Origin of the sequence: Streptomyces sp. NPDC017246 (assembly GCF_044331325.1) — a bacterium.
GTDB lineage: Bacteria > Actinomycetota > Actinomycetes > Streptomycetales > Streptomycetaceae > Streptomyces.
The window spans coordinates 57,382-113,109 of the sequence record NZ_JBIRMW010000014.1 but is presented as its reverse complement, the minus strand read 5'-3'; the positions used below and the strand labels follow the sequence as shown (position 1 = coordinate 113,109).

Here is a 55,728-nt window from a genome sequence, read left to right as displayed (position 1 = left end):
CGAGGCGGGGGCGGCACGGCCGCCGAGCTGGCGGCGGCAGAGCGGCACGTACTCTCTGCGGCTTTTGTTCGCCCCGCCCCTGCGCGCGGGCAGAGGCGTGCTTCCACGGCGCCGGACCGCAGTGGCGACCGCGTTGAGGAGACCGGGCCGGCCGAGGAAAGCTTGCCGTTGGATCCGGAGGTCGCTACCTGGGCTGCCCAGCCGCACATCGAGCGTTGGCTGCGGCTGGAGCCTGTGCTGGGCGGGATCGATCTGGGACCGTACTTCACTTACGCGCGCGCGAAGCTGACCGTCACCGCCACCGCTGCGCGGCTCCCGGCCGCGCTGCAGGGCCTTCTGGTCCAGTTGCAGTCCGAGATCGTCGCCGTTCGGCGCACCGCGGTGCGGTCGGTCGCCGAAACATTGCCAGCCGAGGATCTGCCGCTGCTGATGGAGCAGTTGCTCGCACGCGTGCTGCGTGACCCCGGCAGCGATGCTTGGGACGGCGCGGTGGAGGTGGCCGAGAAGGTGCCGGGTGCGGTGGCCGCGGTGTGCCACACGCTGGGCAGGATCCCGTTGGACGGGATCCCTCGGGCGAAGGTGTCGTCCGCCGTGCGTCGGCTGCCTCAGGCCCGTCAGGAAGTCACCGCCCTTCTGGACGGCTGGCAGAACAGCGGCCACGCGGTCGGCCAGATCGTCGCGGGGCTGCGCACCCCGAGGGGGTCGGTGTAGGTGGGGACGTCGACCGACCGCACCAGCGGCACCGGCGGCGCGTGGACCGACCTGAAGTACGCCGCCACCTCGTACTTCCGCAGTACCGGGCAAGGAAGCGCAAGCCCCGGATCTGCCAAGGTGCTGCTGGCCCGGCACGTCCCGGTCCTCGGCGGAGCAGCCGCCGCGGCCGCGGGTGCCGCAGTCGGCCGCAGCAGTGTCCAGCGACTCGGCGGCCTGCTTGCCGGCATCGGCGCGAACGGGCTGGACCAGGCGCTGCGCGAGGCGTCACTCGGAGACCTGGTGGGCCGCGACCGGTTCGAGATCGTCGACGAGCTGGTCACCGCGCTGTCCGGTGACGGCAGTGGTCTGGACTCAGCGGCGGCCCGCGACGCGATGTGCGATGTGCTGGAGGAACTGTTCGGCGACGCCGACACGTGGGAGGAGCTGCAGCAGACCCGGGCAAGTCGCGACGACATCGAACGGTTGCTGCATCTGTTCCTGACGAACTACCTCTACAACCGCATCCCGGTGATCGCCGAACGGCTCGGGCGCATCACCGACCCGGCAGCCGCGCGTCGAGCCGACCGGCAGATGCGTCAGGTCATCGAGGATTGCGTCGTCATCAACCTGCCGCCCGACCCGCTGTCCGTGAACTGGAACGGCCCGCAAGGCCGCGACATCGCCGACCAGGCCATGCAGGTCGCCTACAGCACACTGGAGAGCCTCGCATGACCGTGTTTCGCGTACGCCTCCTGCCGTCCGCCGATGCCCTGGCGCCCGGGGAAGTCCTCCTGGACTTCGCCCCCGGCTCGGCCGCGGCCACCGTGCAGACGAACGCCAGCTTCTTCTCCAACACTGCTCTCCCGCCAGCTGCGGCCGACCTGCTGCTCCTGGGCGTCGCCGCCTACTGCGCCGACCGCATCACCGAGCGGCGGGAGACCGCCGACGCATGGACCCGGGACATCGGCCTGCGTCTGCCCGCCCACGCCCCCGATGCCTGGCCTCGCGAGAAGGCCGAACGAGCGCTCGGCTTCCTGACCGGCGACCGGTGGGACATCCGCGCACACCCCCGTTCCGGAACGCGTACGGACACCCCTCGCGGATTGGTGGAGCGCGAGTCGCTGCAAGCGGACGCCGTGTGCTTGTTCTCCGGCGGGCTGGACTCGCTGTGCGGCGTCGTCGACCTCCTCGAGGAAGACCCGGAACGGCGAATGCTGCTGCTGTCCCACTACGAGGGTGGGCAGACACCCAGCGCTCAGGCCCAGCTGTTTCGAAGGCTCCGTACACACTATGGGCCCAGAGTGCGCCGCCAACCGCTGTTCCTGCGGCCGGCTCCGCACCATCCCGCCCAGGAGCAGCCGCTGCCCCCCGGCCGTGAGGCCACCAGCCGCTCGCGGTCACTGCTGTTCCTGACCTCCGCGCTGGCCCTGGCGTCGTCCCTGGGCCCCACGGTCCCGGTCTACCTTCCCGAGAACGGCTACATCGGCGTTAACGTCCCGCTTACCCCGGCACGGTCAGGAAGCTTCAGCACCCGCACCACCCACCCCCACTTCCTGACCCTGCTCGAACAGACCGCCCGGGCGGTCGGCGTGGAAAACCCGCTGGTCAACCCCTACCGACTGGCGACCAAGGGCGAGATGCTGGCGTCCAGCCGCAACGCGGAGCTGCTGCGCGAGCTTGCCCCCCTGAGCGTCTCCTGCTCCCACCCGGAGGTCGCCCGCTACGCCCGTCGCCCGCAGGGCAACTGCGGCTACTGCTTCCCCTGCTTGATCCGGAGGGCGGCCATGGCTCGCGCCGGATGGGACGACCCGGACGACTACCCTTGGGACGCCCTCAGCGACCCCACCCTGCTGGACACGGAGTCGGACCGCAGCGCCGACCTGCGCGCCGTCGCCATCGGCACCCGGCCGGGACGCCCGGACCGGGACGTCCTGCGCAACGGACCGCTGCCATCAGGAGAGCGGCTGGCGTTCCTGGACGTCTGGCGGCGCGGCAGCGCCGAAGTACGGTCCTGGCTCACCATCGGAGCGACCGGGGCTCTCGCCGAGCAGTTGGAGAGGGCCGCGTGAGCGCGCTCTGGGACACCCACTGCCACCTGACGGGCTACGACCACCCGGCCGGCATCATGTCCGAGGCCGTCGACGCGGGTGTCGCCATCGTCGCCGTGTCCGAAGATCCGGGCCAGTACCGAGTGTTGCGCACACGCCTCGGCCGCCGCCCCGGGATCGTGGCCGCGCTCGGCATGCACCCCCTGCACGCCGCCTCGTTCACCGCCGCCGACCTCGCCCGGTTCCTGCGCCTACTGCCCGACGCCTCCTGGATCGGCGAGATCGGCCTGGACTTCTCCCCTGCCGGCCGGCCCTCCCGCCGCGCCCAGCTCCGCATCTTCGAGGGGATCCTGTCCGACCCACGCACGACCACACTCCCCCTCACAATCCACAGCCGCGGCGCCGAACGCGAAACCATCCAGCAGCTGGCTCAAGCCCGCGCCTCACGTGCGATCCTGCACTGGTACACCGGGCCGGTGGGGCTGGTGGAGGAAGCCGTCGCTGCAGGCCTCTGGTTCTCCGTCAACCCTGCCATGATCGCCTCCGCACGGGCCCAACGACTGCTGCAGGAACTCCCGCCCGATCGCGTACTCCTGGAAACCGACGGCCCTTTCACCCGCCAGCACGGCAGGCCGAGCCGCCCGTCCGACCTCCCCGCTCTTCTGCCACGGCTGGCCGCCCTGTGGTCCACAGACGAAGCCGGCGCGCGAAACCAGCTGAACACCAACCAGAGGGCCTTCATCCCGTCGCCGACCGTGTCCTGAAAGCCCACGGCGGACACGAGCGCAGCCGACATCCGCCAGGCCGCCGAAACCTCTCCCCGGTGCCCTGGCCGCCCCGGCATGCGGCGGGCCGGGCGCCCCGGCGCTGATTGACACCGCGGCGGCGCTGGTCGTCGGCACGGCGACGCGCGCCGCCAGTCAGCACCGCCGGCCTGCCGAACACCGACACAGGGCGCGGCGGGTGCCGTACTTCTGGGAGCCGCCGTGGTCGCCGACGCCTGCGGCTGGACGTCGGTGCTGCGGGCGATCCAGGCGGGTCCTCGGCAAGATCCGTACCGACCCGAAGTGGGCGACCGCCTTGGTGTCGGCCCTGCTGGTGCTGACGAACTGCGAAGTCTCCCGGTGACTAATGATCTACACCAGATGAGCAGCAACTTCACGATGCACAAACGCCGAAGTCATCCGCCCACGATCAGGACGAGCATTGGCGCGGGGGCGGCCTTCTGAGGTTCTCGGTCAGACCTCGGCGAGGCGGTTCGAGAGGTCGAGGGCGTCGGTCGCGAGCGCGAGGGCGGCGCAGAGGCCGGTCACCTCGTGGAGGGTCGGGCGGATCAGGCGCGGCCAGTCGTCCGGGGCGGCTGGCCAGGAGGCGAGGTGTACCTCGGTGGTGGCCAGGCTCAGGTGGGCGGTGACGTTCCAGCCGGAGCGAGAGGCGGGTTCCCAGTGGAGGCGATGCGGCCGAGGGGGAGATTCGGGGTTCTGGCGGCGAGCCACGTGACGTCGACTGGACCGTCGTGCCGGGTGGAGACGCGCTGGACCAGCGCGCCGCGTGCGCCGTCCGGCATGGGACGTGCGGCGAGGCTGTGCAGCGGGAGTATGTGCGACGAGATGAGAGCCTCCGGAGAGCGGGGGGGAAGGGGTCAGGACCAGGTGAGGGCGTCGCGTACCGACGTGGGGAGGTAGTCCTCTTGACCGTCGTCGGGGATGAACGCCTTGCCGTCCTGGACGACGACCCCGGTTCCCACGTAGTGGGTGAAGGGGAAATCGGGGTTGACGGCGAGGCGGATCGGCAGGGCAGGGTCGAGGTCCTGGAGCTGGCGGAGCAGGTGGCCGACGGTCAGGTACTGGGGCAAGGAAGCCTCCGAAAGCGGTACGGGCGGGCGGAGTCAGAGCGTCAGTGAGTGTCGAGGCGGAGCAGGTCCCGGAGGATCTCCGGCTTCTGGACGTGGCCGGTGAGGTGCCGTTTGCGGCACTCGTTGACGTAGCCCTTGCCGCGTTGCTTCATCTCCCAGCCGCCGCACGAGCAGACGGCCTGGGTGTACGAGCGCCCCGGGCAGCCGGCGTGGAGCGGCTTGCCGGAGCTGGTGTGCTTGTGGTCCGCCGGGCAGAGGGTGCCGTCGGGGTGGTGGTTGTGAGCGGGGCGTGGAAGGGCACAGTGGATTCCTCGTGTTGGGGAGGAGCCCCTGCACTGCCGGGGCGGTGGACGTCAGGGCGCTCGGTCATTCGGAGAGGCTGCGCTGCCACTGGCGTCGCTCGGCTCGGCGCGCGGCACGGCGGCGGAGGGGCTTGACGTGGCGGCCGGACTGACCGGGCAGGTAGTAGCAGGTGCAGCGGCGACGGGCGAAGGCGCACTTGCGGCGGTAGCCGGGACGGGTGGCCAGGAGCATGCGTGCGATCGGAACCTCCTGCTGGGTCGGTGAGCGGGGACGGGGCCGGTCGGCCCAGAGGGGGGCGGAACCCCGAGAACAGGTGCCGGTGAGCTGGCCGGGCCAGTGGTGCCGCCCGCTCACCGATTCAGCGGGGGGAGTGGGCGACGAGGGCGGCGACGAATCCGGCCACGGCCTCGGAGGGGGTGTCGAGACCGAACTCCTGGACCCACGAGTCGCCTTCGGTGGGCTGCACCTGGACGCGCCAGACGATGCCGCGTGTCCAGGCGGCCGGGTCCTCGGGGAGCCAGCCGATGTAGACGCGGCCGTCCGGGCTCGTCGCGTGGACGTTGGCCTCCGGGATGTCGACGACTGTCCAGTCGAGGGCGTGGAGGAGTTCGAGGACTGGGGTGGCGCAGTGGTCCGAGGAGAGCCAGTGGCGGTCTTCCACGGAGGGGCCGACGACGGCGGGCTGGAGGGTTGCGGAGGCGTTCACGGTTGGATGATCCCTTCGTTGACCTGCGGTTTTCCCGGCACCCGTACGTTGACATGGGGTGGGTCGAAGTCCGTAGTCGTTTCCGGGGGATGCTCGTCTGCCGTGGGCGAACTGATCACGGGCAGACGCCCAGATCGTCGCCGGCACGGGAATGGAACGACGGCCGGGGTTGTCCTACTCGAGTTACGGCAGCGGGCCGTGCGGGACCGAAGGGGGAGCAGGGATGACGGAGTCGGGCGGACATTGGGACGCCGGGCTGGAGCGCAAGATCCGCGCCGCCGGGCGGCCGTGGACCGTGGGTGACATCGCGATGGTCGCCGATGGTCAGTGGGGCGTCGGCGCGCAGCCCGACAGATGGGCGGACGAGGACGCGGTGGTGGAGCGCCGGGTCGCGGAAGGACGGCACGTCGAGCTGACGGTGGAGGAGCTGGCCCGCGTGGTGGGGCCCATCGAGGACGCCCACCACGACGAAGACCCTGCCTGAGCGTTCAGCGGCGCGGCCCCGGTGAGGGCGCCGACGGCCCGACGGCAGCCGTAGGAACTGGCTGGTCGCCTCACCTGGCCCGAGGCATGTGAGGCGAGCCCCGAGCGGGCGACAGCGGCCCGGGACAGGTTCGCCGCCGGCCCCCGGTCCGGGGTCGAGGCGGCTTCGCGTACTTCGACTACACGCCGGATCGCCTGCACGTACGCACCGCTCTCCGCGAGCGCGACGCGAAGGTCGGCCGCCGAGCTGGAGAGCCGGTCCAGCTCGTAGAAGGCCGGCACATACCCGGGCCGGGTCAGGGCGTGCAGAAGATGCTGGTGAACGGACACTGCATTGTCGGTGATGGCCAGGGCCGTACGGATGTGCATGGCCGAGCGCAGGAGCGGGTCGTCGCAGGGGCGACGGACCGCGAGGACTTCCAGGACCTCGATGGGCTGGTCCCAGGCCTTCTCGATCATGGAAGTGGCCTGGTCGAGCGCGGTGGTGTCGGGCATGAAGGAACTCCTGTTGTCCGGAGGGTCGGAGGGATCGTCCGTGAAGGTCCGGGCGGGGGTCAGCGGCTGTGCCGGGGAGCCGACGAAGCGGCCGACGGCCGGGCTGCGGCTGCGGCTGCGGGTGCGGGTGCGAGGGTGCTCGACCGCTTCTGCGCCGAGGACGTAGTGCGGCTCTGGGCCGCCATCACGCGGAGGTCGGCTGCTGTCCGCGGAGCGCGCGCGGCACGGCGTACGGCCTCGGTGACAGCGGTGCGTCGTACGTCGAGCGGAGTCGGAGAGCGGGAGACCCGGGGAGCGGCAGCCGGACCGACCGGCGTCAGCGTGACCAGCGGCTCCATCTCGCGGTGGATCATGTGCCGTTCACGGACCACCGGGGCCGAACTGGCCATGACGGCCGCCGTCGCGGCGACCAGATGGGACGGAGTGCGGGCCGTGAACACCGCCTCCGCCCGCGTGCCCCAGCCCCGGGGACCGGCCCACAGCATGACGGCCTCGGCGTCCCGTCCCCCGCGAAGGGTGTCGATCTCGACACCTGCCAGCCCGTCGGGAGCGGTGATCTCGACGGTTCCGTACTTGGCTGCCCCTCGGTGCCAGCCGGCATCGAGCAGTGGCTGGACGGCATCGGTCCAGTACAGCGACGGGGCCGCCAGGAAGCGTCCGTTGTTCTCGTACGGGTCGGATTCGGCGTAGTCGCGGGCTAGGGCGGTGGTGAGGCCGGCGACGATCTCGGCCGGGGTGACGTGGTTGAAGGTCGCCGTCCAGCGGGGCGTGGCGACGGCCTCCTCGGCCGCGGTGATCCTCCACAGCTCGAAGTCGTCGCCGAACCAGCCGATCCGGATCCGCTGGTCGGGAGAGGTGACGAGGAGCTGGCAGGGGCCGTCGTCGAGGTAGTGGTGCGGCCAGTGGGCGACGGGGGCGAAGCCGGCGTCTCCGGTCCCGTTGGAGCCAGCGAGATATATGGGGCTGACCAGTACCGGTTCGTGGCGGGACGGGTCGGGAAGGGCGGACATAGTCGAAGCTCCAGGCGCGTGCGGGAGGAGGGGAACGCGCCCGCGTGCGTAGCGCGGTGAACGGCTGGAGCGCACGCGGACGCTGTGGCGATGGCGGGGTGTCTCTGGTTCTGGGCGCCACCCGGATCACCTGAACCGTCCCGGGGTCGACTGGGCGGTCGCGGACGCCGGCACCCGTGATTGTGGCTGGGAGGCATGGCTGAACAGAGCGTTCGGTAGGGCAGTGCTCCGGCGCAGGGCTGCTGCGGTCCGCGGGCCGTCCGACCCCAACGGGACGCCGGGGTGGGTCCGCTGGGGCATGGTGACGGAAGCGGGCGGCGACAGGACCCGCTGCGTGGTCAAGGGGGCGCTCCAGTGCTCGACGGTCGCGTAGACGGGGCCCAGCTCCCGGCCAGCATCGGCCAGCACGTAGGGATCGCCGTGGCGTGGGCCCGTGCGGGTGACCAGGCCGTCGGCCTGAAGCCGGAGGAGGCGATGCTGGGTGAGGCTGACGTCCAGGCCGACGCCTTCGGCGATGTGGACGAACCGCATCGGGCCGCCCGCGTCGAGGACTTGGATCATGGCGGTGGAGTGCCGCAGCCGCAGACGCTGTACGGCGTCCTCGACACGTTCGGCTTCGGCCATCGCGCCGGGCGACAGATAGTTTCGAGACCATTCGGCCAAGGTGCGGTGCACGTGCGTCAGGGACTCGCCGAGGGCGCTGAGCCGGTACGGAGCCCCGTGATGCTTGTCGGTTCGGGTGACCAGTCCGTCGGCGTGCATGGCGGCCAGCCGCTTGCCGACCAGCTGCTCGCTGACGAAGGGGAGCCTGGCGGCGACATCCCGCACCCGCATGGGACGGCCTTCCTGGGCCATGGTCATCACCGACCAGGTGGTCCACTTGGGCCCCATCAGGGAAAACGCGTCCTCGATTCGCTGAGCGTCGAATGAACCGATGGGGAAGAAGGCGGGCCGGTCGGGCGTAACACGCGGGTTCATTCGGCCGCCTCCATCCGGGCGAGCAGCGAACGGACCAGAGTGGGCAGTCCCCCTGGTTCGCCGCCGATCCAGATGCGGTCGGCCGCCTCATCGAGGACGTACGCGGCGTCTTCGAGCAGGCCGCTGGAGATCTCCATGCAGGCGTCGGTGATCCGGGAGGCCGCGAGCAGCGACTGGGAGAGCACGTCGACGTAGTCGCCCGGCGGGAGCCCGGCGGCCTCGGCGGCGCTGCGGATCGCCGCCAGCTCCAGCGCGCTGAAGGCGAAGTCGAACCCGTTGTCCTCCTCGGCGTCCTCGGTCGCGGCGAAGGCCGGGTCCCGAGGTTCTGTGGGGATGCCCACGCTCGTGCAGAGCTGGTCGACGGCGGTGGTCAGCTCGGCGAGGGACTCGGTGAACCAGCCCAGCGCGGAGGCGTAGGAGGCCAAGGTGAACAGACCCGCTGGCGTGGCGGGACGCGGATCGGAGACCATGAACTCTTCGAGCCGGTTTGTCAGTTCGCGCACCACGCGCGGGCCGGCGGACAAGGCGCCCAGTACGGGGTGCAGGTAGGAGCGGCTGGCGACCGTCGGGTACTCGGCGGCCAGGATTCCGGAGACGCTCTGCGCGGCCTCGGTGAGAAGGCCGGCCAGATCGTTACGGGACAGCGGGGCGCGGTCGGCGGTCATCGCTGGGGGACCTTTCGGGAAGGGGCGGCCGTGGAGTGTGCCGCTGTGGGAGGAGCTGCCGGGGCGGTCGTCGGGCGGCCGGCGGCCAGGGAAGAACGGGACCGGGTGGCCTGGACGCGGGCCTCGTCGGCGGAGGGCGTCTCGGCTATCTGTTGAGGGGCGGTGCGTAGGTGGGCCGAGCGGTAGACCGCGTAGTCCTTCCGGCTTCCGGCAGCGACGAGATAGACCTCGCGCTTGTGGTTCGAGGTCGGTGGGGCCGGGCGGAACTGGATCACCAGCCGGTACGAGACCGAGGGGTCGACGTAGACCTTGTGGAAGACGGCGAGGCGGCCCTTCAACGGCAGGCAGTCGTCACTTCCGTGGACCAGGTTCTGCAGCTCCAGGAGAGCCAAATCGCGGATCTCATCGGGAAGTTCCCGGAGGTCCGAGATGGCGTCAGGGTGTGCGGCGAAGGCGAAGCGGGCGCGGCTCACGGCAGCCTCCCCTGTACAAGACGCTGGACCGGTCCCGCCGGAGGCGTACGGGTGGCGTCCAGGCTGGCCTTCGGCGTCGCGGACGCACCGGCCGATCGGGCGAGGGCAATGCGGGCCCGGACGACGGCACCGTTGTGATCGCCGTACTCCGGCGGTTCCGGCAGCGGGCCGCTGCGGTCGTCCAGCCAGGAGCGGGCGGCGCCGACGTCGGCGAAGGCACCCTCGCGCATCGTGTAGGTTCCGGCGGCGTGGTCCCACCCTTCGTGGAAGAGGCGGACCGGTGCCTGGGCGGCACTGGAGTCGCGTGTCAGCGTCCACGTCTCGCACGGATCGGAATCCGAGGTGTGGTTGTCGAGGACCTCGTACCGGGCGCCCGACTCGCGGATCTGCCGTTCGACCCACACAGTGAGGTCGTCGGCGGGCTCCATTACGCCGTCGCGGATCTTGGCGATCTTCTCGGGCGGACCGCCGCGTTCGACCAACCACGCCTGAGCGAAGGACACCGTGGCGTGGTGGCTCGTCTCCAGGGTGAACGTGAACCGGGTGAGATCCCGGGCGACGGCGATCGCCATGACCTGGGGCGCGCCAGGCACTCCCCAGGTGGCCGACTGGTCGTGGGCGACGACGAAGCTGTGGGAGCCGTTGGGCGTGGTGTGGTGCTGGGACAGCGCTGTCAGGTCACCGGACCAGATCCTCTCCACCGCTTCCTCGGACGCGGCATCAGCGGGGGCGAGTTCGTCGAGATCGAAATCGAAGGCGAAGTCCAAGCGGTTGTTCTTCATGCCGCCACCCCCGACGGCTGAGGGGCGGGAGTGGTCAGCACCCGGTGGTTGGGGCGGGTCGGGCTCGTCGTGCACGCGGCGAAGGGGCCGTCCGGGGCGCGGAGGTGGACGAGGGCTTGGTCCAGGTGGTCGCGGTGCCAGGTCGAGGGACCGGCTAGGCCGGCCTCGGCGTCGGTGAGCTGCTGCCACGCGAGCCAGAGGGCGTGCAGCCGGGCGACGGCCTCCGGATGTTCGTGCCACTGCGCGCACCAGGGGCGCGTCGTGCTGATCTCCCGGCCGTACACCGGCAGGAGGAGGTGGTTCACCCAGTTGCTGAGGGCGGCGAGTTCGACGGCGTACGCCTCGCCGCCCAGGGCGAGGATGAACACCGAGGTGGGGCCGTTGCTCTTCTCAGGGCCGGCCGCCCCGGCTTTCGCAGCGCCGTCCGTCTGCTGGTCGGCAGGGGGTACGGGATCGGGCTCGGAGCCGAGGCGGTCGAGGACGACGCCCTGGCGCCTGACCTCCGCGATGGTCTTGGCGAGGGCGCTGGCGAGGTCGTCGAGGTCTTCGTCGGAGACCCGGAACGGCTCAGGGGCGGGGGCGGGGGCGGTCGGGTTGGTGTCAGACATGAGAGCGTGCTCCATCTGTGAGACGGCGACATGCCCGAGAGGATGCGGAGAATCCGCAGTTTGGCTCGGCCGGGAAAACGCGGTAGGGAGCCGCTACCCGGCCGCGCAGCGCGGACAACGCGGGAACGGCGGTGCCAGCAACTGCAGCGCCCGAGTGGCCTGTTGGGGTACGACACCGTTGCCGAGCGCGGTGAGCTGCGCCGGGCGTCCGAGTCCCGGGGTGGCGGTGACCCAACCGGCGTCGAGGCCCTGCATCCACTCGACGAAGTCGGCACGGAGCCGACCGGCCGCATCCGTGGGCGCCGGCGCGGGACGGGTGAGCGTCTCCCAATCGCCGCTCGACTCCTTGGCTTCCGGGGACGGCTCCGCCCACAGTGGCAGGACCACCCCCGGCAGGGGAGGGCGCCACCCCTTGCCGGGGCGGCGGCCCGGGGTGCCCGTGTCGCTGGCCCGGGGCGTGGGCAAGAGCGACGCCGCCGCACTGGGCCGGGTCATGTCCCCATTGCCGTGTCGCTGGTTGGGAGATCCCTTGATCCCGTCCGACGCCTTCGGGGTCGGCAGCAGGAGCCATTCGACCTCGTCGGCCAGGTTCGGACCGTGGCCCCCGCTCTTCCTCTTCGCCGGGTGCTGGGAGCCGCCGTTCTTGCCGATGTTGCTGGGCGGCGTCTTCAGCAGGGTCTCCGGCGGGCCAGGCCGTGAGGAAGGTCCGCTCGCGCCGGTGCGGGGCTCCGACGTCGGAGGCGCGAAGCACGAGCCACTTCGCGTCGTACCGGAGGTCGGCCAGGGATCCGAGTACGGCACCGAGTGCCCGCAGAGGAGGCTGACCTGCGGTGTCTCCCAGACACCACGGGCAGGGTTCCACGTCGCCAGGGGAACCGGCGGGGGAGGTGAGGAGGCCTCGTACATTCTCGATCACTACCAAGCAGGGTCGGAGGGCCTCGACCGCACGGGCGACGTGCAGCCACAGTCCCGATCGGGTCTGGGAGTTGAGTCCGGCCCGGCGGCCGGCGACCGAGACGTCTTTGACAGGGGAAGCCGGCCGTCAGGACGCACACCCGGGGGACGGTGGACCAGTCGACGGTCGTGATGTCGCCCAGGTTGGGGACGCCGGGCCAGTGGCGGGCCAGGACGCGCGAGGCGTTCGGATCGACCTCCGCGTGCCAGGACAGGGTGCCGCCGAGAGCGGCCTGCACGCCCAGGTCGAGACCGCCGTATCCGGAGCAGAGCGAGCCGATCAGCGGAGGGCGAGAGGCGGTGGAGGGCATGTCACCGGCCCCGTACGGTCCGGGGCGCGAGAGCCTTCGCCAGTGCCGGCGCGGCGGGGGTAGCCGGTACGGCCTCGTACACGGGGATGGTGGTCCGGCCGAGGGCTGCCCGGAGCCGCCTCGACGGCGGCGATACCGCCGTCGAGGCGGCGTGCAGCGAGTCGGCCGCCTCCCGCAGGGCCGTGTCCGCCGTCCCGAGGGCCTCGTCGATCACACGCCCCGCAGCTTCCCGGGCATCCCGGCTGTCGGGCCGGTCGTGCAGGTGCTCGGTCCGTTCCAGGAACGCGAGCTGCTGGGCCACTTCCCCGAGGGCGGACGCCGCCTCACCGGCGGGCCGTACGGCGGCGGAGAAGCTGGACACGGCCAGGGAAGTGCGAGAGTCGTATTCCCTGTTGACAGTGCGGAAGAGGACCTCGTCGCCCAGCTCGGTGATCAGTTTGCCGAGTTCGGAGATCTGCTGGGCGACGGCGACGCTGCTGGGGAGGCGGTGAGGATCGCCGGGGACCGGGAGCTTGCCGCGCTGGGCGTCGAAGGCCGAGGCCGTGGCACGTATGGCCAGGGCGTCGGCGAGAGGGTTCGTGGTCACCATGAATTCCCGTACATGAGGAGGAGCGGTGGACAGGGGCGTCAGCTGTGGTTGCGTGAGGGTGGGCGTGCGGCGGTCGGGGTGGGCCCGGGGCCGAGCCGGCCCGGTGGCGACGGGGCGGCGCGCGGCGTACTGCGGGTGAGGGCCGCGTGTACCCGCGCCGCTGGTGGCCCGCTCGGAGGAGGAGCGGTGGTTGGCGCCCGTGAAGCCGGCCGGCCCTGCGCGGTCTGCCAACGGGCGCGGACCTCATCGAGCGGGCCGAGCGCGTGCAGGGCGTGGTTGATGAGCCGCCCGGGGGCCAGGACCTCGTCCTCGGCAAGGGCGCGGACGGCGTGGGCGGAGGCGGCTGCGGTGCGCGTGATCGAGGAACGCATCACCTGCTTGCCGAGCCACTCGGCGTCACCGGCCCCCACGCCGTCGCAGATGGTGGTGAACCGGTCTTCTGACAGCGTGCCGTCGGCCAGCAGGCCGCGCCGCTGGGCCTCCCAGAGCAGGGTGATCCGGTCGATGGGCTCGCCCCGGTGGTGCAGCGCCCCGAGGCATCGGTAGAGCTGCCCGTGGACCGGGTCGGCGAAATCCCCGGGACGCAGCCAGTCCACCACCTCGCCCATGGCCCCCGGCCGCTCGACGAGGACGGCCAGAAGGAACTCCTCGTCCTCGGCAACCCGATCGGCCCGAGCCGGCGGAAGGGCAGGCGGGTCGGGGGCCTGCGACGTCGCGGGCGCGACCGGTCGCGGTTCGGTGCCCCACCGCCGTGCGAGATCGGTGAGCACCCCCGTCAGGACGTCCGCGTAGTGCAACGCTCCCTCGACCTCGCCTCGCAGGGCGCCCGCGCGAGCCTCCTGGTGAAGGCGGATCGCGTGCTGGGTGACGGTGCGGTGGATCGCCCCCTCCAGCACCATGCGGCCGTACACCGGAGCGTGCGCCGGACGCGGACAGGCCGAGACCAGCAGATGGGCGTACGACGCGGTCAATCCCCGGACATGGAGGCCGGCCTCGGCAACCGCGTCGGTCACCCACGACAGCGGCACCGGCCCCTCGCCCTCCACCGCGGGGTGGCCATCGCCTCGGAGCTTGCGCAGCGCGGCGAACAGCGCCTGGTGGACCGGCCGGTAGAAGTGGTCCGGCGCGAGCCACTCCAGGTGCGAGAGCTGGCCCGGGTCGAGCAGCACCGCGCCGAGGACCGCCTGCTCGGCATTCAGCAGCGGGTTCATCAACGACCTCGCGTGCGGGAAGCGGACGGCTCACTCGGCCGGGCACGCAGATCGGCGACCGCACGGTCGGCGGCGGCCACCGCCTCAGCGAAGTCGTCCAGCACGGTGGCGAAGGAAGGATCGGCGACGGGAACCGACCCGGCATCGCCGACCAGCCACCACCGTCCCTCGTGCAGGACGACCGGCGACTGCGCCAGCCGCGCGGAACGCGGCATGGGCGCGCTCATGCCGACAGCCCGAAGTCGTCGTGCCCGACGGTCTTCGCCAGGGCCCGCTCGGTGATCGCCTTCGTGGCGCGGGCGGAGGCCGGCCCGACGACCTTGGCGGAGGGCTCCTTGTACCAGGGCCGGATGCTGAGCATGGCGATCCGCAAACCGGTGGCCAGCAGCAGCACCTTGCCCTTGGGCAGGGCGCGGATCGCGTCGGGCGGCAGGATCCGCTCGGTGCGCATGCTCACCGAGGTGGACTTGCCCCCCTCGCTCGTGGAGACCGAGACGGTCTGGACGTCGTGGTCGCCGACCTGTCGGCTGAGGCGGTCGGCGAAGTCAGCGTCGTCGATGCCCGATCCGACGATCTTGACGGTGGCGGCAGACCAGAGGGCGTCCATCCCGGCCTCTCCCCAGCACCGCTGGCCCTGCCGGTAGGACTGCAGGATCGTCATCGGGATGACACCCCGGCTCCCCAAGTGCGAGTACAGGTCCGGGAGGTCGCTGATGCGGCACACGTTCGCCGCCTCGTCGAGGACGCACAGGGCGGGCGGGTCGAGCCGTCCGCCGGATCGCTCGGCGACGATCACGGCCGCGCGCATCACGGCGTCGGCCGCCGCCGCGATGATCGCGGACGCGCTGCCGCCGCCGTCCTTGCTCAGCAGGTACAGCGTGTCGCGGGAGGTGGCGAAGGCGAGGGGCCTGAACTCGGGGAGGTCCATGCTCGGGGTGACCCAGGCGGCCACGTCCGGGTCGAGCAGGCAGCTCGCGTACTGCCTCGCCGTCTCATAGATGCCGTCGCGCGTCTCGGTCGCGCCGGAGACGGTGCCCTGGAGCTGTGCTGCGACCGCGTCGTGGCCGGCGTCGGTGAGCAGGTCCACCGGGGTCCGGTCGGCGGGGGAGGCGAGCCAGGCCAGCACGTCGATGATCGGCCGCCGATGGCTCGCGGCGGCCAGGAACAGCGCGCCGAGCGTGTTGGACGCGGCGGTGGACCAGAAGTCGGAGCCGCTCGACTCGTCCACGCTCGCCGCGACGAAGTGCCCGGCCAGCCGCTTGGCCCCGGTCAGATCGCGGGCGTCGGCCAGGATGTCCCACCACATCTCGCGCGGGTGGTGGGCGATCTGCTGGGGGTCGAGGGTCCAGACCGTGCCGACCTCGGCACGGGCGTCCACCGTGGTGGTGAACGCGTCGTTCGCGGCCTTGTTGCTGGTGAGCAGGACCGGGCCGGGAGCCGCGAGGATCGCGGGGATCGCCAGGCCGGACGTCTTGCCGGAACGTGGGGCCATGATCGCGACGATCACGTCCTCCCAGGACGCGCGGACTTCGGCGCGACCGGGGTCGAGGGTGCCGAGCAGGATGCCGCGGTCATCAGCGGCGACCTCTTTTACCCTCCCGGTCGCTTAGGGAGGGCCGCAGGCTCTTCGCCTTGGCGGTGATCTCCTTGTCCAGCAGCGGCGCCAGGTCGTTCTTGCGGGCGAGACCGGTCTTGGCTCCGGAGCGCCAGCGCATCCACAGCACCAGGCTGGTGGTGATCAGGCCCAGGGTGAGCAGGCCGGGCAAGACGCGGACGCCGACCAGCAGCGCGGTGGTACTCAGGGCCGGCCACAGCACCTCGGGGTGCAGCAGGGCGTCGGTGGCGCGGAACGGGGCCCACGGGCCGCTGCTAACGAGGGAGTTGGTGAGGTTGCCGGTCAGCCAGGCCAGCGAGCCGAAGGCCATGGCGGTGCCGAGGACGCCGAACAGGAGATAGAGGAGCGCGTCGGAGCCGGTGGTGGTCGACGGCGGACTGGTGCGCGGGGAAGGCACGGGCGGTTCCTTGGGGGTGCGAGCGGGCGGGGCGGGGCGCGCTCGGCTCTCGTGCAGCTCACGGACCTACTCCTTGCGGATCGAACGGAACACTTCATCGGGAGCGGGGGGCGGGGTGTACCGCCGACGGGGGCGGCGCGGTGGACGGCGGGGCACTGGTGCCGTTGTTGCTCTCAGCCGCCAGGGGGGAGACCTGGCGGGCAGCGGCCAGCCGTCGGGCCTCGGGAGCGACGGCCTCTCCGACGTAGCCGACGGCCAAGGACGGGTCGATCGCGACGCGGTACCCCAGGTCGGCCAGCATGCTCGCGGCAGAGGAGGAGGCGAGCTGCCGGTCCGGGCCGACGAGGCGCGACGCGAGGCTGTAGGAGGCGGGATCGCCCGGGTTGCCGGGGGCGGCGAAACCACAGGAGCGCAGGATGTGGTGGGCCGATTCGGGCAGGCCGGTCCGGCAGTCGGCCCAGACCAAGTCATCGGCCCAGGGGAAGATTTCGACGTCGGTGCCGTAGGTGTCGGCGAGGTTGGCCATGGAGGGCCCTTCTGGAGAGCGGCGCGGTGGGGTGCGCGCCGGGACTCCTTCGGTGCCGGGCGACGACGGTTGTCGGGGGCCGGTCTGCGGCTTGGAACCACGGGGGGCACTACGGCGGTCGGCGTCCGGATCGCGGGCGGGAGGCTCTGCGGCGACCGGGCTGGTGCCGAGGATGTCGTCGAGCAGTTCCCGGGTCCGCAAGACGTTGACCCTCTCGTGGTACCGGGGGTTGGTCCGCTCGGCAGGGCACGCGGTGATCCCGTCCTCGGCGGCTGCCAGCTGCTCCTGAACGTCCTGGAGCATGACGTGGGCGGCAGCCAGTCGCGTCCAGGTCTCGAAGACCTCTTTGGGCGTTGCGTCCGCGGTGAGACGGGCGATCGTCCCGGGGACGGAGTACGGGTCGGCGGAAGCGCTGGGTAGGTGTCGGACCCGCGGCGGCTTGTCGGAGCTCGGTGCCACGCTGCGGTGTGCGTGCCGGATGTTGAGCTGCATCGCGGCGCCGATGGCCTCGCCGATGCTGGAGTAGAACTCGGGCACGGTTCCTCCGTGAGTTGGTGGTGCTGGCTGGCCAGGTCGGGTGGAGCGCGTGCTCCAGCCGCAGGAACGGTCCTGGGTCTGGGGGCGGAAGGCAGAGGCGGCGGAGTCACGGCGTCACCGGCAGGGGCAGGCTGTCGGCGAAGGACGAGAGCCGTTCGCGGACGGCGGGGTTGCCGGCGGTGACGCCGCACACGAAGCACGTACGCGACAGGCCGGCGGATGAAGCGGACGAGGAGAACACTCGATCACCGCCGAGGACCGGAGGCACGGGGCGGGCGCGCAGCCGCACGGGCATCCGTGGACTCGATACCGAAGACCGAGACGACCTCGGCCTTGGCCGCCGCAGGCGACACGGCCAACGCCGCGCTCTGGGAAGCAGGCAGATCCGAGGACCGCGTCCGCGTCTCGGCCTGGGACGGGCCGCCGGCACGACGCAGCTCGTCCTCCGAGTCGACGACCTCCGACTGCGCCGAGCTGACGAACTCCGCCGCGAAGCCGAACCGGTCAGCCAGCGCGTACGCCTCGTTGTCGAGGTCGGTGATGTGTTCGCTCGCCGCCTCCAGCGCTTCCCGGACACGTTCGGGGCCCCGTGCTCGGGGTGAAGGAGCTGGTCGACCGCTTGCCGAAGGTCCGCCCCGTTCTCGGCCGACCTGATGCGGTCCGTGATCTGAAGGAGCGCGGCTCCGGCGGCGTAGGGCCCAAGGGGATTCGCCGGAGTACTCATCCGGGCCACGTCCAGGGAAGGAGCGAGATCGACGCCGTAACGGGCGGCACGGAGCATCTCGGCCGCGTGGCTGGCGATGGCGACCCGGTCGGCGACCGCGGTGGTGGTGGGAAGCCGGTGGCGCCGTCCGTGCCAGTCCTCGATCTGCCGGAAGCCGGCGTGCTTGAGGATCATCGCGGAAAGATCTTCATTGGCGCCCTTCGCCACGACACTGCCGCTGGCCTCGGAGGAGATGGTGATGAGAGGGGCAGGCACAGAAGTCTCCTGGGCACGGGAAGTCGGATGGGGTGCGGTGGGCATGTGCCCGAGATCGGCCGCGATACGGCGGCACTCGGTCTGGAGGCGGAAGGCGTCGCGATAGCCCTGGTGCAGGCCGCCGTCCTCACGGGCGAGGGTGGCCAGGACGTGCACCTGACGGGGCTGGTTGCGCAGGGCGATCCACCGGCAGGCATCCGGATCGCCTTCCGGGGCGATCCCGACGGCGGACACCAACCGGCGGGCGACGACAGCCCACTGCGCGTCGGTGAGGTCCGGCCGGTGAGGATCGGAACGGACCGAGCAGACCCACGTCGGCCGGTTGGGCGAACGTGCCCCGAGCCGCTCGACCGGAGCGTCGAGAGCATGGGCCAGGTAGGGCAGCGAGCCCGGCTCGGCGAGCAGCTCGATCGGCGACCCGTGACCGTCGCCCGCGATCAACCGGGGGCCGACGTGGGCACCGCGTTCACCCGGCCCGTACAGGTACGCGAGCAGGCCGGCGGTGTCGCTGGCGCGCTGCAGATGGGCGATCACGACGTCTACCTCGAAAGAGAAGGAAGAAACGAGGGCCCGGGAGACCGGACCAACAGGGAGAGAATCCGCAGGATTCGGGATTTAGCCCGGCCGGGGATCCCTGATAGAGGCCCTGCTCACCCGGCCCCTGGCCTTGGTGGGAGAGGAGGCACCGGTGCCCCGCCGAAGCGGGGCACGGGACAGCTAGAAGCGGGGGTTCTCGCTGGGCCGGTCGGCGTCAGTGGCGGCCTGGAGTAGCTCGGTGAGGTCGTCTGCCGCAGTAATCCGCCATTCACTGCGGGCATCGCCCTGACGAGTCATCATGGCGACGGAAGTCCGACCCATATGCGTGAGGAGGGCCTTTGCTGACCTGCGAGCCGTGGGTCCGCGAGTGTGTTTTCTGACTAGCCAGTGTGGGGCTCACCACCATGAGCAAGCTGGTCTCACGGCCGTGTGTTGTCTCGCAGCGCACCCCGCCAGCGTCGATCAAGACTACGACCGCCGTGACGTTCGGTCAGGCGGACTGCGGAGTAGACGGTGGAGGCTGGCAAGATGAGGCCGGGGCGATGGACGTGTGGGGGTTGGAGTTGCGCGAGTTCGTCTACTTGTCGGACGGGAAGATCAGTCAGTTCCTGTCAGAGCCTGGGCGGCTGCGCTTCTTGGGGGCTCTGCGGTTAAATACGCCTGTGGGGGGCGTGGACGTGGACGCACCTGCGGCCGATGGCGAGTGGGAACGGCTGCGCCGACTGAAGAAGATATCCAAGCATCTTGAAGAGAAGGCCCGCTGGTTCGCTGACGACGAGCTGCGTCCGAGAGACTGGATGTGGTTCGAAGCCCCTCTCCACTGCGTCACGCTGCGCGGGGGCTACCGTCACATGGTGCTGTTTGCCGACCCTGTGCCCGGTCAGGACTCCGAGTACGACGACAAAGCGGCTTGTCGCCTGCTGCTGCACGGGTCGGCCCGCCATCTGATCGGATTCGCGCCGACGGTGGTGGACGGCCCCGTACTGGGCATAGACGGAGGCTCCAGCATCGGCACGACGTTCCTCACCACGGCAGGCCATGTCGTCAGGGCACTGCCCGTTGAGCACGACCCTGTGGCTGAGGGCACCGAGTCGCCTTTCGCGTGCGTGAACGGATCGGGTGTGCGTGACCTCCTCACCGCTGTCGACACACGCAACGAGGGCGCCGGCACCGCGGCGTGGATGTATGGGTTCGCACGGGTGACCGCGGACTTGCCCGCCGAGGGCGGTCTTTCGCGCTGAGTGCTGGCCAGCCCGCTCGCCGTGGAAGTTATGCCGACCTGAGGCTGCGCCCTGCCGTTGGGCAGGCCACAGCGATGCACGACCAGGGGGACACGAAAGGAACACGGGATGGAAGACGCCACCGCACCAATAGCGCTGCGCCTGGTCCGAGAGCATCTTGCGCGGATCTACCGCCCTTTGATCGACATGACCGACACGTCCTCCCTGCCGCCGGAGCGACGGGATCCCGTGTTTCTTTCCCGCGCTCTGGCCGCCAAGGCCGTCGAGCTGCTCATTGGCTGCAGGCCGCAGGAAGCTGCCGACTCCGTCGTGGACGGGCCTGACGACTTCGGCATCGACGCGATCGCCATTTCTCCCGATCACACCGAGATCTGGTTCGTCCAGGCCAAGTGGAGCGACCTTGGCAAGGCTGGCTTCGACTCGTCGAATGCCGCCAAGATCGTGAACGCCTTGCAGCGGCTTGCGGACCGCCGTTACAGGGGCTTCAACGCACGCATCCACGCTATGACCAACCAGATAGACATGGCGCTCAGTTCACGGCACTGCCGTGTGCACCTGGTAGCAGCGATGGCGGGAGAGGCCCGACTGAGCCCTCACGTGCAAGACCAGCTATCGCTCGGGCAGGAACAGTTCGGTTTCGCCGGCCGAATCCCGGTAGAGGTACACACTCTCGGTCTGCCCGACTTCTATGCCGCAGCTCGCTCGACCGCGACGCGGCGCTGGGGAAGGGGAATGAACTCCCTAGCGACACAAGCCATCACGGAGGCCACTCGCCGGCGCCTGTTCGACGCCCTCAGAGCAGCGCCCTCCACCTGGTCCGGCGGTCTGGACGAGATCGCCTTCCTCAGCCGGCTCTACGACCTTGGCCGCCTGCCGAGCTTCGACCCCCGCTTTGCGACAGCCGAGGACGATATCGTCCAGCACCGCCTCAACAACCCGGAGGACTGGGAAGACGACTGGGTCTTCACCGACAGTCGCTTCGGGCTCGCCGACGGGCCGGATGCGGCTCTCCTCCGGTTCCTGGCAGAGATGATCCATCCAGCCGTCCGGGCGGATTCGAACGAGGTGGAGTACCTTCTGGCGCTGATCAACGACGCCCTGGCGCCAGATGGATACCAGCTCCGTCCGGCCTCCGTGATCAGCGGCTACCCCGTGTACGAAGCCCGCCGGACGAGCACCGGCGCCGGAAGGCCAACTGCGGCGCCGACACTCTCCACCACGTCTCTCTCCGGCCTGGCCGCCGCTGTCCCTGCCACGCCAGCCCATTCCGCGTCGGACGTCTACGCCACGGTTCGCGAACAGGCAAAGGGCGACCGGAGCGACTACAACCGCGCCCGCCTGCCTCACCCCGACAGCAATCAGGCAGACGTCTTTGATTCCACCCACAAAGCGACGGGCACCCGCGTGGCAGTGAAGCAGCTGCACGGAAAGTATCCGACCGAAGGCCGGGGCGCCCGCATGCGACGGGAGATCGAGGTCGGCATCGCACTCAACGGACACCCACACACCATGCCCATCCTGGACCACGGCACCGACTTCACATGGTTCGCCATGCCCTGGGCAGACGGCACCGCCGAAGACCACCAAGCCGAACTCCAGGACCCTGGACGCCTGCGCGCCCTAATCGACGCCCTCACCTCAGCACTGGGTGCAGCTCACCAGTCAGGCTGGATCCATCGGGACATCAAGCCGTCGAACATCCTTCTCCTGGACGGCCGATGGGTGCTCGCCGATTGGGGTGCCGTCCGCCGTCCACCAGGCCAGACCACCAAGGTCGGGCGTACGCGCCTCGGCATCGGCACCGAAGGCTTCACCGCACCGGAGATCTTCACGACGAACCAAGGCACGCCCCAAGCCACCAGCGACATCTACGGCGTCGGCCGGGTCATCGCCTGGGCCGTCACCGGCCAGATCCCCGCCCCCAACCTGCCCCTGCTCCCTGCCACCCCAGGCCCCTGGCGCAGCATCGTCAGAGCAGCCACACAACAAGACCCCTCCCGCCGGCCTCAGAACATCGGCGAACTGATCGCCCTGATAGAACGTGAGCTCACAGCCATCCCCGAGTCCCCCCACGTACGGGCGACGAGCCTCGTCCAGAAGGCCAGCATCAACCGCATCGGTGCAGCTGACGCACTCCTCACTCTGCTCACCGACCATGCAGACGACTACGAGCTCTATGTGGATGTCCTCACCCAGCTCCCCGTGAGCCAGGCATACTCGGCCCTCACGCGAGACCCTTCCCGCGCGCAGACCGTCCTGCAGGCCCTAGCCGACCACGTTGACGGTGACGGCACGCACATAGTGCAGTTCGGGCAGGCCAGCCAGGTCGCGAAGTGGCTCTGTCAGATAGCCGAGCAAGCAGCTACCCAGCAGCAGTGGGACCTCCTCGACGAAGCCACGCAGACCATGTGCATCTGGGACGGTGCGTGGGACCAGTGGAATGCCCAGGAGCGGATCAGTCCCTGGCTCGACAGCCTGCAGGGCGATGCCGCGGCCGCTGTCGCGGGCATTTTGCGCCAGTACCCTGATTCGGCTGGTCACTTCAGCCATCTTGCCCACTCCCGAATCGTCGACTCGCGAATCCGCCAGGCGGTCGAGCTCTCCCAGCAGTGATATCCCTGGTCTGCTCCAGGGGGTGCGGGACCAGGTGTTCATGACGCCGATACCGTCCGGTGGGGGCACAAGGCCGCAGGTGTCCGTGCCCTCGGCGAGGACTGCCACGAGGTGACCTTCACCGACGGCACCATCTGTCGTCGCGAGCGTGCTGGTCGGCGCGAACGGCGCCTGGTCGCGGGTCCGGCCGCTGCTCTCCGGCGCCGTGCCCTTGTACGCCGGCACGTTGTTCGTCGAGACGTACCTGTTCGACACCGGCACCCGGCACCCAGCCGCCGCGAAGGCGGTCGGCGGCGTGATGATGATCGCGCCCTCGCCGGGCAGGGAGATCTTCGCCCACCGGGAGAGCGGCGACACCCTGCACATGTACGTGGCGCTGTCCAAGCCGCTGGACTGGTTCGCCGTCATCGATTTGACCGATGCCGCCGCCGCGACTGCGCGGATCGCGGCGGAGTTCGAAAACTGGACACCGGAACTCATCGCGCTGATCACCGACAGCGACACCGTCCGCAGCAAGCAGTCCCGCTCTGGGTGCCCTTCAGAGCGGAGGCCGCATAACGGGCCCGGACTGTCTAGCAGAGGTCGGGGGACTGGTCGGTCATGGCGGACCTCCCAACTTGCCGTTGGCGCGTGCGGTCAGCCGGTCAATGCCTTGACTTCCTTGTTCACGGAGTCTGCAGCAGGGGTCAGGTCCCATCGAGCGAGTCCAGAATCCGTGTACCTGGACCACTTGCCCATACGCACGCTGACTCCCCCTCGACGGCCGGGCCTCCGGCCGGAACGGCGACTCTATTCCACTGCTCTGACATCTCCGCCGAGCGGGCGTACCAGGACTTCGTCGAGCGGGACTGGGCAGGCGGGGCACTGTCGGAGCCAGCCAACACCGGCGCGGCATCGGGCATTCCGCACCTTGGAACATCCCGCTGTACCGGCAACGGCCATGGGAGATATTCCTTACGGGAGTTGGGTCAGCGGTCGCGGGTGAACGCGATGCGCGGGTCGACGGGCCGGGCCGCCGCGACGGAGGTGGCGGGGGCTGACGCCGGCGTCTTGCCCGGGAGACTGGCGAGGGCCGGGCTGGTGGCGAGCGCGGCGGCCACGATCGGAGAACTACGGCCAGCGCCCTGGATGCGGTCGCGGGACGATGTGGGCGCGGGGCGGTGGCGGGCCGCTACGTCCTGGACGAGGCGAGGTTGTACCGCGACCTGGACACCGGAACGGTGCAGGGCCAGCGTGGCGTCGGCGACCTTCCCCAGGGACTCGTTGCGGCTGGTGGCGGCGGGCAGTGTGTAGATGTCCAGGCGCTGATCGTGTCGCCAGCCGTGTTCGACCAGGGCGAGCCCGGTGAGCCCGGAGGCGCGGTTGTCGATGGCCGCGACGACGCCGAGCCGCGGATGCTCGGCGAACGCGACATCGGGCTCGGCGTGCGGAGCCCGGGCCGGGACGGGCTTCGCGCCGGGTACCAGGGAGGGGTTGAAGACGGCGTCCGCGTCGACCCGGAAGCCGGCGTTGCGCAGCAGCGCGACGGCCCGGGTGGCGCGGCCTTGCCCGTCACGTTGCTGGTCGGTCAGGGCGTACAGGGTCGGCTCGCCCAGGACGGGGCGGAAGTCGAGCCGCTCCAGCATCCAGGTGCCGGCGGCGAGGTTCTTGGGGTTCGCGGCGACGATGCCGTAGTCGGGGTGGCGGCCGACGGTGACGTCGGCAAGCAGTTCTTCGGCGGAGGTGGGCAACACGGCTGATCCATCCGGTGGTTCGATGACGAGGGAGGTCGAGGGCCGGAATGGTTCTGCGGGTGAGAGGCATGCGGCGTACTCCGAGACGGGAAGAGGTCAGCGACCAGGGGTGGTGGAGGGACGTGCGGGTAGTAGAAGCACGGGACGTGGGGGAGGGTCCGTCGCCAGGCGTGTGCGGACCGTGCGTGGTGCGGCCGACGGTGAGGGCGCGAGAGCAGCGCTCACCCGTGGTTGAGCATAGGCTGGCAGGGCGGTCCGGTCGATAGGACTTCGGCCCTTGGACGTGAGCAGGGCCGAGTCGCACAGGACGGTGAAGCCCTCGTCCTGCAGCGCTGCGAAAGCCCGGGTCACGGCCCGCCGCTGCTCGGTCGGATCGGTCATGGCCGAGGGCAGCCGGTGGTAGCGCTCCCCGTCGAATGAGACGGCGGCGATGAAACCCGTACGGTGGAGCACGACGTCGGCGACGCGCTGCTGCGAGGAGCGCTGCTGCGCGGGGCGTGGCGGCACACCGAGCTGGTCCAGTCGTGTGTCGACGGCGGCGAGCAGACTCGGGACGCTGCCGCCGTACCGGGCGTCAGGGCCGCCGGGTTCCGAATCGTAGATCTCTTCGTACACCGAGGGCCCGGTGTCCCGGTGGCGGATCGCCGTCCAGCTTTCGGGGAACTCGGGCTCCTCACTGGGTGGTTCCTGCGGCGGCGAGATGATCAGCGAGCTGCCGTCGGGGAGGGCGGCGTGGACGATGTAGTCGCTCAGGCCGTACTCGACGGTGACCTCCAAGCCGCGTTGGTGGAGGGGAGCGGTGAGGTAGCCGTACCGGTGATCCTCGTTCGGATCCTCGGAGACAACAGGCGAGGAGGGGGTGCTGGTCCACGCGGTGATGTGTGGTCCCTCTCGCTCGAAGGTGATCAGGGGGTTGTCCTGGTGCATGGGCTTCTTCCGTGGTGGGGTGTTCCAGCGGTCGGCGGCGCGGGCTGCGGGCACGCGGTACTGGGCGGGCGGTGGTCCACGAGGATCTGGCGATCGGAAGGTTTGGTCCCGCCGGGACTCGGTGCTACGGGCGTCAGCGGGAGCGACCCGGCACCGGTGGGCCGAGTGCCGGTGGGGGCGGGGGAGAAGCGGGCAGCGGCCCGCGTCGGCCGGAGGGGGATCGGGTGAGGGCCACGTGTGCCTGCTCGGTCCGCGAGGACTGTTCGCGGTCCGCTCGGCCGGCCAGGAAGTCGGCGGCCCGTACGAGGGCCGGGCCGCGGATGGACAGCTCGTCGGCGTAGTGCCAGCCGTCGGAGTTGCGGTTCTCCTCCGCCTCGCTCTCATAGAGCTTCCGCGAGCCGGGGAGCGAGGCGTCCATGAGGGCTATGATCTGATCCCACTCGCGCTGGAGCTGTCCCGCCCGTTCCAGGGTGGCGTCGATCCCGCGCAGCCGGCGGAGGTCCTCGCTAACCGGCCCCTCGACGTAGTCAGCACCACGGGCGGCAGCGCGGACGCCGGCCAGGACCTCGGGACCGTGGGCGAGGAAGACCTCCACGTGTTTCCACGCCTCGGCGTCGCGTTTCACCTTGCCGTCCTCGTATCCCTGCTCGTCGACAGGCCAGCCGTCGCCGTCGCAGAAGGAGTCCGAGACCGCGTCCCAGGCGTCGGACGCCTGCCTGATCCCGGCGGCGGCGGAGGCCAGCGCCGGGATGTGCCTCCGCCACGTCAGGCCGTCGGTGGCCGCCGGCGGCCGATTCTCGGCCAGGCCGGGAGAACTGGGAGAAGCAGACATTGTCGAACCTCCGGGCAGGCCCTATGCCGACATCCGGGCGTCGGTATCGAACAGTTCGCGTTCGGCCGGGTGCAGGATGTGCTGCGTAATGAAGGAACGGCCCGCGACCTTCCACAGGCCCCGGCCCTTGGTCAGGGCGGACACCGCCTGGGTCTCGACGCCGGTCAGGCCGAGCAGGGAAGCGGCGGCGTCGAGCTGGTCGGGCTCCTGGCGGTAGATGATGCGGGTGGAGCAGTCGGCCAGGAGGCCCTCGGCCAGGACCCGGCCGCGCGAGCCGGCGTCGCCCGCCGAGAGCAGGTCGCTCAGCCGGTGGATGACCATCAAATTCGCGATGCCGAGACCACGGGAGAGCTTCCACTGAGACTGCATCCGCTCCAGCAGACCCACGTGCCTCATCAGCCGCCACGCCTCGTCGTAGATCACCCAGCGCCGGCCCCCGTCCGGGTCGGACAGAGCGCTCTCCATCCAGGCGGAGGCGCAGGTCATAGCCAAGACCAAGGCGGTGTCGTCGCCGGAGCCGCCGAGGCGGGAGAGATCGATGGACAGCATTGGCGTGGTCGGATCGAAGGCCACCGTCGAGGGGGCATCGAACATGCCGCTGAGGTCGCCGTGCACCAGTCGGCGCAGCGCGTGCGCGAGGTCCTGGGCGGCGGACCCGAGGTGTCCGGCCTGGTGGCCGAGGACCCGGTCGAGGCGTTCGGGGGAGCCGAGGGCGTGCGCGATCTCGCCGAGCAGCGGCACCGTGCCCTGGGCGGCGGCCTCGGCGACGACCAGGTCGAGGGCGAGGTCGAGGGCGGTGTGTTCCATCGGCAGCAGGTCGCGCTTGAGGACGGTGCGCGCCAGGCCGGCCAGGAGCAGCAGGCGGCGCTTTCGGACCTCGGTCGCCCAGTCGTCCTCGCTGACGGAGGCGGGCCGGGCCGGGGCGTCCAGTGGATTCAGCCGGCCTGGGAGGCCGGGGCCCAGGGCGATGCTGTAGCCGCCGAGGGTCTGTGCGACGCCGGTCCATTCGCCCTTCGGGTCGCAGGGGATGTAGATCCGGTAGCCGTGGGCGATCGACCGGGTGGCGATGGACTTCGCCAGCGCGGACTTGCCCATGCCGATGATTCCGGCGAGGACCGCGTTGGGGTTCGTGAAGCCCTCGATCCGGCCGCTGCTGTACAGCGAGAAAGGATCGAAACAGAAGGCGGCTTCGGCGTGGACGTCGCGGCCGATGAAGATGCCCTCCGCCCCCAGGCCGCCCTCGGCCACGAAGGGGTAGGCCCCCGAAGCGGTGGCGGTGGTCATCCGGTGGGCGGGCAGGCTGAGCTTGCCGCCCCGGGCCGAGGCCGGACCGGGACGACCGGTCGGCGGGTAGGTCGGCCGCAGCTCCGGGGCGAGGGTTTCCTCGGCGCGGTGCTTGGGCGGTGTTCCGGCGAGGCGCGCCTGGCGGCGGGCCTCGGCGAATCCGGCTCGGGCGGCCCTCTGCTGGGCCCGCGAAGCCTTGCGCGGCACGTACAGGGGAGAGGCGCTGGCGCGGGTACGGGGCATGAACGGTTTCTCCAGACGGGTGATGGGGTCAGCGGCGGACGAGGCCGGTGAACGGCGCGTGCAGGTCGGCCGGGGTCGTGCGGCGGCGGACCAGGTGCGCGGCGCGCTGGTGGCGCTGGCAGATGGTCAGCTCCGGCGCCCCTTCGGGCAGGCCGGCCTGGCACGCCTCGGGTTCGGGCACCTCGCCCGAATCCGGCCGGGGTGCCGCGTGGTAGGCGGCGTGGACGTGGTCGGCGGCCTGCCAGATCCGGGTGCGGGCGGCGCGGAGCTGGTCGCCTTCGATCGGCACGAGCTGACCGGTACGGGCTGCATGGGCGTCGAGCAGCCCGTGCACCGAGACGAGGTGCGCGTGCAGGGTGTCCAGCTCGGCCCGGCCGGTGACGAGCGGGCCGCCGGGGAGATTGAGCGCGCGGTGGAAGTCGAGCGCGGCGGTGGCGAAGGGCACGAAGTCCTGCGCGGTCGGGCTGGCGGTGCGGGACATGGGGGTGCTCTTTCGAAGGGAGGGGAGGGCCGAGGTCAGGCGGAGAGCGCGAGCGGCAGGGCGGCGGCGGTGAACGCTTCGGCCTGCTGCCAGGTCAGCGGCCGGAGGTCGAGCTGGGCGCCGACGGCGGCGGTCTCCACGACCGCGCAGGCGGTGCGGAGTTCGTCCTCGGAGTCGGCCGAGACGGTCAGCAGCCCGGTGAGGGCGACATCGGCGTGGCCCGCGATGAGCTGGCGTTCGCGGGACTTGATGTCCTGGTACTCGATCGAGTCCGCCTCGGAGTCGACCTGGCCGCGCCGGGCTCGCTCGGCGGCATCGGCGATCACGCTGGCCTTCTTGCGCTGGACGTCGCGCAGTGCGGCGTCCAGTCCCTTCGGCTCGTAGGAGAGTGTCAGTGTGCGCCGGACGCCGCCGGTGAACAGGAGCTGGTGCAGGAAGCCGGCCGACGTTTCGGTCCTCGGCCAGTTCTCCACCCAGTACGTGGCGTGGACGGCCGAGTCGGTCGCGATGTGGTCCGCCTTCTCGACGACCACGACGGGGCCGGCGGCTGCGGGCTCGGCCTCGGGACGGCCGGCGGTGGACCACCGGTCCAGCGCCGTGAGGGCCTTGGGGTCGTAGGCGGTGCGCACGACGGCGGCGATCTCGCGGGCGGTGAGCCAGCCGGTGGGGTTGAGCCCGGCGGTCCGCGCGGCCTGGTCGAAGGTGGAGGTCAGCTGCGCCAGGACGCTGAAGGCCCCGGTCAGACCGCCGCCCGCCTGGTTGATGAGTCGCCGCGCGGCTTTGGTGTCCAGCGCCACCGCGACGTACGCCTCGTGGGGAGCCGCCGCCGGGCCCGCGCTCTGGATCAGCTCGCTGTAGATCGGGGCGGCCGTGGGGGCGTGGGGCCGGCCGTGCTCTTCCCAGTAGCGGCGAAGCGCGTCGCCGGAGTCCGGGACGGTGCGCTCGATCACCTGGATGCGGGCGATCTGCCCGGTACGGGCCAGCGCGGCCAGCGCGCGTCCCCAGCCGTTGACGTTGGCCTGCTGGGTGCCCGGGTCGAGCAGCGCGTATGCGCGGGAGGAGACCTTGACCACGGCGGTCAGCGTGCCCTCGTGGGGATCGTGGACCGCACCGTACCTTCCGTCGGGGGCGGTGACCACGCGCAGGCTGGCGGCGGTGCCGGGAAGGTGGAGGAGTCCTTCGCGGGTCGGCCGACGGGAGGGCCGGGTGAGCCAGACCAGCTGGCCGCGCATCCGCCGCAGGACGTACCGGGTGACGATCGGAGCCCAGTCCGCCAGGGCACGGCCACGGTGGCGGACGAAGACGAACAGGGCGATGACGGCCCACAGCGGGATGAGCTGGAGGGCGCCGACCACGCCGCGGGTGAGGACGACGGCGAGAAGGAGAAGGCCGGTGAGGCCGGCGACGATCAGCTGCGGGGCGGTCAGGCCGAGCAGGATGCCGCGCCTGCTGCGGTGGGGGAACTTCACGGTGGCTGTAGGGGCCTGGTGCTTGCCGGACATGGTGGTTCCAGACGGTGGTTGCGGGCGGAGGACGGGGCGCGCGCGGCGCTCTTCTGGAGGTCATGAGGGACTCCTCTGCTGGTCGGTCGGGGTGGGGCGGGCCGTGGTGTACGGCCCGCCCCGGGGGTGATGGGTCAGGAACCCGACGGCGGCTGGGTGGGGAACACCCAGTTCGTCGGCGTCGGGGAACCGGTGGCCGACGGTCCGGCGGGAGGCGGCGGCGCAGTCGCGGGGCCGGCAGGCGGCAGGGAGGTCATGCTGCCGCCCGGTGCCGACGCGCCGACGCGATGGTCGGAACTGCCGGTGACGCCGTGGACGAGCGCCTCGGGCCCTTCCGCTTCGTCCGCACCGGGACGCGTGATCAGCGGTGGGATCCCGGGCCGCTGGATCAGGGCACGGCCCTTGTCGCCGGTCGCGTTCGGGTCCTCGCCGTACCGGAAGCGGGTCTGCTGCCTGAGCGGACCGGCGTCGATACCCTCCTTGCTGAGGCTGCCGCCGGCGGGATTGATGCCGGAGGCGACGCCATCGGCGCCCGCACCAGGGACCTTGTTCGGGCCCTGGGGAGCAGGAGCACCGGTGCCGGCCTGCATCGCCAGGGTGGCCGCGGTCTTCGCCGCCCCGGCGGCGACCGCCATGCCGGCGACGCCGGTGCGGTGCAGGTCGTCGTGACCGCCGCCGTCGCTGGCCCAGTGCACGAACTTGTACGTCGCGTACGGGCAGAGCAGCACGAGGACCATCACGACGATGCCCGCCATCGCGTCGGACAGCGCCGCCATGCCGTCGTCGGCGTCGCTCTTGCCCATGGCGGAGACGCCGATCAGGAAGACCACGGTCATCAGGAGTTTGGAGACGACCAGGGTGGCGGTGGCCTCGATCCAGCCGCGCCGCCACCGCTTGGCGACCTCCCAGCCGCCGCCGGCCCCGGCGAACACGGCGAGCGAGACCATGATCAGCACGCCGACCTTGCGGGCGACCATGACGCCCCAGTAGAGGAAGGCGCCGATCGCGCACCCGAGGGCGACCAGGGCTGGGACGCCCCAGCCGAGGCCGTACATCGCCCCCAACTGGTTGACCTTCACCACGCGCCGGATCGCGTCGTCGACGGAGGTGTTGGCCGCTTGGAACAGTCCGTCGGAGAGGGCGTCGACCACGGTGATGGCGACGGTGGTGAAGGCGATGGCGGAGAAGCTGAACAGGACGCCGGTCATGGTGCCGAACGCGGCCTGAGCAAGAGCGCGTTCGTCGCGTCGCCAGGCCGCGGTCATGAGCTGGATGCAGAAGATGCCGACGGTCAGAGCGAGCCCTATGGGCAACAGGAGCTCGTAGTTGTCCCGGAACCATCCGGCGTTGAGGTCGATGGCGGTCGTCTCGTTGACGGCCTGGGCGGCGAGATCGGCCGCGCTGGCCGCCAGTTCACCCATCGACTTCGCGATCCACGCGCCGATGCCGTCCGTGACAGTTCCGGCGGGGTTGGTGGCGAAGTCGACGGCGCCGCACACCTTGTCCATCAGCGGGAAGTCGCAGACTCCCATGGCGATACCTCCTTTCCTGAAGGGGGATTAGGGCGCGATAGACGGCATGACGCCGACCAGGGCGCAGGGGTGGTCGGGCCGACACTGGACCGCGAGCGTGGTGGCACGGCTCTCCGCACCGCCGTCGGGCGAGCCCTTCCAGGCGATCGACTGCTTGCCGGAGACCGTGACGGCGTAGACGTACGCCTGGGTGATCGCCCCCGGGTCTTCCTGAAGGGCCCGGGTGAACGCGTTCGGGAAGTGCCCCTCGTACACCTTGGCTGTGGCGAACTGGCCGTTGGCGGCCATCTCCTTCCACAGCACCGCCGAGGGAACGACCTTGTCGACCGAGGCCGGGTCAGCGTACTTCGCCTCTGTGGTCAGCCACCCGCGCAGAGCTTTCCGCAGCTCGGGATGCGCGTACGCACGGGTGTCGTAGGACCACAGCGCTGCGGCGGCTGCCTTCCCGTACGCGATCGGGTCATGGGTCTTCGGCGGGACCGGCAGGGCACGAGGACGGGTGTACGGGGTGGACGACCCGGACGCCGAAGGGGCCGAAGAGGAGACCGTGGGTGAACTCGGTGGTGGAGCAAGGGCTTCGGAAGGGCCCCTGCCGTCGCGGGTGAGGTACGCGGCCAGGCCGGCGAGGCTGACGAGCACCGCCAGGGCGACGGTGCCGAGCAGCGCCCGGCGGCGCACGCGAGATGCGCCGCCGAGGTGGGTGGAGTGCTGAGCCATCAATGGACCTGCGTCCCCAGCGTGCTGAAGAAGGCCACCACACCGTTTGCCGCACCGAGCAGAAGGGCCGCACCGGCGGACACCAGCACGCCCTTCTTGCCGTTGGCCTCCGCCTGGTGGCCGCCGGAGTGGTGACCCCAGGCCCACACGCCCGCGCTGACGGCGAGGGCGCCGACCACGGCGACGAGCCCGAAGAGGTTGATCGAGCCCATCACCTGCTTGAGGACGGACAGACCCGGCAGACCGCCCTCGTTCGGCTTGATCCCGGGGTCGTAGGCAAGCTGAATGACCTGGTCGGCGAGATACATGGAGAACTCCAGTTCGATTGAGTGCACGCCAAAGCCCCGCTGGGGCGAAGCCGCGGTGCGCGAGGAAAGGAGGAGGGGGAAGAAGCGCCGGTCAGACGACTCGGCGGGCCGCGAGAATCCGCGGTTTCCAGGAGGCGAGGGTCGTGATGCGGACCACGTCGCCGGTGCGCGGGGCATGCACGATCAGACCCTGCCCGATGGCCATCCCGACGTGCTCGGGTACGGCGGCCGTCCCCTCGGTGAAGAGCAGGTCACCCGGTTGAAGGGCATCGACCGACACCGCCTTGCCCTCTTTGACCTGCGTGTACGTCGTCCGTGTCAGGGTGACCCCGGCGGCCTTGTACGCCTGCTGCATCAGGGAGGAGCAGTCGCACCGGCCCATGGCGTCCTTGCCGTGGGAGTCGGTGCAGGTCCCGCCCCACTGGTACGGCGTGCCGAGCTGCCCGAGCGCCCACCGGATCGCCGTCTGGACCTCCCGCGGAGCGTCGGCGGGGATCTTGTACTCGGCCGGCAGCGCGCCGGGCGGGATGGTGCCGAAGTCGGTCCCGTCCCCCTCGGCACTGCAACCGCCCGCGATACCGGGCGAAGGACTGCCGCTGCCGGCCGAGCCGGATGGCGAAGGGGCCGGTGACGCGCCACCTGCCTTCGGCAGCAGGGGCTCGATGGCCTTCTGCAGAGCGGTGGCCAAGGGTTCCCACTTGGCGTACGCCTCCGGGAAGCCCGACCGCTGCACGGCCTGGGCGGCCTGGGTGATCGACAGGGACTGCCAGCCTGAGACCTTCCGCAGTCCCTCGTAGAACTTGGTCGAGGCGTACACCGGGTCGAGGATCTCGTTCGCGGTGCCCCAGCCCTGCGAGGGCCGCTGCTGGAAGAGCCCCAGTGAGTCGCGGTCGCCGTAGGTCAGGTTCCGCAGGCCGCTCTCCTGCAGGGCGGTCGCCAGAGCCACGACCTGCCCGCGGGCCGGGATGTTCATCGCGACGCCGGTGGCCTGGATCGTCTTGGCGTTGGGCACCTGCTCGGCCGGGTCGTCCAGGCCCGGCACGGACACTGAACCCTTGTCACCGCCGTCCAGGATGGCCTTCACCTGGGTGGCGACGGCGGCGGTATCCACATCCTGTGCACCGCCGGTCGAGCAGGAGGCCGAGGCGGTCCCGGCCCCAATGGCGAGAATCGGAACGGCCAGCAGCAGCGGAGCGGTCGCGCAGAGACCGACGACGGCTCCGGTGGACTTCTTCATCGCCGCCGCCGTTCACCGAGGCGGCGGTGCCGGCCGGGTGACGGCGTCGGGTCGGGGCGCGGATGTATCAGGGCATGCTGCATCGCAGCGGCTCCTCGGTGTTCGTAGGAGGCGCGGTGCCGACTTCTCGTGCAAAGCCGCCGGCACCGCGCCGATGTGCATCCACCGCTCGGGTGGGCCCGGGTCAGAGGAGTTGGTAGCTCCCGGACGCCGGTCTCAGGTCACGCGCGGCAGCCAGCCGCGCTCGTAATCTCAGGCAGTACACCGGGGCTCCTGACGGCGTGCGAGAAGGAAGAGGACAACGTGCCTCCGATACCGCTCATATGGACGAGACGGCACGGAAAAGCACAGGTCAGCGGGGGTGGAGCGAGGCTCCTGCCCGGTGACAGGGCGAGACAGTAGACCGGGATTCCGGTCGCACCAAACGACTCTCGGACCGGGGCCCGCAGCACGGCCCGCCTCGTTGGGTACGGCCGGAGATCGCCATTAACCTCCAGCACAACCCCGCCCCGGAAGAGCTCCATTGAGCGCTGCCTGGAGCGGGCCCAGCCCCGCCATGCCCTGAGAGAGGCGCTTCCCATGAGCTACACGCTGCACCGAGGCGACGCCCTGACCGTGCTGAAGTCCCTTCCGGACGAGAGCGTCAACGCCGTGATCACCGATCCGCCGTACAACTCCGGCGGCCGTACGAGCTCGGAACGCACCGGACGGACCGCGCGCGCCAAGTACGTCACCAGCAGCAGCGCCCACGACCTCGCCAACTTCCCCGGCGAGAACCGCGACCAGCGCTCCTACCGCTCCTGGCTGACCGAACTGCTCACCGAGGCGTACCGAGCCTCGACCGAGCACTCAGTGGCCATGGTCTTCACCGATTGGCGCCAGGAACCGACAACGTCCGACGCCCTGCAGATGGCCGGGTGGACCTGGAGCGGCACCATCCCTTGGATCAAGCCCGCCAGCCGGCCCCGCAAGGGCGGGCCGAAGCAGGACTCCGAGTTCATCGTCTGGGGCGTCAAGGGATCCCTCGACAACACCCGCGACCTCTACCTGCCCGGCCACTACATCGCCTCCCAGCCCCGCAAGGACCGGGTCCACATCACCCAGAAGCCCGTCGAGATCATGCGGCAGCTCGTACAGGTCTGCCCGGAGGGCGGTACCGTCCTCGACCCGTTCACCGGCAGCGGCTCCACGGGCGTCGCGGCCCTCCGGGAAGGCCGGAAGTTCGTCGGCGTCGAACTGTCCCCGCATTACGCCGACATCGCCGAACGGCGCCTGCGCGCCGAGCTGGAACAGGATGACTTCGCCCTGGCCGGCCCGGAGGAGTGATCATGAGAACGAAGAGCCCGGGGCCAACGGGCCGCAGACGTCGAAGGGCGGCTGGAACATCGAGAAACCGATGCTCCAGCCTCCCTTTTACTTCTGTCAGGCTGCCTCAAACGCCCGCCGGATCAACGGCGCAGCCTTCTCCAGGTCCGCGGCCGAAGCAAGACGCACCTCCAGGTCCCCCGTCCCGAGATGCCCGACACCGCGCATGTCCCGGGTGAAGCCCTCCTCCAGCACGACCGCGTCCGGGTCGAGTCTGAGATAGACCAGGATCGCCTCGTGCTTCGGACGGAAGATCACCGACGCGACGTTCACCAGCCGCCGGTAGGCGATGTAATGCCGCAGCACCGCCACCTCGACCTCGCCCCACGCCGTGAGCGCCGCGTCCAGCTCCGCGTACAGGTCCCGCAGGGACTCCGGCACGAGGCCGGCACCCGCCGGCGAAGGCGTTGCCGCAGGTGTCGGCGCGCTGCCGACCCCCGCGTCCCGCTCCCGGCTCCGCCGAGACGAAGCGGCGCTCGCTGAGCCGGGCGAGGAATCGACAAGCAGCAGACTCAGCAGGCCGCCCTCGAAGACCCGGTAGCGCACCAGGTCGATCTGCTCGGGCAGCCACTGCACGGCCACACGGTCGTGGTGGGAGAAGCCGGCCGCGATGCAGACCACCCGCGGACGCCGCCAGTCGATCGACTCTGCGGCCTCCGCCCCCAGCACCTTCCGGACCAGCGCCTCGAACTCGTGCTGCGCCGAACGCAGCCAGGACAGATACGAGACCGCCTGCGACAGCACCCCGCTGTCGGAGCCCCTCTTGAACTCGATCACGACTGGGCTGCCGTTCTCGTCCAGCCCCAGAGTGTCGATGCGGCCCCGGTGCCATGGACCGGTCGCGTACTCCGACGCCACGAACCGGATACCGAGCATCTGCTCCAGCCCGGCCTCGACCCGCCGCTGCAGCTCCACCTCCAGCGCCACCGTCGAACCGGACAGCTCGACATCCCGCCCGCCCGCGTCCCGCCGGAAAAACATCAGCTCGGCCACCAGCGCCCCCTCCGTGATCTCTGCAGGGACCAATCAACGGGAGGCTCTGGGTATTCCGCCGTGCTTTCTTGGATCAACCTCGAGATCCGACGAAACTGCTCACCAATGGAGGCACCCACAACCGAACGGTGCAATCGACGCTCGCGGTGGCGAGCACGGAACTGTCCGGGGAGAAGGTGACTGCCGTCACGGCATCATGGTGGCCGGTGAGAGGCTCTCCCACGGGTTGGTGAGTGGACGGGTCCCAAAGGCGCACAGTGCGATCGCTGCTGGCCGTGGCGATCAGGCTGCCGTCGGGGGAGAAGGCCACCGCCGCGACGGCAGCACCGTGGCCGCTCAGGGGCTTTCCAACTGGTTGGTGGGTAGTCGCATCCCATAGCTGTATCGAGTGATCATCGCCGGCGGTGGCGATCAAGTTGCCGTCGGGGGAAAAGGCCACGGAGCTGACAGAGCCGCTGTGGCCGCCGAGGAGTTCGCCTGTTGATGTGCGACTGGCTGCGTCCCATAGCGGCACTGCGCCGGTATCGGTGGAGGTGGCGATCAACTTGCCATCAGGGGAGAAAGCGACCCCCGTTACGAGTCCGTGGTGGCTGATCAGCGGGTCGCCGGAAGGCTGCTGAGTAGTCGGCGACCACAGTCGTACGGCGCCACCGTCGTTGGCGACGGCGAGCAGGGTTCCGGTGGGGGAGAAGACCACCGATGTGATGGGGCCGAGGTGGTCGGCCAGCGGGCGACCTGCCGGCGCTCGGGTGGCCGCGTCCCACAGGCGTACCGCGCCGCCGCGGTCCGCCGTTGCGATCAGAGCGCCGTCGGGGGAGTAAGCCACAGCCATTACCGAGTCACGGTGATTCGTCAGGGGCCTGCCGACTGATCGCCTGTCGGCCGGGTCCCAGAATCGCACCGTATCGTCGGCACTCGCTGTCGCGAGTTGGGTCCCGTCGGGGGAGAACATCACCGACCAGACCGCGTCGCGATGGCCGATCAGTGGAGCCAGGGAGAAACCTTCACCGTTCTTGAGCGCGGTGAGGACACTTCTACTGGCGAGACCCCGCGCGGTCAGAAGGTTGAGCCGAGCTCTCAGTTCGGTGTTCTCAGCGGTCAGGCTCTCGTGCGAGTCCTCGCCGTGACACGTACGCTGCGCCGGGACGGGTGCAGGCGGGGCCTCCTCGGCTTTCGATAGCCGTACCTTTTGATCATAACCAGCGGTGGCGAGCAGGCTTCCGTCCGGGGAGAACGTGACGGCCGTGGCGGAGCTGGTGTGGCCGGTGAGGGGTGCTCCGACGGCCTGGAGGGTGGCAGGGTCCCAAAGGCGAACCATGCCGTCGATGTCGGTGGTGGCGAGCAGGCTTCCGTCCGGAGAGAACGCGACGGCCGTGGCGGAGCCGGTGTGGCCGGTGAGGGGTGCTCCGACGGCCTGGTGAGTGGCCAGGTCCCAAAGGCGAACCATGCCGTCGTCGCTCGCGGTGGCGAGCAGGTCGCCGATGGGAGAGAAAGCCACTGCCCTGACGGGACCGGAGTGGCCCATCAAGGGCTTGCCAACTGTCTGGCGAGTTATGGGGTCCCAAAGACGCGCCATGCCGTCGAAGCCGGCGGTGGCGAACAGACCGCCGCCAGGGGAGAATCTCACCGCTGTGACGGGTCCGGTGTGGCCGATCAGCGGCTCTCCTACGGCTTCGAGGGTGTGACGATCCCAAAGGCGTACGGTGCGATCGAAGCTGGCGGCGGCCAGCAGATTGCCGTCGGGGGAGAACGCCACCTCCGTGACCGCCCTGTTCTTCGTGGTCAGGAGTGCCTTGACCTCCTTATGGGCGGCGGGATCCCAAAGGCGCACCTTGCCGTCGTCACAGGCAGTGGCAAGCAGGCTGCCATCAGGGGAGAACACGACTGACCTCATGATGCTGCTCTTGGGAACAGTCAGGGGCTCACCGACGGTTTGGTGGGTGGCGGGGTTCCAGAGAGTCACCACTCCGGCGGCGCTGGCGGTTGCCATCATGTCGCCATCGGGCCGGAAAGCTACTGACCATACGAAGCCCGAGTGGGGCAACACCGGTGGCGCGGGACGAAATCTCAGGCGTCGGCTGTTCTCCGTTGGCGTAGGCGAGTTCGTCAGGTTGGCTGGCGTATCGAGAGCTGGCGCGGTCGGTGAGGTGTCAACCGGGGCAGGTGCCCGCACCGGCTCGGAAGCCGAGGGCGCGTAGCGGACCTCGATGCGCAGCTGTTCGAGCCGGGTCCACTCCGTACGCCATGACTCGACTGCCGGATCATTGCGGCTAACTGGAGACCGGCGATCGCTGGAAAAACTCAGTATTGCCTGGACGAGGGCGATGAGGTAGTCGAGCCTGGGCAGGCGCTTTCCACCGAGGGCTTCACTGATCCCGGAGGGCGACAACGACTGCCCTTTGGGCGCGGCCCGGCTGATCTCGCGCTGGGTGGGGCGGCCGCAATCGACCTGCAACTTCCGGAGGTTGGCGGCGAAACCCTCGAGTTCGCGGTCGAACGCGGCCCTGGAAGCGTCCTCATGCGCCACGTACGTCCCCCCGATGGTCTGTGGGGCTCAGCGTAGGACGCTGGTTGCCGAACAGGACCGAATTTCGCCGAACACCACCGTACAGAGTGCGTGTTCGCTCGTTGTGCCATGCCGTACGGCGATGGCCGGCGGCGATCGAGTCTAACCGGGTTCGTTCGCGCTGTATGAGGCATGGCGGCTGGGGCTGGTGTGCTGGGCGCATGGATGAAATCGAAAAGACCACTCCGTCCCCGGCTCAGCGGGCTGCCCTCACGCACGACTCGGCGGAGGTGGCGTCCCCCCGGGATCGGGTTCTCGACCTCGTCGCGCTGCTGGTCCTGATCACGCTCTCGGCGGGTGTCTTCATGCTCGCCGGCCCCGAGGCGTTCACTGCGGTGACGAGCGTCGGTTTGGGCTTGTTCGCGGCCTGGCGTGGCAGGCCGCCGCGTTCGTGACCGCCCGGCCGTGGGAACGGCCGCTCGGCCCGTGGTCACGGAGCGCTATCGGGTTGATCGGCTGAGGGGATATCGGGAGGTGGCCGTCCGGCCGCCTCCCGTGTCCGTTGACCAGCACGCTCGCACGAGCCTGGAGGGGCGGACGGGACGTGTCGACTCCGTTGCGCGACAGCGTGCTCGGTGACCCAGGACCTGACGGCCGAGTCGACACCCGCGCGGGGCCGTGATCTGAGCCCTCCTTTCTGGTCTCGGACCCCCGGGCGACCTGCGGCTGAGCTCGATGAGGCCTCGGCCGGTGCATTGCTGGGAGCACCTGACCGAACCATCTTCGGCTACTCGTGAAAGTGACGTGATCCTCTCGACAGCGGTCACAGTGATCATATTTCCGCGGTATGCTTTCGCAATGGTTGAACTGCAAGAAGAGTCAAAGCGTGATCGCACCGGGGTCGAGCTGTTCGCGGGCGCGGGGGGCCTCGCCATGGCGGTCCACGGGGCGGGCTTCCGGCCATTGCTGTTCAACGAGTTCGCCCCGCGAGCGTGTCAGACCCTGGAGGCGAACGGGGCGAAGCCTCGGGGGGACGAGGAGCGCATCCCCGAGCCCGGGGAGCCGTGGCCGCTGGTGGCGGGCGATGTCCAGGACCTGGATATGCGCTATCTACGTGGTCGTGTCGACGTCCTCGCTGGCGGTCCGCCGTGCCAGCCGTTCAGCCTGGGTGGGATCGCCAAGGGGGACGAGGACAGGCGCAACATGTTCCCTCAGATGTTCAAGGCGATGCGCCAGATCCGGCCCAAGGCCGTCATCTGTGAGAACGTCGTGGGACTGCTCAGGCCATCGTTCAAGCCGTACCTCGACTACATCTTGCGCGAGATGGAGATGCCCTTCGAGCTACGAGATCCCGAGGTTCCTTGGCAGAAGCACGATGAGGCCCTCATCGAGGCCAGGCGCGGGACCGCCGGCGATCCGTCGGAGCGTTACAAGGTGGTGATGACGCGCGTAAACGCCGCCGATTACGGGGTCCCCCAGATCAGGCACCGCATCATCATCGTCGCCTTCCGGGAGGACCTTGGCGTCGACATCGACCAGTTCAACGAGGACGTGCTTCCCCAGTACTCCGAGCAGGCGCTATTCCGGTCCATGCTTGACGATTCCGACGACTCGTATTGGAAGCGTCATCCCGAAGTCCCCGATCACGTGCGCGCCCTGGCCGTGGCCAGGGCCAGGGCCGGGATCCGTAAGGACGTTTCACTCACTCCGGATGAATCGAAGCCCTGGCGCACCTTCCGGGACGCCATCGCCGGCATCGACGAGAACGAGGGCAAGCCCCTGCCGAAGGTCCCCTGGGACAGGCTCGACCGCAAGGAGTATCGCGCCGGCGGGTTCACCGATCACATTGGATGGCCCGGCGCTCGGATTTACAAGGGCCACACGCCCAATGAACTGGACCGTCCCGCCAAGACCGTGAAGGCCGGCGTGCATGGCGTCCCGGGCGGGGAGTCCGTGATGCTGACCGATGAGCTGGAGACCCCCGGAGGCGCTACCTACAGGCACAGGTACATGACTGTGCGCGAGACGGCCCGCGTCATGACTTTCCCCGACGATTGGAAGCTCGAAGGACCTCGTGGGGAGAAGATGCGGCAGCTGGGCAACGCGGTCCCGGTGAAGCTTGGCGCGGTATTCGCCAATGCGGTAGCGAAGGCCCTCGATACGGCGTCGGGGTCAAGGACGTGATCGATGTGGCGAAGCCACCTCAGAGCCGCTGGAACGACAGGCTGCCCCCCGATCGCGCCTGGAAAGGCCGGTCGGGAAGGACCCGGAAGGCACTGTCCGCCGAACAGGATAAGGCGGCGGGCGGTCGCCATCGGCGTGAGATTGACCTGGGTGACGGCCGCGTGGCTCACGCCTCGGTCTCATTGAGGGTCCTGCCCAAGACGCGGCGCATCCGTGCGTCACTGCGGTGGGGTGACGGGAGGAAGTCCCCGGAGCGCTATCTGGGTGAGGTCGAACACGACAGCCGTGAGGCCAACCTCGCTGAGGGATGGCGGCTGGCCTGGGCTAGGGGCCTCTTGAGGGCGGAGACGTTGCCCGAGGGCTCGACAGCCTCGACGCCGGCGGTCCGTGCCTCAATGAAAGGCAACCGTGGAAGGGATACGAAGCCCGAGAAGGCCCTCAGGTCCCTCCTCTTCAAGGGAGGGCTTCGCTACCGGGTCAACGCACCGCCGATCCAGGGCCTCCGGCGTAGCGCGGATGTGCTGTTCCCGAAGGCGCGAGTCGCGGTCTTCGTCGATGGCTGCTTCTGGCACGTCTGCCCAGAGCATCATCGACCAGCGACGAAGAACAAGGACTTCTGGGCGGGGAAGTTCGCCGAGAACCAGCGGCGGGACGCCGAGACCAACCGGATCCTGGAGGAAGCGGGCTGGACGGTCGTCCGGGCTTGGGAGCACGAGGCACCGGAGGAGGTGGCACGACGGGTCATCTCAGCGGTCCGGCGTGCGACCGGCTAGCTGCGGCTACAGCGCCTCGCCATGCAGTAGGTCGTCGATGGCGTCGGTCAACCTGCGCAGCACGATACGGCCGTCACCATCGCTGTACGCGAGGACGACACTCCCTGTGTCGAGACCGGCCTCGGCGAGAATCCCCAAGGGGATCTCCACCCGGCCGCTCGCATCGATGGTGACTTGCGCTGGTTCCCGGATCATGACGCGAGTCTCGCACGCGGTGAACCGCGGGGCGCTCCCCGGGACAGGGTGCGGAGTGGTTCCAGCAGGGGTTTCGAGATCTACGTCCCACGGGGACTGGTGCTGCCCATTAGGGTTGACGTCATGTTGGTGGATGCCCCGGGACCGGGGCCGGCGGGGGCGCCTAGACGCTGGTGGGCGCGCTTCGCGTCCGCCGGCCACGCATCTGTTCACGACGAAGACGGGGGCCGACTGTGACCGAGAACCAGTACATCAACGTCACGCCACACCCGCGCATCTTGGGTGTGCTTGGCGACATCGAGTTCTCTCACTGGCAGTGCCTGGCCGAGTTGATCGACAACTCCTTCGACGAGTTCCAGGCTGCTGGCGGAACGGTCGACCGGCCCTCGGTCGCGGTCTCGCTCCCCCCGGCCAATTCGCAGCGTGCGACGGCCGAGATCAAGGTGCAGGACAACGGGCGGGGCATGAGCCTGGATGCCGTCACCAACGCCATCAGCGCGGGCTGGACGAGTAACGGTCGACATGGTTCCCTCGGCCTGTTCGGCATGGGCTTCAACATCAGTACAGCCCGGCTCGGTCGGCGTACCACGGTACGCACCAGCCGGGCGGGCGATCCGGACTGGATCGAGGTGACCCTGGACCTGGCGCGGATCGCCAACTCCTCCAAGTACCAGGCACCGTACCGCTTGGTGCCTAAGACGAATCTTGACGAGCACGGCACCACAGTCACGATCGGTGAGCTCAAGCAGGACCAATACACCACGCTCTGTCGCCCTCAGACTCAGACCGTGATCCGGGAAAAGCTCGGAGACGTCTACAGCTACCTGCTGGCGGAGAAGGGCTTCCTGCTCACGCTCAACGGCAAGAAGGTCAGGCCACGCCTGCCCTGCGTCTGGGATGAGAAGCGGACAGTCACCCGCCAGGGCGTGGAGATCCATGCCGTACAGAGGATCGACCGTTCTCTGAGCCCCAAGAAGGCGTGCATGGCGTGCGGGTACTGGAGCACTGCCGACGCGGAGCAGTGTGAGGAATGCGGTCAGGACCGCCTGGAACTGCGGGAGCGCAGGATCTGGGGCTGGATCGGGATCCAGCGCTACCTTCACCGCACCGACTACGGGCTGGACTTCCTCCGCAACGGGCGCAAGATCATACTCAAAGACAAGCGTGTCTTCTTCTGGGAAGACGAGGACGGCATCGCGGAGCCGGATCCGGAGTACCCCATCGACTCCGGTGTCGTGAAAATGGGCCGGATCGTCGGTGAGATCCATTGTGACCACGTCACTCCGAACTATCAGAAGAACGCCTTCGAGTTCGAGACAGCCGAATGGCGTCAAGTCCTGCGCGAGGTCCGCGGGACCAGTCCCCTACGCCCCAAGATCGCCAAGAACCTTGGGCTGCCGGAGAACCGCAGCCCTCTCGCCCTGCTCTACGCGGGCTTCCGTCGCCAGGACCCGGGGCTCAACTACCTGATCCCCGGCGATGGACGTAACGCTATCCACGAGACGGCGGCGAAGTGGGCCGGGTTGATGCGGAAGGGCGACTACGACTACCAGACCGACGAGGTCTGGTACCGAGCCGCCTACCAGCACGACAACCCAATAGTGGTCGACCCGCAACCGGAGAACGACGACATCCTCCCTGGGTTCGGGGCTGGACTCCTCGACCTGGATGACGAGCCGGAAGGCGGTACTGCGCCGGGCGCGACAGCCCCGACCGCGGCTGGTCAAGAACTGCCCGAGGACGAGATCGCGCCGGCGGAAACGCTGGATCAGCGGCTCGAGCGATACCGAGACAGCGCCGACCCCATCGTGGACCTGACAGGCTCGTACTACCTTGAAGAATTGGGCCGGGTGGATCTGACGGCCTGGGCGGTCCGCGGACAGAACCTCGTCACCAAGGATGAGCGGCCCGCGCCTGTGATCGTCTCGATGGTCCGAGCCCCGAACCTGGACGTCTTCGTCGACACCGGCCACTCGCTCTTCCGCGAACATGGCGCGGACATGCGCGACCTGGCGCTCGTCGAGGTCGCGGAGTTCATGCGGGTACGGGCGAACACCGTGTCGATGCCCTTGAGTGAGATCGTGGCACAGCTCAAGAGCCACACCTCCAGCCCTCGACTGACGCCGGCGGCGACGGCGGAGGAATCCGAGAGGCTTCTGGAGCAGGTGCGCGTGGCGATGGTGACGCCCGTGTCGGCGAACCCGGCGGTGCACTGGCTCCTGCTCACGAAGGATGAACGAGCTGACGCCGAGCGCCGATTCGCGGTCGAGGCCGACGGAGCGTCCCCCTGGAACGACGCGATCTCCAGCGGTGAGTTCATGCGCTATGTCCCGGCCAGCGCCGTCATCCGCATCATCCAGGACTCCCCGGAGACATTCCTCGACGGGTGCGTCTTCAAGCGCGGGTACATCGCTCTGAGCGATCCCGGCGCTCGAGCGCTCGTCGTGGAGCGACTGATCAACCCCCTGGGGGACCTCGCGCTCCTGGAACAGCACCGTCCACGCCTGGACGTGGAGGAACTGGCCCGGATCAGGATCAGCTGCAGACTCATCGCGCGCGACCTCGCCGACAACACATAGGGAGAGCGGAATGCGATTCCTTGACGCCGCCTCCCTGCTGGACTCCGGCCCACTGCAGTTCCCTCGCCGCATTGAACGCCTCCTGTGGCACCTGGGCTTCTCTGATGTGTCCAACATCGACGGCTCCGGTGACGAGGGAGGCGACATCCTCGCTCTCCACAAGGGCGAGATCTGGGTGATCCAGTGCAAGTGGAAGCGACACGGAGCCGTAGGGGCCGACGCGGTGGACGAGGTCGCTCGCGCTCGGGACCACTATCGCGCCCACAAAGCCGTCGTCGTCACCAACACTCGCTTCAGCCCTGAGGCCCGGAAGCGGGTGGCGAATCTGGCACGCCTAGGCCCTGGGATCCTTCTGTGGGGCGGGACGGACCTGACGACCAGCTTCGACCGGGTACCGCGCCGCTTTGGGAGAGTGACGCCACGGCCGTACCAGGTCGAGGCACTCCAGGCACTGACCGACGATCTCGATGCCTCGGGTCGTGCGCTCCTCGTACTGGCCACCGGCTTGGGTAAAACGGTCGTCGGAGGCGAGGTGATCGCGGCGCACCTGCGACGCGTCCCCGAGGACCAGGTCCTGGTCGTCGCACACGCGAAAGACCTCGTCCAGCAACTAGAACGGGCGCTCTGGCGGCACCTACCCAAGGATGTCCCGACGCGGCTCCTCACGGGTGACACCCGCCCCGACGATCTCTCCGGCCTCACCTGCGCGACGGTCGGCTCGGCGTTGTCGGCCGCCCGATTCGGATACCGCCCAGGCCTCGTCATGATCGACGAAGCCCACCACGTGGGTGAGGAAGGCCAGTACGACGAGCTGCTGGAACTCCTCAGATCGGCAAGGCATCTGGGCGTCACGGCGACCCCATGGCGCGGTGACAAGCATGACATCACCCATCAGCTCGGCGCCCCCAGCTTCAGCCTGGGGATCGAGGAGGGTATGCGGCGCGGCTACCTCGCGCAGGTTGACTACCGCCTATTCGTCGACGACATCAACTGGGATATCGTCCGCGAGGCCAGTAACCACTCATACGGACTTGCCGAACTCAACGCCAAGCTCTTCCTGCCGCAGCGGGATGAAGCCATCCGCGACGAGCTGGCCACCGCATGGGCCGGCACGCGCAACCCCCGCGCCATTGTTTTCTGCCGGACTATCGAACATGCCGAGCGGCTCGCTGACATGCTGCGGCGCACGCCCCTTTGGTCAGGTGCCCTCGCCATCCACGCGGGACTTGCCAAGAGAGAGCGGCAGAACCGCCTACTCGCCTTCCGGGCCGGCGAAGTGCCCATCCTGACGGCGATCGACATCCTCAACGAGGGTGTGGATGTGCCGGACGTGAATATCCTCTGCTTCGCGCGAGTCACTCACTCCCGCCGTATCTTCGTTCAGCAGCTCGGGCGCGGCCTCCGCCTGCGCGAGGGAAAGGAGCGCGTCACGGTGTTGGACTTCGTCAGCGACCTCCGCCGCATCGCCGCCGCTCTCAAGCTCAAGCGCGCGCTTGAGGGGGATGGCGAGATCGAGACCCTTGCGAAGATCACCCCGTCGAACATCGACTTCAGCGACCAGAAGGTGGCCACCCTCATGGACGAGTGGATCAAGGACGCGGCCAGTCTTGAGACCGCGTACGACGAGCACCGACTCCAGTTCCCCGCCACCCGCGCCCCCCAGGAGTAATCACCGTGGCCTTGCAGCAGCTGCCCGCACCCATTCGCGAGCGCCTTCTCATCGAGATCTACCAGCAGGCCAACGACATGGACTGGGAGTTCTTGAGTCTCACCGAGAAGACGAACCAGTACCGGCGATGGATCGAGGACCCCAAGGTCGGCGGAGTCCTGCTCGCCTACGGGCCGGAGAAGGACGCCCGGGTCTGGATCAAGGATGTCCCCATGAAGGAGTACGCCCGAGCGCAGGAGGGGATCGGGAACTATGCCCGCTACGCGGTAAAACGATTCCAAGGGCCGGAGGAAATCGTTCGTGCGGCATGTGGCAGCGGCTGGGCGATGAAGCCCGATTCGGTGGGGGAGAAGCCGAACCACTGCTACGCCATCGCCGGCGGCGCCACTCGATACATTTGCTGGGGCCGCGCTGGGAACTTTCGTGACCTCGTATGGGCTGCGCTGAACGAGGCCATCGACTCGACGGAGCGGCCCGCGATCGTCATCACGACTCGCAACGGCGAGACTGTCTCCACGGCCGATCAGACGCGCCAGGAACGACTCGCACTGCGTTGCGGCGCCGACCTGCGTTATCTCCATCGCGAGATGGTGCCTAACCCCGACTACCTGGGGGCGGCGGGCGATGGCCGTGGTCAGTTGCAACCTACTCTCATGGACTAGCTACTCCAGCTGGACTTCGCTGTCTGACCTGCGGGTTTCGTGGGGCAGCCGAGTGGCCGGGAACGCTGTAGGTAGCGGCTGTGCCGGGCGGTTGCTGGCGTCGTCGACGCCAGTTCGACCATCTCATCGCGTGGAGTTGTCCTCGGCGTCGGCACAGGTGTGGGGGCGAGGGCGACAAGCCGCCGGGAGTCGACGAACCTCTGCCACTGTGAGTTCGACGGTCCACGTAGTGGCGGGCCCCGCTTACTCGGACGCGGGCGGCTCCAGCTCGGGCGCCTCCTCTTGCCCGACAGTGAGCCGCAGCCAGCGGGCCCCGCTCGCCGCGGTAGAACACCTTCATCTGCTCCAGGACCTCGATTAGAGCGGCGGTGTCGTAGCTGCCGGGCTTGAGGTGGAAGCACAACCGAGGCCCGCGGTCCGGGTCGGTGGCATGGTAGCCGAGGGCGCCGGCCATCGACGCGCGCTCCCAGTTCAGCCGGTGCCGCAGAAGCGGGGTGCGGCCGCGGGGTGCGTCGGTGCGGCGGACCTGCGGCAGCAGCGAGACGCCTGATTCGTCGAGGAAGACGATCCAGGCAGGTGTGTTCACCGCCCCTTTTTGATCCGTGGCCACTCGTGCGCGATCCAGCGGGCGATCTCCGACTCGTCGCGCTCCACCGCCCGCCGTTCGGGCCGCTGCAGACTCCAACCGAGCCGGCCGGTCAGCAGCCGCCACACCGAGGCCTTCGACAGCCTCACCCCCGTCACCCGTTCGGCCACCAGGCCGACCCGCTCCAGGGTCCACAGATCAGCCTCGAAACCATGCGCCTGGGCGCCCCGCTCCAGCGCGGTCCGCACCCGCTCGACCTGGGCATCGTCCAGTTTGGGCGGGCGACCGGTGGCGGGGCGCCGGCGCAGAGCATCGGCGCCGTTCTTCTCCCAGACACGCTTCCACCGCCGCACGCTCTCCTTGCTGACCCCGAGCATCCGTGCGATCTCGGCACCCGAACGTCCCTGATCGAACAACTCGGCCGCCCGCACACGCCGGGCCTCGGCCAACTGCGGCCGCGTCAAAGGGAGGAACAACAGGCGAAGGCTTGAAAGACACCACAGCAGGGTCCCACCAACGAATCCATCACACCCATGGAACTAACGAAAAAGATTAGTAGGGTGCCCTTGGCGGATATTCAGCCTGGAATAGCCGCCGCCTACCCCAGGGGGCCAGATGACCGACCACACTGACGACGGGACCGAGGGCGAAGCCGGCGGGGAAGACCGCACGCCCGCCCCGCAGCCGGAGAGCCCCCCCAACGCGCCCGCGGTTCCGGAGGGAATCAGCGCTACAACGGCAAGCGCCGTTCCGCCGACGACTGTTCCGGTCCCTCGTAAGAGGGAGCGAGTCAAGGTCGTGCGGCCGACGGTCACCTTCGGACCCGTCGAGAACGGCCTCGACTACCTCCTCAGCGTCACCGAGCACCTGTCTGGAAAGCCCCAGCCCCGTGACCTGAAGTACGCCATCCTGCACCTAGCAGCCGCCACTGAAGTGCTCTTCAAAGCGCGCCTGCAACAGGAGCACTGGTCGCTTGTCTTCGAGAATCCCCGAGATGCCACACGGAGCCGCTTTGAGGCCGCTGACTTCATTAGCTGTGGCTCGGAGGAAGCTCTCGACCGCCTTGAGAAGATCGCAGGTCTTGACATTACGCAAACCGGCTCCACTAAGGGCGATTTGGCGCGACTGATCAAGTGGCGTAACGCTCTCCAGCATTACGGCCTTATCGCTGTCCAGGTGGACGGAAAGGGAACTCAGGCTGTCTACGCGCACGCGGTGGAGAAGCTGGCCGCGAACCTACTGGCTTTCCTGATTCCTTTCGTGCGAGAGCACCTGCGCCCCAAGGTGATCCATCGAAAGCCAGGAGAGTGGAACTTCGACGCTGAGATCGCGAAGGTTACCGCAGGTCTTGCCAACATCGAGAAGTATCTAGAGTTCCGCTGGGCAAAGCTACTCCCCGAGCTGGAACCGCTCAAGGATTCGACAGTCACCTGCCCCCTCTGCAAGCAACCTGCGCTGGTGGTGGATGGAAACAGTGACTGTCGATTCTGTGAGACTCAGGTGCGACGCAGCGACCACATCGCCCTTGAGTACGTTAGCGAGATTCAAGAACTCGACCTGCACACTCACTACAAGGATGGCGGGGAAGACCTTGTTCTCGAGTGTCCTGACTGCGGTGTTGACGCGCTGGTGACGGACGTCGAGTTTGTCTCCGGACGCACCATTGCATTCCTCTGCTTCGCCTGCGCATCCGAGTTCGAGGAGCTTGACTTCTGCACCTCCTGTTCGAAGCCGATCGAGGAAGGCGACGAGGATGGGCACGGGATGTGCGAGGACTGTTTTGGTGCCCGGCTGGAGAGGTTTTGACCTTTGCAGACTTGATCTAAGGGCTTGCAGGGAATCAAGGTGTTGCTTCCCGTTCTGCGGCTCGTTGGTGTGGTATGCGCATCCCGGATGAGACTCGTAGCCACCTCTCCGTGAAGTGTGCGGTGTTGTTCCCGCATCTCGACGAGCGGCAGCGTCGGTTGCTGCTGGCTGCCGAGGCCCGAGTCCTGGGGCACGGCGGCGTCCGGGCTGTCGCACGAGCGGCCGCGGTGAGTGAGACGACGGTCCGCAAGGGCGTGCTCGAGCTGGAGGCCGGCGAGGAACCCCTGGGTTGGGTGCGGCGTCCGGGCGGGGGCCGCAAGCGAGTCGTGGAACTCGATCCGGGACTGAGGCCGGCTCTCCTGGCACTGGTCGAGCCGGACAAGAGGGGTGATCCGATGTCGCCGCTGCGGTGGACGGTGAAATCGACCCGCGCACTTGCGAGGGAACTGACCCGGGTCGGCCACCGGGTCAGCGCGGACACCGTCACCGATCTGCTGCGGGAGGAAGGCTTCAGTCTGCAGGCCAACGCCAAGACACTCGAGGGCGGTCAGCATGTGGACCGGGGCGCACAGTTCCGCTACCTCAACGAGCAGGCCCGCATGCACCGGGGCGTTGGCGAGCCGGTCATCAGCGTGGACGCCAAGAAGAAGGAGCTCGTCGGCGCGTTCAGGGACGACGGCCGCCAGTGGCGCCCGGCCGGTGATCCGGTGGTGGTGAACATGCACGACTTCGTCGACCCCCGGCTGGGGAAGGCGATCCCTTATGGGGTTTACGATCTTGCGGCGAACACCGGCTGGGTCAACGTCGGCACCGATCACGACACCGCCGCGTTCGCGGTGGGATCGATCCGCCGCTGGTGGCACGGCCGGGGCCACATCTTCTACCCGCAGGCGACACGGCTGCTGATCACCGCCGACGCGGACGGCTCCGATGGCTACCGCACCTGGGCCTGGAAACTCCAACTCGCCCGTCTCGCCGCCGAGACGGGCCTGACGATCACCGTCTGCCACCTGCCGCCGGGTACATCGAAGTGGAACAAGATCGAGCACCGCCTCTTTTCCCACATCACCATGAACTGGCGGGCCCGCCCGCTGACCAGCCACGAAGTCATCGTCCAGTGCATCTCCGCAACGACCACCCGCACCGGACTGCGCGTCCATGCCGAACTCGACAACAACACCTACCCGACCGGAGTGCAGATCGGTGACGTGGAGATGGCGGCTCTGCCACTGACCCGGCGGCCAGGGCGATCCATGTCGAGTACATGACGGACCACTCTAGGGGGCGGGTGGACGCCAGGGTGGCGCCTGCCGGGGTCTCTCAGAAGAGCATCTGCTCCATCGCCGGCGCGTCTTCCTCGAAGGGCAGGAACGTCACCCCGCCCAGCTCCACTTCGCGCTCGGAGCCGTGGCACAGGACGAGGTCCAGGGCGCGCTCGCGAGGCCGGGGGTGCTTGTGATCGGCGATCCGGCGAGTGCCTGGGTTCACGGCAACGGAGCGGCGGCAGATAGGGCAGGTGATTCGCGGCCATGCGGACATGGCCCCAGGATGGCGTACGGCACCGACATGGCCCCCGACTGGGAGCAAGCAGTTTGCTCTCCGGGGGACTTGGCCAAGGCGGGCCCTGCCTTGCTGCACGAGGGTGTATGCATGAAGGTCTAGCAGGGGCCCGGTGGCACCGCGGCCCGAGCAGACCGAGCGCCAGGGGGCTTGCATGGCATTGCGACGAGGCCGGAAAGGCGATTTGGGGCTCGAAGTCGTGTCGCTGATCGAACTCGCCCTGCCGGAGCCGGATGGGCAAAAACTGCTGATCGACCGGCACGGAGAGGCTGTGACTGCGATTGGCGATGCTCTACGTACGTCGCTGGACAACCCCTCCAGGCTGAAAGGCTGGATGACGCAGTACGCCTTCGAGGCCGTGGTGGTTGCCCTCGGCGCCGTTCGCCTTATCAAGACTGAGGACTCGGGGTTGTTCTACTTTGACGAAGCGGGCGGCGAGCTCCAGCCGCCTGACTTTCGCATCGTCCTGTCCGACGGCACGCACCTTCTGGTCGAGGTCAAGAACGTAGCCCCGAACAAGAGCCCTCTGGAGACCAAGGTGCGGGCCAAGGACATGGCTGCGGCTCAGGCTTACGCCCAGGCCACAGGCGGCCGTCTGCTCTACGCACATTTCTGGAGCGGAGTGGGTATGTGGACGCTGGTCGATCCGTCCGTCTTCAGTCTGGTCGGGAGTCACCAACGCCTGTCGCTCCTCGACGCGATCAAGGTCAGCGAGATGCACCTACTGGGGGATGGGATGCTTGCGACCAAGCCGCCCCTCACCTTCTCGGTGATCATGGACCGGGGCAAGGAACGGGTGGTGGAGCGGCTCGGGAACGGTGAAGAGACCCGTGCATTCACCATCGGTGGGGTGGAGATGCTGAACGCTGGCCAGGTCATCACCGATCCCGACGAGAGGAACTTGGCCTGGTTCCTTTTGCTGCACGGCGACTGGCCGCAGAAGCAGGAGTCTCAATTCGACGAGCTGGGACGGCTTGTGCGAATTGACTTTGTCTCGGAGCCGCAGATCCCGGATGAGGAGGTGGCCCGGCATATCGAGGAACAGGGGCTTGCGTTCTTCGGGTGCCTCAGCAAGCTTTACACGCAGCGGTTCCTCGACGCCATCACTACGGACGAGGGCGAGATCCGCGCATTGCGTGAGGAGCCCGAGCCAGCGCTTCTCGCCAAGCTGGTCGCAGATGACTATTGGGAGCGCGATCACGTTCTCAAGATCTGGCGCTTTCGTATGTACCCGCAGGGCGCCTCCCCAGCGGGCATGAGTGCCCCAGCCGCGCCTGTCGGCTCGGACTACCTCCAATGATGTACACCGCGAGACCGATGCGTTCGGCTGCTTTGGGCTTGAAGTTCACGCAACCATTCGGCATCGCTCCTCTAGCCACTGTCGAACTTCCGGCGGAGAGAACCGCAGCTGCTGGCCCACGCGGAAGCTCGGCATTTCTTCCTTGAGGTGATTGTCGTACACCCAAGAAGCTGGCTTTCCGAGATAGGCGGCAAGCGCCTGGACGTCCCACATCGGCTCACTCACGAACGATTCCTCTACGCTTGCTTCAGCTGCTCTCGAGGACGGTAATAAGGAATGGCGGCCGCACCAAGCGGGTGGCGGGCTGCCGGGCGACGAGGGCCCCGGAGTCAGCACCGATCCAGCACGACGCACCCGAACGGACCGGAACGGACGCCAGCGGAAGTCAGCACCAAGTCAGCACCAGCGCATCTGCGCTCGAATTGCCTCACGCCGTCCGCGCCTCTGACCTGCATGTTTGCGCGAGATGACGCCGCGTGGTATGAGGCGCCCTCCCATTTGGAGAACATCTGGCTCCGCACCAAGCGGTACAACGCGAGCGGGAAAGTGGTCTCCGGCACAGGAGGGGTCTGTTATCTCTACTTCCCCGACCGGCCCTCGGCCGCGCAGCGCAAGGCCCTCGCGGCCCTCGGCATCGTCTGACGCGCCCGTGCGGTCCCGGGGGAAGTGACCCACGTCTCTACCCCGGGGCCGCCCCCGTACCGCAAGGTGGTCGCCATGACCTCCGCATCCTCCACCTCCTCCACCGACGCACGGCTTCTCCCGCGTGCCCGGACCGGCGGTCCCGAGGACGACCGGGGCCCCAAGGTCCTGGAGCACGTCCTCGGCTGGACCCTGGTCGTCCTTCTCGCCGTGCTCGTCACACGGGCGGGCCTCATGTAGCGGGGCCCGTGGAGCGTCCGGGGTTCTCCCGGCGTCCGTGTGATCCTCCGGCCGCCGCGTGATCCCGGTGTCTCGAACGGGCATACTCCCCGCGACCCCGCGCGGCACGCTCGCACGCCCGTGCCCGTGCCCGCGCCCGGCAGGGAGGAGCGTCCGGTCATGGCCGACAGCACCCCGGACGGCGTGGAACGCCGGCTGCCCACCGACGAGGCCCGCGAGCTGCTCGCCCTGACGCGGGACATCGCCCGGCGGGAGATCGCCCCGCGTGCCTCCGAGGAGGAGGCCGACGGACACTTCCCCCGCGAGCTGTTCACACTGCTGTCCCGTTCCGGGCTCCTCGGACTGCCCTACGACCCCGCTCACGGCGGGGGCGGCCAGCCGTACGAGGTCTACCTCCAGGTGCTGGAGGAGCTCGCGGCGGCCCGGCTCACCGTGGGCCTCGGCGTCAGCGTCCACAGCCTCTCCTGCCACGCCCTCGCCCGTTACGGCACCGAGGAGCAGCGGAGCGCCCACCTGCCCGCGATGCTGGGCGGCGGCCTGCTCGGGGCGTACTGCCTCTCCGAGCCCTCCGCCGGATCGGACGCGGCGGCGTTGCGGACGAAGGCCGTCCGGGTGGGTCCCGACGGCGGCGACTGGGTGATCGACGGCACCAAGGCGTGGATCACCCACGGCGGGATCGCGGACTTCTGCACGGTGATGGCCCGGACCGGCGGGGCGGGTGCGCGGGGCATCACCGCCTTCCTGGTGCCGGGGGACGCGCCGGGGCTGAGCGCGGCCGCTCCCGAGCGGAAGATGGGCATGAAGGGCTCGCCCACGGCGCAGCTCCACTTCGACGGCGTACGCGTCCCCGACGCGCGGCGCCTCGGTGCGGAGGGCCAGGGCTTCGCGATCGCGCTGGACGCCCTGGACTCGGGGCGGCTCGGCATCGCCGCCTGCGCGGTGGGGCTCGGCCAGGCGGCCCTGGACGAGGCCGTGGCGTACGCCGGGGAGCGCCGTCAGTTCGGCCGGCCGATCTCCGACTTCCAGGGGATCCGTTTCCTCCTCGCCGACATGGCGACCCGGGTCGAGGCGGGCAGGGCGCTGTATCTGGAGGCGGCGCGGCTCCGGGACGAGGGGCGTCCCTTCGGCCGGTGCGCGGCGATGGCCAAGCTGTTCTGCACGGACGCCGCCATGCAGATCACGACGGACGCGGTACAGGTGCTCGGGGGGTACGGCTACACGGCGGACTTCCCCGTGGAGCGGTATCTGCGCGAGGCGAAGATGCTTCAGATCGTCGAGGGGACCAATCAGATCCAGCGGGTGGTCATCGCCCGTCACCTGGTCGGACCAGAGTCCCGCTGACGCGGACCGTGCGGTCCGCCCAGACGGGGCCGGCGGCGAGCCGTGCCCATTCCCGGTCGCGGTGGCCCGGGAGGGTGCGGCCCTGGCTCGCCCAGAGGGAGAGCACGGCCTTGTAGATGGGCGGGTCGGCGGGGACGGGGGCCGGGGCGGGTGCCTGCGCCGTTACGGGGACGGGGACGGGCGCCGGCAGGGGGCCGTGGCCGGGCGCCGGTGCGGGCGGCGGCGTCGGCGTGGGAATCGGGCGAGGAACCGATTCTTCAGCGCGTGTCTCCGCCTGTCGGTGCCGACCGATGCCGCTGGGGGTGGTGTACAGCGTGGTCATGCCCGGACCAACGCGTCCCGGCAGCCGTGGTCACCGCCCGGGGGATTCGAGAGGCAGTTCGTCCGGTACCCGGTGCACGACTCTGGCCCCCCGAAGCTCAGCTGACGTACCGTCAGTTCTTCTCGCGGAAGCGCTCGCCGACCAGGAGGTCAGCCATGTCCGGGCACCGGCACGTCGACGACCGGCCCGTCGCACTCGACGAATACCCCGTGCACCAGGCCCCGCTCTCGATGAAGCACCACGTCAGCGGCGACCGCAACGCCTACGACCGGTGCATCTTCCACGTCTTCGACCACACCGGCCGCGCCCTGCTCATCGCCGGCCTCGGGGTCTACCCCAACACCGGCGTCGTCGACGCCTACGCCACCCTCCGGATCGGCGACCGGCTGCACGCCGTCCGGGCCTCCGACGCCCTCGGCGACGACCGGATGAACCTCTCCGTCGGCCCGTTCGCCATCACTGTCGACGAGCCCCTGAAACGCCTCTCCCTGCGGTGCGCGGCCGACCCCGACGACCCCGAGGGGATCTCGTACGACCTCACCTGGACCGGCGACTTCCCCGCCGTCTGGGAACCCCACCACACCCAGCGCCACGGCGGCCGGCTCACCCTCGAAGGCCGGCGGTTCGTCCAGGCCGGGCACTGCGCGGGCACGATCAGGGCCGGTGGCGAGGAGTTCACGGTCACCCCGGGGGAGTGGACCGGCACCCGTGACCGCAGCTGGGGAGTCCGCCCGATCCCCGGAGAGGAACCCGGCCGGGGCGCCGAGTTCCGCCCCGAGGGCTTCCACTGGCTCTGGATCCCGATGCGCTTCGAGGACCGCTTCCTCATGGTCGTCGCCCAGGAGGACGCCGACGGCTACCGCACCCTCAACGAGGCCCTGCTCGTACGGAACGGCCACCGCGACACCCAACTCGGCTGGCCCCGCACCGATATCACCTACCGCACCGGCACCCGCCACCCCGAGCGGGCCGCCGTGCACCTCACCGACCCCACCGGAAAGCCCCTGGAGATCGGCGTGGAGATCCTCGCCTCCTCCCCGCTCGCCGTCGGCGCCGGCTATCCGCCCGCCACCGACTGGCAGCACGGCACCTGGCAGGGCCGGGGCTGGACCGACCGGCGTGTCTACGACCTCACCGACCCCGCCGCCCACCCCATGGCCGCCTACGGAGTCACCGACCACGCCGCCCGCTTCACCCTCGACGGCCACACCGGCTACGGCATATTCGAACACGGCTCCTTCGGCCGCCACGACCCCAGCGGATTCGCCGACCACACGTCAACGGCCCTCTGAGGAGACCGACGTGCCCACACCCCGTCCCCGCACCAGCACCCGCGACCCCGAGGAGCTCGGGCGCCGCCTCACCGGCTGGCTGGACCGGCACCTGCCCGGAGCCCGCGTCACCGATCTCGCCGTGCCCGGCTCCAACGGCATGTCGAGCGAGACCCTGCTCTTCGACCTGGTCCACCCGGACGCGCCGGTGCGCGGCTGCGCCCTGCGGCTGGCCGCCGACCCCGCCGCGTACACCGTCTTCCCCGTCTACGACATGGCGCGCCAGCACCGCGTCATGAGCCTCGTCGGGGAGCACACCGACGTGCCCG

Annotated in this window: 53 protein-coding genes and 6 pseudogenes (2 of these 59 cut by a window edge); 23 read left to right on the top strand and 36 right to left on the bottom strand. The window is 69.4% G+C overall.

The features are described from left to right. The 4 genes in view from ACH4MY_RS28560 to ACH4MY_RS28545 are tightly spaced (each overlapping or abutting the next) and all read left to right on the top strand, a layout consistent with a single transcriptional unit that may run on beyond the window. Positions 1 to 711, top strand: partial view of a P-loop NTPase fold protein gene (locus tag ACH4MY_RS28560; RefSeq protein ID WP_398006610.1) — the final stretch only. Its footprint begins 1,275 nt before the window's first position; the window shows 711 of its 1,986 coding nt (coding positions 1,276-1,986); the start codon falls outside the window, past its left edge; the stop codon is at positions 709 to 711. Continuing rightward, complete coding sequence (locus tag ACH4MY_RS28555) at positions 712 to 1,425, top strand: hypothetical protein (protein WP_354800937.1); 714 nt, start codon at positions 712 to 714, stop codon at positions 1,423 to 1,425. Beyond that, on the top strand, positions 1,422 to 2,762 hold the full coding sequence (gene qatC / locus ACH4MY_RS28550; RefSeq protein ID WP_398006609.1) for a Qat anti-phage system QueC-like protein QatC: 1,341 nt from the start codon (positions 1,422 to 1,424) through the stop codon (positions 2,760 to 2,762). The genes ACH4MY_RS28555 and qatC overlap by 4 nt, the downstream gene beginning before the upstream one ends. After that, positions 2,759 to 3,505 (top strand): TatD family hydrolase, encoded by a 747-nt coding sequence (locus tag ACH4MY_RS28545; RefSeq protein WP_398006608.1) that lies wholly within the window; start codon positions 2,759 to 2,761, stop codon positions 3,503 to 3,505. The genes qatC and ACH4MY_RS28545 overlap by 4 nt, the downstream gene beginning before the upstream one ends. Before the next feature lie 474 nt (positions 3,506 to 3,979). Here the strand turns inward: ACH4MY_RS28545 and ACH4MY_RS28540 are convergent, their stop codons facing one another. From ACH4MY_RS28540 to ACH4MY_RS28445, 20 genes and pseudogenes are all read right to left on the bottom strand, one after another. After that, positions 3,980 to 4,237 (bottom strand): esterase, encoded by a 258-nt coding sequence (locus ACH4MY_RS28540; RefSeq protein WP_398006607.1) that lies wholly within the window; start codon positions 4,235 to 4,237, stop codon positions 3,980 to 3,982. Between the two features lie 146 nt (positions 4,238 to 4,383). Then, positions 4,384 to 4,596 (bottom strand): hypothetical protein, encoded by a 213-nt coding sequence (locus ACH4MY_RS28535; protein ID WP_358885357.1) that lies wholly within the window; start codon positions 4,594 to 4,596, stop codon positions 4,384 to 4,386. Between the two features lie 366 nt (positions 4,597 to 4,962). Further along, complete coding sequence (locus ACH4MY_RS28530; protein WP_398006606.1) at positions 4,963 to 5,130, bottom strand: hypothetical protein; 168 nt, start codon at positions 5,128 to 5,130, stop codon at positions 4,963 to 4,965. A 127-nt stretch (positions 5,131 to 5,257) separates the two neighbouring features. Next, positions 5,258 to 5,605, bottom strand: coding sequence for a DUF317 domain-containing protein (locus ACH4MY_RS28525; RefSeq protein ID WP_398006605.1), 348 nt, complete (start codon positions 5,603 to 5,605; stop codon positions 5,258 to 5,260). 324 nt (positions 5,606 to 5,929) lie between these two features. Continuing rightward, complete coding sequence (locus ACH4MY_RS28520; protein ID WP_398006604.1) at positions 5,930 to 6,583, bottom strand: hypothetical protein; 654 nt, start codon at positions 6,581 to 6,583, stop codon at positions 5,930 to 5,932. A gap of 59 nt (positions 6,584 to 6,642) precedes the next feature. After that, positions 6,643 to 7,593 (bottom strand): DUF317 domain-containing protein, encoded by a 951-nt coding sequence (locus ACH4MY_RS28515; protein ID WP_398006603.1) that lies wholly within the window; start codon positions 7,591 to 7,593, stop codon positions 6,643 to 6,645. 126 nt (positions 7,594 to 7,719) lie between these two features. Continuing rightward, positions 7,720 to 8,484, bottom strand: a complete 765-nt coding sequence (locus ACH4MY_RS28510; protein ID WP_398006602.1) for a winged helix-turn-helix transcriptional regulator — start codon at positions 8,482 to 8,484, stop codon at positions 7,720 to 7,722. An 83-nt stretch (positions 8,485 to 8,567) separates the two neighbouring features. Next, the gene (locus ACH4MY_RS28505; protein WP_398006601.1) at positions 8,568 to 9,236 is read right to left on the bottom strand and encodes a hypothetical protein; all 669 of its coding nucleotides are present in this window, start codon (positions 9,234 to 9,236) and stop codon (positions 8,568 to 8,570) included. Next, complete coding sequence (locus ACH4MY_RS28500) at positions 9,233 to 9,709, bottom strand: hypothetical protein (protein ID WP_398006600.1); 477 nt, start codon at positions 9,707 to 9,709, stop codon at positions 9,233 to 9,235. The genes ACH4MY_RS28505 and ACH4MY_RS28500 overlap by 4 nt, the downstream gene beginning before the upstream one ends. Further along, entirely contained in the window at positions 9,706 to 10,491 is a 786-nt protein-coding gene (locus ACH4MY_RS28495) for a glycosyl hydrolase (protein ID WP_398006599.1), read from the bottom strand. Before ACH4MY_RS28495 ends, ACH4MY_RS28500 begins: the two co-directional genes overlap by 4 nt. After that, the gene (locus ACH4MY_RS28490) at positions 10,488 to 11,099 is read right to left on the bottom strand and encodes a DUF4913 domain-containing protein (protein ID WP_398006598.1); all 612 of its coding nucleotides are present in this window, start codon (positions 11,097 to 11,099) and stop codon (positions 10,488 to 10,490) included. The genes ACH4MY_RS28495 and ACH4MY_RS28490 overlap by 4 nt, the downstream gene beginning before the upstream one ends. A gap of 93 nt (positions 11,100 to 11,192) precedes the next feature. Further along, positions 11,193 to 11,594 (bottom strand): hypothetical protein, encoded by a 402-nt coding sequence (locus ACH4MY_RS28485; protein WP_398006597.1) that lies wholly within the window; start codon positions 11,592 to 11,594, stop codon positions 11,193 to 11,195. 208 nt (positions 11,595 to 11,802) lie between these two features. Continuing rightward, a pseudogene (locus ACH4MY_RS28480) lies at positions 11,803 to 12,069 on the bottom strand (DNA cytosine methyltransferase); the annotation flags it as partial. A gap of 121 nt (positions 12,070 to 12,190) precedes the next feature. Further along, positions 12,191 to 12,364 (bottom strand): annotated as a pseudogene (locus ACH4MY_RS28475) (DNA methyltransferase); the annotation flags it as partial. A 1-nt stretch (position 12,365) separates the two neighbouring features. After that, entirely contained in the window at positions 12,366 to 12,953 is a 588-nt protein-coding gene (locus ACH4MY_RS28470) for a hypothetical protein (protein WP_398006596.1), read from the bottom strand. Positions 12,954 to 12,991: 38 nt separating this feature from the next. Continuing rightward, positions 12,992 to 14,164, bottom strand: coding sequence for a DnaB-like helicase N-terminal domain-containing protein (locus tag ACH4MY_RS28465; RefSeq protein WP_398006595.1), 1,173 nt, complete (start codon positions 14,162 to 14,164; stop codon positions 12,992 to 12,994). Then, entirely contained in the window at positions 14,164 to 14,379 is a 216-nt protein-coding gene (locus tag ACH4MY_RS28460; protein ID WP_398006594.1) for a hypothetical protein, read from the bottom strand. Before ACH4MY_RS28460 ends, ACH4MY_RS28465 begins: the two co-directional genes overlap by 1 nt. Positions 14,380 to 14,387: 8 nt before the next feature. Then, positions 14,388 to 16,176 (bottom strand): annotated as a pseudogene (locus tag ACH4MY_RS28455) (type IV secretory system conjugative DNA transfer family protein). A gap of 94 nt (positions 16,177 to 16,270) precedes the next feature. Further along, positions 16,271 to 17,239, bottom strand: a complete 969-nt coding sequence (locus ACH4MY_RS28450) for a hypothetical protein (RefSeq protein ID WP_398006593.1) — start codon at positions 17,237 to 17,239, stop codon at positions 16,271 to 16,273. Positions 17,240 to 17,345: 106 nt separating this feature from the next. Then, on the bottom strand, positions 17,346 to 17,534 hold the full coding sequence (locus ACH4MY_RS28445) for a hypothetical protein (protein ID WP_398006592.1): 189 nt from the start codon (positions 17,532 to 17,534) through the stop codon (positions 17,346 to 17,348). A 303-nt stretch (positions 17,535 to 17,837) separates the two neighbouring features. On the opposite strand from ACH4MY_RS28445, the gene ACH4MY_RS28440 reads away from it, so the two are divergent. The 4 genes and pseudogenes from ACH4MY_RS28440 to ACH4MY_RS28425 form a co-directional block, all read left to right on the top strand. Next, positions 17,838 to 18,989: a hypothetical protein gene (locus ACH4MY_RS28440; RefSeq protein ID WP_398006591.1), complete on the top strand. Its 1,152-nt coding sequence runs from the start codon at positions 17,838 to 17,840 to the stop codon at positions 18,987 to 18,989. A gap of 170 nt (positions 18,990 to 19,159) precedes the next feature. After that, positions 19,160 to 19,996, top strand: a complete 837-nt coding sequence (locus ACH4MY_RS28435) for an SAVMC3_10250 family protein (protein ID WP_398006590.1) — start codon at positions 19,160 to 19,162, stop codon at positions 19,994 to 19,996. Between the two features lie 108 nt (positions 19,997 to 20,104). Further along, positions 20,105 to 22,609, top strand: a complete 2,505-nt coding sequence (locus ACH4MY_RS28430) for a phosphotransferase (protein ID WP_398006589.1) — start codon at positions 20,105 to 20,107, stop codon at positions 22,607 to 22,609. Positions 22,610 to 22,654: 45 nt separating this feature from the next. Further along, a pseudogene (locus ACH4MY_RS28425) lies at positions 22,655 to 23,115 on the top strand (FAD-dependent monooxygenase); the annotation flags it as partial. Positions 23,116 to 23,577: 462 nt separating this feature from the next. Here ACH4MY_RS28425 and ACH4MY_RS28420 read toward each other — a convergent pair. The 10 genes from ACH4MY_RS28420 to ACH4MY_RS28375 all read right to left on the bottom strand — a co-directional run bounded on the left by ACH4MY_RS28420 (position 23,578) and on the right by ACH4MY_RS28375 (position 33,405). Next, positions 23,578 to 24,342, bottom strand: coding sequence for a hypothetical protein (locus ACH4MY_RS28420; protein WP_398006588.1), 765 nt, complete (start codon positions 24,340 to 24,342; stop codon positions 23,578 to 23,580). 96 nt (positions 24,343 to 24,438) lie between these two features. Continuing rightward, on the bottom strand, positions 24,439 to 25,269 hold the full coding sequence (locus ACH4MY_RS28415) for a hypothetical protein (protein WP_398006587.1): 831 nt from the start codon (positions 25,267 to 25,269) through the stop codon (positions 24,439 to 24,441). A 133-nt stretch (positions 25,270 to 25,402) separates the two neighbouring features. Next, positions 25,403 to 26,101 carry a hypothetical protein gene (locus ACH4MY_RS28410; RefSeq protein ID WP_398006586.1) on the bottom strand — a complete coding sequence of 233 codons (699 nt, stop codon included), beginning with the start codon at positions 26,099 to 26,101 and terminating at the stop codon, positions 25,403 to 25,405. Between the two features lie 21 nt (positions 26,102 to 26,122). Continuing rightward, positions 26,123 to 27,628, bottom strand: a complete 1,506-nt coding sequence (locus ACH4MY_RS28405; protein ID WP_398006585.1) for an ATP-binding protein — start codon at positions 27,626 to 27,628, stop codon at positions 26,123 to 26,125. Between the two features lie 28 nt (positions 27,629 to 27,656). After that, positions 27,657 to 28,109, bottom strand: a complete 453-nt coding sequence (locus ACH4MY_RS28400) for a DUF6238 family protein (protein ID WP_398006584.1) — start codon at positions 28,107 to 28,109, stop codon at positions 27,657 to 27,659. 35 nt (positions 28,110 to 28,144) lie between these two features. Next, positions 28,145 to 29,611: an SCO6880 family protein gene (locus tag ACH4MY_RS28395; RefSeq protein ID WP_398006583.1), complete on the bottom strand. Its 1,467-nt coding sequence runs from the start codon at positions 29,609 to 29,611 to the stop codon at positions 28,145 to 28,147. Between the two features lie 134 nt (positions 29,612 to 29,745). Then, a complete protein-coding gene (locus ACH4MY_RS28390) occupies positions 29,746 to 31,143 on the bottom strand; it encodes an ATP-binding protein (RefSeq protein WP_398006582.1) in 1,398 nt (465 codons plus the stop codon). 27 nt (positions 31,144 to 31,170) lie between these two features. Then, positions 31,171 to 31,860: a hypothetical protein gene (locus ACH4MY_RS28385; protein WP_398006581.1), complete on the bottom strand. Its 690-nt coding sequence runs from the start codon at positions 31,858 to 31,860 to the stop codon at positions 31,171 to 31,173. Beyond that, entirely contained in the window at positions 31,860 to 32,168 is a 309-nt protein-coding gene (locus ACH4MY_RS28380) for a DUF6112 family protein (protein ID WP_030581509.1), read from the bottom strand. Before ACH4MY_RS28380 ends, ACH4MY_RS28385 begins: the two co-directional genes overlap by 1 nt. Positions 32,169 to 32,259: 91 nt before the next feature. Next, positions 32,260 to 33,405, bottom strand: coding sequence for a C40 family peptidase (locus tag ACH4MY_RS28375; protein ID WP_398006580.1), 1,146 nt, complete (start codon positions 33,403 to 33,405; stop codon positions 32,260 to 32,262). Between the two features lie 579 nt (positions 33,406 to 33,984). Here ACH4MY_RS28375 and ACH4MY_RS28370 point away from each other — a divergent pair. Continuing rightward, entirely contained in the window at positions 33,985 to 34,731 is a 747-nt protein-coding gene (locus tag ACH4MY_RS28370; RefSeq protein WP_148001725.1) for a site-specific DNA-methyltransferase, read from the top strand. A gap of 96 nt (positions 34,732 to 34,827) precedes the next feature. Here the strand turns inward: ACH4MY_RS28370 and ACH4MY_RS28365 are convergent, their stop codons facing one another. Beyond that, positions 34,828 to 35,763, bottom strand: a complete 936-nt coding sequence (locus tag ACH4MY_RS28365) for a DUF5655 domain-containing protein (RefSeq protein WP_398006579.1) — start codon at positions 35,761 to 35,763, stop codon at positions 34,828 to 34,830. 73 nt (positions 35,764 to 35,836) lie between these two features. Further along, complete coding sequence (locus ACH4MY_RS28360; RefSeq protein ID WP_398006578.1) at positions 35,837 to 38,290, bottom strand: WD40 repeat domain-containing protein; 2,454 nt, start codon at positions 38,288 to 38,290, stop codon at positions 35,837 to 35,839. Between the two features lie 200 nt (positions 38,291 to 38,490). Between ACH4MY_RS28360 and ACH4MY_RS28355 the strand changes: the two genes are divergently transcribed. The 3 genes from ACH4MY_RS28355 to ACH4MY_RS28345 all read left to right on the top strand — a co-directional run bounded on the left by ACH4MY_RS28355 (position 38,491) and on the right by ACH4MY_RS28345 (position 41,226). Continuing rightward, a complete protein-coding gene (locus tag ACH4MY_RS28355) occupies positions 38,491 to 38,724 on the top strand; it encodes a hypothetical protein (RefSeq protein WP_148001723.1) in 234 nt (77 codons plus the stop codon). A 403-nt stretch (positions 38,725 to 39,127) separates the two neighbouring features. Further along, complete coding sequence (locus tag ACH4MY_RS28350) at positions 39,128 to 40,453, top strand: DNA cytosine methyltransferase (protein WP_148001722.1); 1,326 nt, start codon at positions 39,128 to 39,130, stop codon at positions 40,451 to 40,453. Continuing rightward, the gene (locus ACH4MY_RS28345; RefSeq protein WP_398006577.1) at positions 40,450 to 41,226 is read left to right on the top strand and encodes a very short patch repair endonuclease; all 777 of its coding nucleotides are present in this window, start codon (positions 40,450 to 40,452) and stop codon (positions 41,224 to 41,226) included. Before ACH4MY_RS28350 ends, ACH4MY_RS28345 begins: the two co-directional genes overlap by 4 nt. A gap of 6 nt (positions 41,227 to 41,232) precedes the next feature. On the opposite strand, the gene ACH4MY_RS28340 is transcribed toward ACH4MY_RS28345, so the two are convergent. Continuing rightward, positions 41,233 to 41,421, bottom strand: coding sequence for an AbrB/MazE/SpoVT family DNA-binding domain-containing protein (locus ACH4MY_RS28340; protein WP_030882202.1), 189 nt, complete (start codon positions 41,419 to 41,421; stop codon positions 41,233 to 41,235). Between the two features lie 233 nt (positions 41,422 to 41,654). Between ACH4MY_RS28340 and ACH4MY_RS28335 the strand changes: the two genes are divergently transcribed. From ACH4MY_RS28335 to ACH4MY_RS28325, 3 genes are read left to right on the top strand one after another with little or no spacing between them, the layout of a single operon-like run. Beyond that, positions 41,655 to 44,000 (top strand): ATP-binding protein, encoded by a 2,346-nt coding sequence (locus ACH4MY_RS28335; protein WP_148001721.1) that lies wholly within the window; start codon positions 41,655 to 41,657, stop codon positions 43,998 to 44,000. 10 nt (positions 44,001 to 44,010) lie between these two features. Continuing rightward, positions 44,011 to 45,669: a DEAD/DEAH box helicase family protein gene (locus ACH4MY_RS28330; RefSeq protein WP_398006576.1), complete on the top strand. Its 1,659-nt coding sequence runs from the start codon at positions 44,011 to 44,013 to the stop codon at positions 45,667 to 45,669. Between the two features lie 5 nt (positions 45,670 to 45,674). Further along, positions 45,675 to 46,331: a hypothetical protein gene (locus tag ACH4MY_RS28325; RefSeq protein WP_148001719.1), complete on the top strand. Its 657-nt coding sequence runs from the start codon at positions 45,675 to 45,677 to the stop codon at positions 46,329 to 46,331. Between the two features lie 582 nt (positions 46,332 to 46,913). Here the strand turns inward: ACH4MY_RS28325 and ACH4MY_RS28320 are convergent. After that, positions 46,914 to 47,393 (bottom strand): winged helix-turn-helix domain-containing protein, encoded by a 480-nt coding sequence (locus ACH4MY_RS28320; protein WP_398006575.1) that lies wholly within the window; start codon positions 47,391 to 47,393, stop codon positions 46,914 to 46,916. A 139-nt stretch (positions 47,394 to 47,532) separates the two neighbouring features. Between ACH4MY_RS28320 and ACH4MY_RS28315 the strand changes: the two genes are divergently transcribed. After that, positions 47,533 to 48,723, top strand: a complete 1,191-nt coding sequence (locus ACH4MY_RS28315) for a hypothetical protein (RefSeq protein ID WP_398006574.1) — start codon at positions 47,533 to 47,535, stop codon at positions 48,721 to 48,723. Between the two features lie 74 nt (positions 48,724 to 48,797). Further along, positions 48,798 to 49,961: pseudogene (locus ACH4MY_RS28310) on the top strand (ISAzo13 family transposase); the annotation flags it as partial. Between the two features lie 82 nt (positions 49,962 to 50,043). Here the strand turns inward: ACH4MY_RS28310 and ACH4MY_RS28305 are convergent. Then, positions 50,044 to 50,211 carry a hypothetical protein gene (locus tag ACH4MY_RS28305; RefSeq protein WP_187283719.1) on the bottom strand — a complete coding sequence of 56 codons (168 nt, stop codon included), beginning with the start codon at positions 50,209 to 50,211 and terminating at the stop codon, positions 50,044 to 50,046. A gap of 226 nt (positions 50,212 to 50,437) precedes the next feature. On the opposite strand from ACH4MY_RS28305, the gene ACH4MY_RS28300 reads away from it, so the two are divergent. Continuing rightward, positions 50,438 to 51,583 (top strand): hypothetical protein, encoded by a 1,146-nt coding sequence (locus ACH4MY_RS28300; RefSeq protein WP_398006573.1) that lies wholly within the window; start codon positions 50,438 to 50,440, stop codon positions 51,581 to 51,583. 45 nt (positions 51,584 to 51,628) lie between these two features. Here ACH4MY_RS28300 and ACH4MY_RS28295 read toward each other — a convergent pair whose 3' ends face one another. Beyond that, positions 51,629 to 51,808 carry a helix-turn-helix domain-containing protein gene (locus ACH4MY_RS28295; RefSeq protein ID WP_148001714.1) on the bottom strand — a complete coding sequence of 60 codons (180 nt, stop codon included), beginning with the start codon at positions 51,806 to 51,808 and terminating at the stop codon, positions 51,629 to 51,631. A gap of 276 nt (positions 51,809 to 52,084) precedes the next feature. Between ACH4MY_RS28295 and ACH4MY_RS28290 the strand changes: the two are divergent. The 5 genes and pseudogenes from ACH4MY_RS28290 to ACH4MY_RS28270 form a co-directional block, all read left to right on the top strand. Beyond that, positions 52,085 to 52,225: pseudogene (locus tag ACH4MY_RS28290) on the top strand (peptidase C39 family protein); the annotation flags it as partial. 75 nt (positions 52,226 to 52,300) lie between these two features. Further along, positions 52,301 to 52,465, top strand: coding sequence for an SCO1431 family membrane protein (locus ACH4MY_RS28285; protein WP_398006572.1), 165 nt, complete (start codon positions 52,301 to 52,303; stop codon positions 52,463 to 52,465). A 159-nt stretch (positions 52,466 to 52,624) separates the two neighbouring features. Further along, a complete protein-coding gene (locus ACH4MY_RS28280) occupies positions 52,625 to 53,806 on the top strand; it encodes an acyl-CoA dehydrogenase family protein (RefSeq protein WP_398006571.1) in 1,182 nt (393 codons plus the stop codon). Between the two features lie 477 nt (positions 53,807 to 54,283). Further along, on the top strand, positions 54,284 to 55,420 hold the full coding sequence (locus ACH4MY_RS28275) for a hypothetical protein (RefSeq protein WP_398006570.1): 1,137 nt from the start codon (positions 54,284 to 54,286) through the stop codon (positions 55,418 to 55,420). Positions 55,421 to 55,430: 10 nt separating this feature from the next. After that, on the top strand, positions 55,431 to 55,728 hold the 5' end (the start) of the coding sequence (locus ACH4MY_RS28270) for a phosphotransferase family protein (protein WP_398006569.1). The gene runs 791 nt beyond the window's last position; only the first 298 of its 1,089 coding nucleotides appear in the window; its start codon is at positions 55,431 to 55,433; its stop codon lies off the right edge, out of view.

What these genes read in the sequence shown, in the direction of transcription:
- qatC (WP_398006609.1), top strand. Translation starts at nt 1,422, where the DNA reads ATGACCGTGTTTCGCGTACGCCTCCTGCCGTCCGCCGATGCCCTGGCG.
- ACH4MY_RS28530 (WP_398006606.1), bottom strand. Translation starts at nt 5,130, where the DNA reads ATGCTCCTGGCCACCCGTCCCGGCTACCGCCGCAAGTGCGCCTTCGCC.
- ACH4MY_RS28520 (WP_398006604.1), bottom strand. Translation starts at nt 6,583, where the DNA reads ATGCCCGACACCACCGCGCTCGACCAGGCCACTTCCATGATCGAGAAG.
- ACH4MY_RS28515 (WP_398006603.1), bottom strand. Translation starts at nt 7,593, where the DNA reads ATGTCCGCCCTTCCCGACCCGTCCCGCCACGAACCGGTACTGGTCAGC.
- ACH4MY_RS28510 (WP_398006602.1), bottom strand. Translation starts at nt 8,484, where the DNA reads ATGGGGCCCAAGTGGACCACCTGGTCGGTGATGACCATGGCCCAGGAA.
- ACH4MY_RS28505 (WP_398006601.1), bottom strand. Translation starts at nt 9,236, where the DNA reads ATGACCGCCGACCGCGCCCCGCTGTCCCGTAACGATCTGGCCGGCCTT.
- ACH4MY_RS28495 (WP_398006599.1), bottom strand. Translation starts at nt 10,491, where the DNA reads ATGAAGAACAACCGCTTGGACTTCGCCTTCGATTTCGATCTCGACGAA.
- ACH4MY_RS28490 (WP_398006598.1), bottom strand. Translation starts at nt 11,099, where the DNA reads ATGTCTGACACCAACCCGACCGCCCCCGCCCCCGCCCCTGAGCCGTTC.
- ACH4MY_RS28485 (WP_398006597.1), bottom strand. Translation starts at nt 11,594, where the DNA reads ATGACCCGGCCCAGTGCGGCGGCGTCGCTCTTGCCCACGCCCCGGGCC.
- ACH4MY_RS28470 (WP_398006596.1), bottom strand. Translation starts at nt 12,953, where the DNA reads ATGGTGACCACGAACCCTCTCGCCGACGCCCTGGCCATACGTGCCACG.
- ACH4MY_RS28465 (WP_398006595.1), bottom strand. Translation starts at nt 14,164, where the DNA reads ATGAACCCGCTGCTGAATGCCGAGCAGGCGGTCCTCGGCGCGGTGCTG.
- ACH4MY_RS28460 (WP_398006594.1), bottom strand. Translation starts at nt 14,379, where the DNA reads ATGCCGCGTTCCGCGCGGCTGGCGCAGTCGCCGGTCGTCCTGCACGAG.
- ACH4MY_RS28445 (WP_398006592.1), bottom strand. Translation starts at nt 17,534, where the DNA reads ATGCCCGTGCGGCTGCGCGCCCGCCCCGTGCCTCCGGTCCTCGGCGGT.
- ACH4MY_RS28435 (WP_398006590.1), top strand. Translation starts at nt 19,160, where the DNA reads ATGAGCAAGCTGGTCTCACGGCCGTGTGTTGTCTCGCAGCGCACCCCG.
- ACH4MY_RS28430 (WP_398006589.1), top strand. Translation starts at nt 20,105, where the DNA reads ATGGAAGACGCCACCGCACCAATAGCGCTGCGCCTGGTCCGAGAGCAT.
- ACH4MY_RS28415 (WP_398006587.1), bottom strand. Translation starts at nt 25,269, where the DNA reads ATGCACCAGGACAACCCCCTGATCACCTTCGAGCGAGAGGGACCACAC.
- ACH4MY_RS28410 (WP_398006586.1), bottom strand. Translation starts at nt 26,101, where the DNA reads ATGTCTGCTTCTCCCAGTTCTCCCGGCCTGGCCGAGAATCGGCCGCCG.
- ACH4MY_RS28405 (WP_398006585.1), bottom strand. Translation starts at nt 27,628, where the DNA reads ATGCCCCGTACCCGCGCCAGCGCCTCTCCCCTGTACGTGCCGCGCAAG.
- ACH4MY_RS28400 (WP_398006584.1), bottom strand. Translation starts at nt 28,109, where the DNA reads ATGTCCCGCACCGCCAGCCCGACCGCGCAGGACTTCGTGCCCTTCGCC.
- ACH4MY_RS28395 (WP_398006583.1), bottom strand. Translation starts at nt 29,611, where the DNA reads ATGTCCGGCAAGCACCAGGCCCCTACAGCCACCGTGAAGTTCCCCCAC.
- ACH4MY_RS28390 (WP_398006582.1), bottom strand. Translation starts at nt 31,143, where the DNA reads ATGGGAGTCTGCGACTTCCCGCTGATGGACAAGGTGTGCGGCGCCGTC.
- ACH4MY_RS28385 (WP_398006581.1), bottom strand. Translation starts at nt 31,860, where the DNA reads ATGGCTCAGCACTCCACCCACCTCGGCGGCGCATCTCGCGTGCGCCGC.
- ACH4MY_RS28380 (WP_030581509.1), bottom strand. Translation starts at nt 32,168, where the DNA reads ATGTATCTCGCCGACCAGGTCATTCAGCTTGCCTACGACCCCGGGATC.
- ACH4MY_RS28375 (WP_398006580.1), bottom strand. Translation starts at nt 33,405, where the DNA reads ATGAAGAAGTCCACCGGAGCCGTCGTCGGTCTCTGCGCGACCGCTCCG.
- ACH4MY_RS28370 (WP_148001725.1), top strand. Translation starts at nt 33,985, where the DNA reads ATGAGCTACACGCTGCACCGAGGCGACGCCCTGACCGTGCTGAAGTCC.
- ACH4MY_RS28355 (WP_148001723.1), top strand. Translation starts at nt 38,491, where the DNA reads ATGGATGAAATCGAAAAGACCACTCCGTCCCCGGCTCAGCGGGCTGCC.
- ACH4MY_RS28350 (WP_148001722.1), top strand. Translation starts at nt 39,128, where the DNA reads ATGGTTGAACTGCAAGAAGAGTCAAAGCGTGATCGCACCGGGGTCGAG.
- ACH4MY_RS28340 (WP_030882202.1), bottom strand. Translation starts at nt 41,421, where the DNA reads ATGATCCGGGAACCAGCGCAAGTCACCATCGATGCGAGCGGCCGGGTG.
- ACH4MY_RS28330 (WP_398006576.1), top strand. Translation starts at nt 44,011, where the DNA reads ATGCGATTCCTTGACGCCGCCTCCCTGCTGGACTCCGGCCCACTGCAG.
- ACH4MY_RS28315 (WP_398006574.1), top strand. Translation starts at nt 47,533, where the DNA reads ATGACCGACCACACTGACGACGGGACCGAGGGCGAAGCCGGCGGGGAA.
- ACH4MY_RS28300 (WP_398006573.1), top strand. Translation starts at nt 50,438, where the DNA reads ATGGCATTGCGACGAGGCCGGAAAGGCGATTTGGGGCTCGAAGTCGTG.
- ACH4MY_RS28285 (WP_398006572.1), top strand. Translation starts at nt 52,301, where the DNA reads ATGACCTCCGCATCCTCCACCTCCTCCACCGACGCACGGCTTCTCCCG.
- ACH4MY_RS28280 (WP_398006571.1), top strand. Translation starts at nt 52,625, where the DNA reads ATGGCCGACAGCACCCCGGACGGCGTGGAACGCCGGCTGCCCACCGAC.
- ACH4MY_RS28275 (WP_398006570.1), top strand. Translation starts at nt 54,284, where the DNA reads ATGTCCGGGCACCGGCACGTCGACGACCGGCCCGTCGCACTCGACGAA.